This is a genomic window from Nonomuraea jiangxiensis, from assembly GCF_900099965.1.
GTDB classification, from domain to species: Bacteria; Actinomycetota; Actinomycetes; order Streptosporangiales; family Streptosporangiaceae; genus Nonomuraea; species Nonomuraea jiangxiensis.
On the sequence record NZ_FNDJ01000032.1, the window covers coordinates 1 to 56,328 of the forward strand.

At 71.6% G+C, this 56,328-nt stretch carries 52 protein-coding genes (1 of these 52 only partly in view); 25 read left to right on the forward strand and 27 right to left on the reverse strand.

The features are described from left to right. The 7 genes from BLS95_RS59370 to BLS95_RS44640 form a co-directional block, all read right to left on the reverse strand. On the reverse strand, nt 1–1,432 hold a 1,432-nt coding region (locus BLS95_RS59370), incomplete at its 3' end, for a CHAP domain-containing protein (RefSeq protein WP_143044151.1). A 242-nt stretch (nt 1,433–1,674) separates the two neighbouring features. Further along, nucleotides 1,675–2,424, reverse strand: a complete 750-nt coding sequence (locus tag BLS95_RS44615) for a glucose 1-dehydrogenase (RefSeq protein ID WP_090945683.1) — start codon at nt 2,422–2,424, stop codon at nt 1,675–1,677. Further along, the gene (locus BLS95_RS44620; protein ID WP_245765671.1) at nt 2,411–4,468 is read right to left on the reverse strand and encodes an acetate--CoA ligase family protein; all 2,058 of its coding nucleotides are present in this window, start codon (nt 4,466–4,468) and stop codon (nt 2,411–2,413) included. Before BLS95_RS44620 ends, BLS95_RS44615 begins: the two co-directional genes overlap by 14 nt. After that, nucleotides 4,465–5,979 (reverse strand): class I adenylate-forming enzyme family protein, encoded by a 1,515-nt coding sequence (locus tag BLS95_RS44625; protein WP_090945685.1) that lies wholly within the window; start codon nt 5,977–5,979, stop codon nt 4,465–4,467. Before BLS95_RS44625 ends, BLS95_RS44620 begins: the two co-directional genes overlap by 4 nt. 14 nt (nt 5,980–5,993) lie before the next feature. Beyond that, entirely contained in the window at nt 5,994–6,317 is a 324-nt protein-coding gene (locus tag BLS95_RS44630; RefSeq protein ID WP_342742826.1) for a VOC family protein, read from the reverse strand. Beyond that, on the reverse strand, nt 6,314–6,655 hold the full coding sequence (locus BLS95_RS44635; RefSeq protein ID WP_090945686.1) for a Zn-ribbon domain-containing OB-fold protein: 342 nt from the start codon (nt 6,653–6,655) through the stop codon (nt 6,314–6,316). The genes BLS95_RS44630 and BLS95_RS44635 overlap by 4 nt, the downstream gene beginning before the upstream one ends. A gap of 10 nt (nt 6,656–6,665) precedes the next feature. After that, nucleotides 6,666–8,597: a serine/threonine-protein kinase gene (locus BLS95_RS44640; protein WP_090945687.1), complete on the reverse strand. Its 1,932-nt coding sequence runs from the start codon at nt 8,595–8,597 to the stop codon at nt 6,666–6,668. Nucleotides 8,598–8,750: 153 nt separating this feature from the next. Between BLS95_RS44640 and BLS95_RS44645 the strand changes: the two genes are divergently transcribed. Together BLS95_RS44645 and BLS95_RS44650 are read left to right on the forward strand one after the other, a co-directional pair. After that, on the forward strand, nt 8,751–9,368 hold the full coding sequence (locus BLS95_RS44645) for a cysteine hydrolase family protein (protein ID WP_245765672.1): 618 nt from the start codon (nt 8,751–8,753) through the stop codon (nt 9,366–9,368). Next, the gene (locus tag BLS95_RS44650; RefSeq protein ID WP_090945688.1) at nt 9,368–10,117 is read left to right on the forward strand and encodes an SDR family NAD(P)-dependent oxidoreductase; all 750 of its coding nucleotides are present in this window, start codon (nt 9,368–9,370) and stop codon (nt 10,115–10,117) included. Before BLS95_RS44645 ends, BLS95_RS44650 begins: the two co-directional genes overlap by 1 nt. Before the next feature lie 9 nt (nt 10,118–10,126). Here BLS95_RS44650 and BLS95_RS44655 read toward each other — a convergent pair whose 3' ends face one another. Beyond that, entirely contained in the window at nt 10,127–11,488 is a 1,362-nt protein-coding gene (locus BLS95_RS44655) for a serine hydrolase domain-containing protein (protein ID WP_090945689.1), read from the reverse strand. A gap of 29 nt (nt 11,489–11,517) precedes the next feature. Here BLS95_RS44655 and BLS95_RS44660 point away from each other — a divergent pair, with 29 nt between their 5' ends. Continuing rightward, the gene (locus BLS95_RS44660; RefSeq protein ID WP_090945690.1) at nt 11,518–12,426 is read left to right on the forward strand and encodes a cyclase family protein; all 909 of its coding nucleotides are present in this window, start codon (nt 11,518–11,520) and stop codon (nt 12,424–12,426) included. An 11-nt stretch (nt 12,427–12,437) separates the two neighbouring features. Here the strand turns inward: BLS95_RS44660 and BLS95_RS44665 are convergent, their stop codons facing one another. From BLS95_RS44665 to BLS95_RS44680, 4 genes are all read right to left on the reverse strand, one after another. Then, the gene (locus BLS95_RS44665; RefSeq protein ID WP_090945691.1) at nt 12,438–13,577 is read right to left on the reverse strand and encodes a cytochrome P450; all 1,140 of its coding nucleotides are present in this window, start codon (nt 13,575–13,577) and stop codon (nt 12,438–12,440) included. Between the two features lie 49 nt (nt 13,578–13,626). After that, nucleotides 13,627–15,126: an AMP-binding protein gene (locus BLS95_RS44670; protein WP_090945692.1), complete on the reverse strand. Its 1,500-nt coding sequence runs from the start codon at nt 15,124–15,126 to the stop codon at nt 13,627–13,629. A 22-nt stretch (nt 15,127–15,148) separates the two neighbouring features. Further along, nucleotides 15,149–16,204 carry an LLM class flavin-dependent oxidoreductase gene (locus BLS95_RS44675; protein ID WP_090945693.1) on the reverse strand — a complete coding sequence of 352 codons (1,056 nt, stop codon included), beginning with the start codon at nt 16,202–16,204 and terminating at the stop codon, nt 15,149–15,151. A 244-nt stretch (nt 16,205–16,448) separates the two neighbouring features. Next, nucleotides 16,449–17,597 carry an MFS transporter gene (locus tag BLS95_RS44680; protein WP_090945694.1) on the reverse strand — a complete coding sequence of 383 codons (1,149 nt, stop codon included), beginning with the start codon at nt 17,595–17,597 and terminating at the stop codon, nt 16,449–16,451. Between the two features lie 71 nt (nt 17,598–17,668). Between BLS95_RS44680 and BLS95_RS44685 the strand changes: the two genes are divergently transcribed. Next, on the forward strand, nt 17,669–18,685 hold the full coding sequence (locus tag BLS95_RS44685) for an ROK family transcriptional regulator (RefSeq protein ID WP_218136287.1): 1,017 nt from the start codon (nt 17,669–17,671) through the stop codon (nt 18,683–18,685). A 662-nt stretch (nt 18,686–19,347) separates the two neighbouring features. Here the strand turns inward: BLS95_RS44685 and BLS95_RS44690 are convergent. The 6 genes from BLS95_RS44690 to BLS95_RS44715 all read right to left on the reverse strand — a co-directional run bounded on the left by BLS95_RS44690 (nt 19,348) and on the right by BLS95_RS44715 (nt 26,450). Further along, nucleotides 19,348–20,481, reverse strand: a complete 1,134-nt coding sequence (locus BLS95_RS44690; protein WP_342742827.1) for a M20 family metallopeptidase — start codon at nt 20,479–20,481, stop codon at nt 19,348–19,350. A gap of 205 nt (nt 20,482–20,686) precedes the next feature. Continuing rightward, nucleotides 20,687–22,120, reverse strand: a complete 1,434-nt coding sequence (locus tag BLS95_RS44695) for an ATP-binding protein (protein ID WP_090945695.1) — start codon at nt 22,118–22,120, stop codon at nt 20,687–20,689. Continuing rightward, entirely contained in the window at nt 22,117–23,772 is a 1,656-nt protein-coding gene (locus BLS95_RS44700) for an NAD(P)/FAD-dependent oxidoreductase (protein ID WP_090945696.1), read from the reverse strand. Before BLS95_RS44700 ends, BLS95_RS44695 begins: the two co-directional genes overlap by 4 nt. Nucleotides 23,773–23,897: 125 nt before the next feature. After that, on the reverse strand, nt 23,898–24,659 hold the full coding sequence (locus tag BLS95_RS44705) for an SDR family oxidoreductase (RefSeq protein WP_090945697.1): 762 nt from the start codon (nt 24,657–24,659) through the stop codon (nt 23,898–23,900). A 61-nt stretch (nt 24,660–24,720) separates the two neighbouring features. Continuing rightward, nucleotides 24,721–25,578, reverse strand: coding sequence for an RNA polymerase sigma-70 factor (locus BLS95_RS44710; protein ID WP_090945698.1), 858 nt, complete (start codon nt 25,576–25,578; stop codon nt 24,721–24,723). Then, nucleotides 25,575–26,450, reverse strand: a complete 876-nt coding sequence (locus BLS95_RS44715) for an NAD-dependent epimerase/dehydratase family protein (protein ID WP_090945699.1) — start codon at nt 26,448–26,450, stop codon at nt 25,575–25,577. Before BLS95_RS44715 ends, BLS95_RS44710 begins: the two co-directional genes overlap by 4 nt. A gap of 97 nt (nt 26,451–26,547) precedes the next feature. On the opposite strand from BLS95_RS44715, the gene BLS95_RS44720 reads away from it, so the two are divergent. Both BLS95_RS44720 and BLS95_RS44725 read left to right on the forward strand, forming a co-directional pair. Further along, nucleotides 26,548–27,222, forward strand: coding sequence for a ThuA domain-containing protein (locus BLS95_RS44720; protein WP_090945700.1), 675 nt, complete (start codon nt 26,548–26,550; stop codon nt 27,220–27,222). Nucleotides 27,223–27,272: 50 nt separating this feature from the next. Then, nucleotides 27,273–28,160: a hypothetical protein gene (locus BLS95_RS44725; protein WP_090945787.1), complete on the forward strand. Its 888-nt coding sequence runs from the start codon at nt 27,273–27,275 to the stop codon at nt 28,158–28,160. Nucleotides 28,161–28,170: 10 nt separating this feature from the next. Here BLS95_RS44725 and BLS95_RS44730 read toward each other — a convergent pair whose 3' ends face one another. Together BLS95_RS44730 and BLS95_RS44735 are read right to left on the reverse strand one after the other, a co-directional pair. After that, entirely contained in the window at nt 28,171–28,797 is a 627-nt protein-coding gene (locus BLS95_RS44730) for a MerR family transcriptional regulator (RefSeq protein WP_090945701.1), read from the reverse strand. A 15-nt stretch (nt 28,798–28,812) separates the two neighbouring features. Then, complete coding sequence (locus BLS95_RS44735; protein WP_090945702.1) at nt 28,813–29,661, reverse strand: LysR family transcriptional regulator; 849 nt, start codon at nt 29,659–29,661, stop codon at nt 28,813–28,815. 350 nt (nt 29,662–30,011) lie between these two features. On the opposite strand from BLS95_RS44735, the gene BLS95_RS44740 reads away from it, so the two are divergent. The 3 genes from BLS95_RS44740 to BLS95_RS44750 all read left to right on the forward strand — a co-directional run bounded on the left by BLS95_RS44740 (nt 30,012) and on the right by BLS95_RS44750 (nt 32,623). Further along, nucleotides 30,012–31,082, forward strand: coding sequence for a thiolase C-terminal domain-containing protein (locus BLS95_RS44740; RefSeq protein ID WP_090945703.1), 1,071 nt, complete (start codon nt 30,012–30,014; stop codon nt 31,080–31,082). 87 nt (nt 31,083–31,169) lie between these two features. After that, nucleotides 31,170–31,703, forward strand: coding sequence for an RNA polymerase sigma factor (locus BLS95_RS44745; protein WP_090945704.1), 534 nt, complete (start codon nt 31,170–31,172; stop codon nt 31,701–31,703). After that, nucleotides 31,700–32,623: a hypothetical protein gene (locus BLS95_RS44750; protein WP_090945705.1), complete on the forward strand. Its 924-nt coding sequence runs from the start codon at nt 31,700–31,702 to the stop codon at nt 32,621–32,623. Before BLS95_RS44745 ends, BLS95_RS44750 begins: the two co-directional genes overlap by 4 nt. A 296-nt stretch (nt 32,624–32,919) precedes the next feature. Here BLS95_RS44750 and BLS95_RS59375 read toward each other — a convergent pair whose 3' ends face one another. Next, nucleotides 32,920–34,815, reverse strand: coding sequence for a BadF/BadG/BcrA/BcrD ATPase family protein (locus BLS95_RS59375; protein WP_176993721.1), 1,896 nt, complete (start codon nt 34,813–34,815; stop codon nt 32,920–32,922). Between the two features lie 60 nt (nt 34,816–34,875). On the opposite strand from BLS95_RS59375, the gene BLS95_RS44760 reads away from it, so the two are divergent. From BLS95_RS44760 to BLS95_RS44785, 6 genes are all read left to right on the forward strand, one after another. Then, nucleotides 34,876–35,745 carry a MurR/RpiR family transcriptional regulator gene (locus tag BLS95_RS44760; RefSeq protein ID WP_245765673.1) on the forward strand — a complete coding sequence of 290 codons (870 nt, stop codon included), beginning with the start codon at nt 34,876–34,878 and terminating at the stop codon, nt 35,743–35,745. Next, nucleotides 35,742–36,500, forward strand: a complete 759-nt coding sequence (locus BLS95_RS44765; RefSeq protein ID WP_090945708.1) for a sugar isomerase domain-containing protein — start codon at nt 35,742–35,744, stop codon at nt 36,498–36,500. The genes BLS95_RS44760 and BLS95_RS44765 overlap by 4 nt, the downstream gene beginning before the upstream one ends. Nucleotides 36,501–36,577: 77 nt before the next feature. Further along, nucleotides 36,578–37,927: a cellulose binding domain-containing protein gene (locus BLS95_RS44770; RefSeq protein ID WP_090945709.1), complete on the forward strand. Its 1,350-nt coding sequence runs from the start codon at nt 36,578–36,580 to the stop codon at nt 37,925–37,927. 56 nt (nt 37,928–37,983) lie between these two features. Next, the gene (locus BLS95_RS44775) at nt 37,984–39,246 is read left to right on the forward strand and encodes an extracellular solute-binding protein (RefSeq protein ID WP_090945710.1); all 1,263 of its coding nucleotides are present in this window, start codon (nt 37,984–37,986) and stop codon (nt 39,244–39,246) included. Beyond that, nucleotides 39,246–40,130 (forward strand): carbohydrate ABC transporter permease, encoded by an 885-nt coding sequence (locus tag BLS95_RS44780; protein WP_090945711.1) that lies wholly within the window; start codon nt 39,246–39,248, stop codon nt 40,128–40,130. Before BLS95_RS44775 ends, BLS95_RS44780 begins: the two co-directional genes overlap by 1 nt. After that, nucleotides 40,127–40,945 carry a carbohydrate ABC transporter permease gene (locus tag BLS95_RS44785; protein WP_090945712.1) on the forward strand — a complete coding sequence of 273 codons (819 nt, stop codon included), beginning with the start codon at nt 40,127–40,129 and terminating at the stop codon, nt 40,943–40,945. Before BLS95_RS44780 ends, BLS95_RS44785 begins: the two co-directional genes overlap by 4 nt. Before the next feature lie 30 nt (nt 40,946–40,975). On the opposite strand, the gene BLS95_RS44790 is transcribed toward BLS95_RS44785, so the two are convergent. Together BLS95_RS44790 and BLS95_RS44795 are read right to left on the reverse strand one after the other, a co-directional pair. Then, nucleotides 40,976–41,464 (reverse strand): GntR family transcriptional regulator, encoded by a 489-nt coding sequence (locus tag BLS95_RS44790; RefSeq protein WP_090945788.1) that lies wholly within the window; start codon nt 41,462–41,464, stop codon nt 40,976–40,978. Between the two features lie 41 nt (nt 41,465–41,505). Further along, nucleotides 41,506–41,982, reverse strand: a complete 477-nt coding sequence (locus BLS95_RS44795) for a GntR family transcriptional regulator (RefSeq protein WP_245765674.1) — start codon at nt 41,980–41,982, stop codon at nt 41,506–41,508. Nucleotides 41,983–42,092: 110 nt separating this feature from the next. On the opposite strand from BLS95_RS44795, the gene BLS95_RS44800 reads away from it, so the two are divergent. Beyond that, a complete protein-coding gene (locus BLS95_RS44800; RefSeq protein WP_090945714.1) occupies nt 42,093–42,401 on the forward strand; it encodes a hypothetical protein in 309 nt (102 codons plus the stop codon). A 24-nt stretch (nt 42,402–42,425) separates the two neighbouring features. On the opposite strand, the gene BLS95_RS44805 is transcribed toward BLS95_RS44800, so the two are convergent. Beyond that, nucleotides 42,426–43,397: an N-acetylglucosamine kinase gene (locus BLS95_RS44805; protein ID WP_176993722.1), complete on the reverse strand. Its 972-nt coding sequence runs from the start codon at nt 43,395–43,397 to the stop codon at nt 42,426–42,428. An 80-nt stretch (nt 43,398–43,477) separates the two neighbouring features. Between BLS95_RS44805 and BLS95_RS44810 the strand changes: the two genes are divergently transcribed. The 5 genes from BLS95_RS44810 to BLS95_RS44830 are packed head-to-tail and all read left to right on the forward strand — an operon-like array spanning nt 43,478 to nt 48,343. Continuing rightward, nucleotides 43,478–44,347 (forward strand): MurR/RpiR family transcriptional regulator, encoded by an 870-nt coding sequence (locus tag BLS95_RS44810; protein ID WP_090945716.1) that lies wholly within the window; start codon nt 43,478–43,480, stop codon nt 44,345–44,347. After that, nucleotides 44,348–45,082 (forward strand): sugar isomerase domain-containing protein, encoded by a 735-nt coding sequence (locus BLS95_RS44815; RefSeq protein ID WP_090945717.1) that lies wholly within the window; start codon nt 44,348–44,350, stop codon nt 45,080–45,082. A gap of 20 nt (nt 45,083–45,102) precedes the next feature. Continuing rightward, nucleotides 45,103–46,518, forward strand: a complete 1,416-nt coding sequence (gene ngcE / locus BLS95_RS44820; RefSeq protein ID WP_090945718.1) for an N-acetylglucosamine/diacetylchitobiose ABC transporter substrate-binding protein — start codon at nt 45,103–45,105, stop codon at nt 46,516–46,518. Then, the gene (locus tag BLS95_RS44825; RefSeq protein ID WP_090945719.1) at nt 46,515–47,426 is read left to right on the forward strand and encodes a carbohydrate ABC transporter permease; all 912 of its coding nucleotides are present in this window, start codon (nt 46,515–46,517) and stop codon (nt 47,424–47,426) included. Before ngcE ends, BLS95_RS44825 begins: the two co-directional genes overlap by 4 nt. Continuing rightward, complete coding sequence (locus BLS95_RS44830; protein ID WP_090945720.1) at nt 47,426–48,343, forward strand: carbohydrate ABC transporter permease; 918 nt, start codon at nt 47,426–47,428, stop codon at nt 48,341–48,343. Before BLS95_RS44825 ends, BLS95_RS44830 begins: the two co-directional genes overlap by 1 nt. Before the next feature lie 46 nt (nt 48,344–48,389). Here the strand turns inward: BLS95_RS44830 and metE are convergent, their stop codons facing one another. After that, the gene (metE, locus tag BLS95_RS44835; RefSeq protein ID WP_090945721.1) at nt 48,390–50,537 is read right to left on the reverse strand and encodes a 5-methyltetrahydropteroyltriglutamate--homocysteine S-methyltransferase; all 2,148 of its coding nucleotides are present in this window, start codon (nt 50,535–50,537) and stop codon (nt 48,390–48,392) included. 110 nt (nt 50,538–50,647) lie between these two features. Here metE and BLS95_RS44840 point away from each other — a divergent pair, with 110 nt between their 5' ends. Continuing rightward, nucleotides 50,648–51,499 (forward strand): LysR family transcriptional regulator, encoded by an 852-nt coding sequence (locus BLS95_RS44840; protein ID WP_090945722.1) that lies wholly within the window; start codon nt 50,648–50,650, stop codon nt 51,497–51,499. 7 nt (nt 51,500–51,506) lie between these two features. Here the strand turns inward: BLS95_RS44840 and BLS95_RS44845 are convergent, their stop codons facing one another. Together BLS95_RS44845 and BLS95_RS44850 are read right to left on the reverse strand one after the other, a co-directional pair. Beyond that, a complete protein-coding gene (locus BLS95_RS44845; protein ID WP_090945723.1) occupies nt 51,507–52,187 on the reverse strand; it encodes a DNA alkylation repair protein in 681 nt (226 codons plus the stop codon). Beyond that, entirely contained in the window at nt 52,184–52,852 is a 669-nt protein-coding gene (locus BLS95_RS44850) for a TetR/AcrR family transcriptional regulator (RefSeq protein ID WP_090945724.1), read from the reverse strand. Before BLS95_RS44850 ends, BLS95_RS44845 begins: the two co-directional genes overlap by 4 nt. 97 nt (nt 52,853–52,949) lie before the next feature. On the opposite strand from BLS95_RS44850, the gene BLS95_RS44855 reads away from it, so the two are divergent. The 3 genes in view from BLS95_RS44855 to BLS95_RS44865 are tightly spaced (at most 52 nt apart) and all read left to right on the forward strand, a layout consistent with a single transcriptional unit that may run on beyond the window. Continuing rightward, the gene (locus tag BLS95_RS44855; RefSeq protein ID WP_090945725.1) at nt 52,950–54,125 is read left to right on the forward strand and encodes an acetyl-CoA C-acetyltransferase; all 1,176 of its coding nucleotides are present in this window, start codon (nt 52,950–52,952) and stop codon (nt 54,123–54,125) included. 52 nt (nt 54,126–54,177) lie between these two features. Then, nucleotides 54,178–55,659, forward strand: a complete 1,482-nt coding sequence (locus BLS95_RS44860; RefSeq protein ID WP_090945726.1) for a glycoside hydrolase family 3 protein — start codon at nt 54,178–54,180, stop codon at nt 55,657–55,659. A gap of 52 nt (nt 55,660–55,711) precedes the next feature. Further along, nucleotides 55,712–56,328 carry the 5' portion of a pentapeptide repeat-containing protein gene (locus BLS95_RS44865; RefSeq protein WP_090945727.1) on the forward strand. Its footprint extends 55 nt past the window's final position, so only the first 617 of its 672 coding nucleotides appear in the window; it begins with the start codon at nt 55,712–55,714; its stop codon lies off the right edge, out of view.

The window sequence follows — 56,328 nt, forward strand, 5'->3', positions numbered from 1 at the left end:
GGGTGGGGGTGGCCGATGACGAGTCGGTGGGGGTCGGTGTGGCGGACGACGAGTCGGTGGGAGTGGGTGTGGCGGACGACGAGTCGGTAGGGGTCGGTGTGGCCGATGACGAGTCGGTGGGGGTGGGTGTGGCGGATGACGAGTCGGATGGGGTGGGGGTTGAGGAGTCGGACGTGGTCGGGGTCGGGGTGGCGGACGAGGAATCGGTGGGGGTGGCTGACGACGAGTCGGATGGGGTGGGCGTCTGAGTGGCTGTCGGAGCGTCGGTGGTCGGTGTGGGGACGGGATGGGTCGCCGACGGGTGGGAGTCGTCTCCGCCGGTGCCCGAGTTCCCCGAGCCGGTCGACTGCCCGTGGGAGGGGTGGTGACCTCCGGTGTCCGTCTTCGGCTGGTCCGAGCCGGTGGTCTGGTCGGAATCAGCGGGCCGGCCGGGCCGGTGGGAACCGCTGGGTCGATCAGAGCCGGCGTGCTGGTCAGAGCCGGTGGTCTGATCCGAGCCGGCGTGCTGGTCAGAGCCGGTGGGTCGGTCTGAGCCGGTCGGGCGGTGGGAACCGGGTCGGTCCTGGCCGCCGGGGTAGCCCGGGCCGTCGGTGGTCGCCTGCTGCGCGGATGGGTCGTGCCGCTGGTCGCCGGGTCGGCGCCCCTGCTCCCCGTAGGCGCCGGGCTGCCACTGGGGGTCTCGGCCGGACTGGCCCTGGGAGCGGTGGCCGGATTGGCCCTGGGGGCGGTGGGCGGGTTGGTCGTAGGCCGTCTGGGAGTCGGAGTGCGGCCCCGTGGGCCGGTGGCCGGAATGTCCGTTGGGCATGGGGATCTCAGGCCGTCCCTCGGTTGGTTGATTTGCGGTTGATTGATGGGATGGGCGGGCACCGGGGAGTGCCTCGACGGTCTGGATCTCGGCCTGCTGCTGCGGCGCTGCCGGGATGGGCTGGGGCTGGGTCGCGGGATCGCCGGTACGGGTCGCGTCCAGGCGGGCCTTGACGAGCTCCGGGTAGCCGTAGCCGACGACGCTGCTCGTGTCGCGTTCCTTGCGCTCCACGTCGCCGCCGCCGGTGTTCCCCTCGATGGTGAAGATCTTGTCGCCGCTGACCTTCGTCACCACGCCGACGTGGTCGATGCCGGCGATCTTGCCGGAGCCGTTCCAGTCGTAGAAGACGAGTGCGCCGGGTTCGGGCACCTTCCCCCAGGCGTGCTGCTGCTTGAACCACCTGGCATGCGCCACGGTCCACGCGAACTGCCCGATCCAGTCCTGGTAGCCGAGCTTGTGCGCCGCCCACGAGAGGTACATGTCGCACCACGGGGCCGAGCTGTAGTCCGCGTCGAGCTCGACGGTATGGCCGTACCAATGACCGAACTTGGTGGTGGAACCGCCGCGCTCGGAATAGCCGACCTGACTCTTGAGCAGCTCAATGAACTTCTGCGTCTCTGGCGTCATGGAAGTATGGGGACCTCCCGGACAGACCGGATTTACCCATACGTTTCCTGACAAAAGTGGTCAAGCAGGACGGATGTGGCTAAACCGGAAGCCTGTAGTGAGGCGAGAGTACCTTGTCGTTTCCGCAGGTCAAGTGCGCCTCAAGAGAAGTTCAACAGGCCGGTCGAGATGAAAAGCGCAGGTCAGGGCCACTGTCCGAATTATCCCAGTACGGGCGGTATGCAGGAAAGATCTACCTAAATTCAGTAGCCCGCGCCCGTCAGCAGGCCGCCGTCCACGGTGAACTCGCTGCCCGTGCAGTAGCTGGCCCGGTCGGAGGCCAGGAACGCCACCACGTGCGACACCTCCACCGGCTTCGCGAAACGCTTGATGACCATGGATTTCACGAAGGCGTCCGCGTCGATCTCGCTCATCATGTCCGGGTCCATGGCCATGGAGGTGTTGATCGCCCCGGGGTGCACGGAGTTCACCCGGATCTTGAACCTGGCCAGCTCCCTGGCCGCCGACTTGGTGATGCCGCGCAGCCCGAACTTGGAGGCCGAGTACGCCGACAGCCCCTCGGCCCCGACGAAGCCCTCGATGGAGGAGATGTTCACGATGGAGCCGCGCCCGGCGGCCCTCATGGGGTCGATCACCGACTTGATCCCCAGCCACGCGCCCCTGAGGTTGACGCCGATCACGCGGTCGAAGTCCTCAGGCGACATGTCATAGATACGCCGATATTTCAGGATCCCGGCGTTGTTCACCAGCACGTCGAGCTTCCCATGCAGGTCCGTCGCCGTCGCCACGGCCCGCCGCCACTCCTCCAGGCTGGTCACGTCATGACGGACGTAGGCGGCCCCGGTCTCCTCCGCCAGCGCCTTGCCCTCCTCGTCCAGCACGTCGCCGAACACCACCCGCGCCCCCTCGGCCAGGAACAGCCGCACGTGCGCCGCCCCCATGCCCCGCGCCCCTCCGGTGACCAGCGCGACCTTGCCGTCAAGCAGCCCCATGACGTCCTCCTGCCGCGACGGCCACCGCGGCCGCCTCCATGGAGCGGTAGACGGGGATCCCCGCCGCCGCCGCGATCCGCCTCACCTCGTCCTCGACGCCCGCGGGCGCGCAGTCGCCGTTCCTGGTGACGAGGGTGATCCTGGTGCCGGGCAGCGCGGCCTGCGCCCCGGCGACCGCCCGCGCGTACGCGTAGAGCGGCTCCGCCCGGTCCCCGTACGTGAAGAAGGCCTGTACGTTCACGTGCGCGACCACGTCACGGCACGGCCGATGCCGCACCACCACGTCGATCACCTCGGCCACGAGCTCCGCCCGCCCCAGCGGCCCGACGGGCACTTCGAGCGGATTGCCGGTGGCCGTCACCCCGAGCCCGCGCAGCTCGCCGAGCGCGTCGCCGGGCAGCGGGTCCAGCCGCACCCCGGCCAGGTCGAACGCGTCCGCGGCCAGCACGCTCGCGCCCCCGCTCGGCCCCACCACCAGCACCCCGTCCCCGGCGGTGACCCGCGAGCCGTGAGCCTGGAAGTACGCCAGCACCCCGATCAGGTCGTCCTGGCTCGACACCAGCACCGCCCCGCTCTGCTCGGCCACCGCCTCCCAGATCCGCCGCTCGCTCACCAGCCCGCCCGTGTGGCCGGCCGCCGCCGCCCGCCCCTGCCCGCTGCGCCCGCCGACCAGCAGCACCACGGGCAGGGCGAGGGAGCACAACGCCTCGTACAGCTCGCGCCCGTCACGCGGATCCTCCAGGTACAGTCCCACGGCCTCGGTCCGGTCGTCGCGGGCGAGCCAGCCGAGCAGCTCGGCGGGGGACACGTCGGCCGCGTTCCCGACGGTGACGACCCGGCTGAACGCCAGCCCGCGCCGCTCCCCGACCTTGATCACCTCGCCGGCGAGCCCGCCGCTCTGCGAGATCAGCGCGACCGGCCCGGCCGGCCCGACCCCGCCGCCGACGAACGTCTGCCGGCCCAGCGGGCAGTAGACTCCCATGCAGTTGGGCCCGAGCAGCCGGACGCCCGCCGCCCGCGCGGCCTCGACCAGCTCGCCTTCCAGCTCCGCCCGCCCGGCCTCGCCGAACCCGCCGCTCATCACCTGCACGAACGGGACCCCGGACGCCTGCCGCACCACCTCGGCGCACCGCTCGGCCGGCACGGCCACGAGGGCGTAGTCCACGTTCGCCGCCGCCAGGGACGGCACCGCGGGCACGCCGGACACCTCGCTCGCCGACGGGTGCACGGCCACCAGCGGGACACCGGTGGCCCGGTAGAAGTCCAGGAACAGGTTGCCGAAGTTCGGCCTGGTGGTGGAGGCGCCCACGACGGCCACGGCCCGGGGCTCGAACAGGGGCAGGAAGTCGGTCCCTGCCGTGGCGCGCACCCCACCGCCGCCGGGGCCGGGCAGGTGGCGGGCGTCGACCGCGATCACTCCCGAGGAGGTGGCGATGACCGGGTTCAGCTCGAACTCGCCCAGCTCCAGCCGCTCCCACAGTCCGCCGGGGCCGCCGACCGTCATGAGCAGCTTGACCACGGCGTCCACGTCCACGGGCGGCGCGCCGCGGTGGCCGTACAGGAGCCTGGAGCCGCGCAGGGACGCCAGCATGCGGCGCGCGTCCGCCTCCGAGATCGGGCAGAGCCGCAGCGCCGTGTCCCGCAGCGCCTCCGCCCACACCCCGCCCAGCCCCGCGAGCAGCACCGGCCCGAAGCCGGGGTCCCGCGTCAGGCCCACGATGAGCTCCACGCCCGGCGCGGCCTGCTCCTCGACGAGGAACCCCGCCACCGCCGTCCGGGCGCGCATCGCGGCCGACGCCGGTCCCAGATCCTCGTACGCCAGCCCGACCCGTACGGCCCCGACCTCCGACTTGTGCACCAGCCCCGGTCCGAAGGCCTTCAGCACCAGCGGCCCGGCCAGCTCCCGAGCGGGCCCGAAGTCCGGCTCCGGCCCGGACACCGTCACCCCGCGCGGCACCGGCACCCCGGCCTCCCGCAGGAACGCCTTGACCTCGTGCTCGTAGACGTGCCTGCCCACGTGCCCGTCCATGGCGGCCCCGCTCACGCGAGCAGGTGCCCGTGCAGCTCGCGGATCCGCCTGCGCAAGAGCTTGCCGGGACCGCCGGAGGCGTCCTGCGAGTGCGGCAGCTCGCCGGCCACCACGATGTGGTCCGGCCGCTGATGCGCGGGCAGCGTGTCGGCCAGCGCGAGCGCCAGCTTGGACGGGTCGAGGGTGTGCCCGGCGCGCGGCACGACGGCCAGCAGCACCCGCTGGTCGGCGGCCCCCTCCGGCACGCCCACCGCGCCCGCCTCGGCCACGCCGTCCTGCGCCGAGGCCGCGTCCTCGATGGTGGCAGGCTGCGTCCATACGCCGTGCTTGAGTATCGCGTCCTCGCGCCGCCCCAGCACCCGCAGCACCCCGTCGGCGGAGATCGTGCCGAGGTCGCCCCCGACGTACCACTCGCCGCGCAGGACCTCCGCCGTCCGCTCAGGCAGGCCGTCGTAGCCCGCCATCCGGTGCGGCCCGGCCAGGTTGATCTCGCCGGCCTCGTCGATCACCGGGTGCCCGGACGGGTCCGTGACGCGTACCGCGTTGCCGGTCCTGGCGCGCCCGGAGGAGCCCAGCGGCGTCGAGCCGTCGTCCACCCGTCCCATGCAGGTGTAGGGGGCCTCGGTCTGCCCGTAGAAGGAGAAGACGCCCGCCTGGGGCAGCCGGGCCTTGATCCGGTCGAGCATGGTCGCGGTCAGCGGCTCCCCGCCCAGGATGATCACCTCGATGGACGACAGGTCCACGCCCTCGTGGTCGGGCGAGCCCAGCAGGGCCGAGTAGAACGAGGGGATCTGCGACACGTGCGTGACCCGTTCGCGCGGGACGACCCGCAGGAAGTTGGCCGGGCCCCAGTCCTGCTCCAGCACCAGCCGCATCCCCGCGTACAGCGCGGGCCCGACGATCGCCGGGAACCCGATGCCCCAGATGATCGCGCCCGTGCCGAACACCGAGCCGGGCCCGCGCGGCACGTCGAGCCAGATCTGCGCGGTGGCCAGCGACGACGCGTGCGTGTGCACGACGGCCTTGGGCAGCCCCGTCGTCCCCGAGGTGTAGTAGAGCGCGAGCGGGTCGTCGTGGTACCCGCCCAGCGGCGGCTCCGCGTCGGACGCGGCCGGCAGGTCCTTGATCCAGGCGGTGACGGCCGGGAGCGACCCTCTGATCTGCTCGACCACGTGCTCGACCGTCTCGTCGTACACGAACGCCGTGCACCCCGCGGCCGCCACCACGTCACGTACCGTTTCCACCGGCCAGTACGGGTTCAGCGCCGCCGTCACCGCCCCGATCTTGGCGTGCGCCAGGTAGACCTCGACGACCTGGAGCGTCTCGTTCAGCAGCGCCGCCACCCGCCGCCCCGGCACGATCCCGGCGGCGAGCAGGGCGTTGGCGCGGCGGTTGACGATCCTGTTGAGCTCGTCGTAGGTGAGGCTGCGCTCGCCGCAGTACGTGAGCGCCACCCGGCCGGGCGTGCGCATCGCTCCCGCGGTCAGGATCGCGTGGCCGTAGTTCCCGTACGGTGATCGTGCCATGGGGTGCCTCCAGGTCAGAGGGGCGAATAGAGCACGAAGACGTTTCCCGAGGGATCGCGGAGCACGGCCCGCGTCTCATGCGGCCCCTGCTCGGGCCCGCGCACCACTACGCCGCCGCGGGCCACCAGCCCGGCCACGGCCGCGGCCACGTTCTCCACCTTGTACGACGGCGCGGCCGAGTCGGTGACGTGCTCGGCGGGCCCGGCCAGCGCCACGGTGACCCCGCCACCGTCCAGCGCCGCGAACCTGTCACCGTCACGGAACTTCACCGGCAACCCGTAGAAGGCGATGGCCTCGTCCAGGTCGGCCACGGGGATCAGCACGTTGCCCAGTTTCACGCGGGCCTCCAGTGCGGCAGCCCGTCCACGAACGTCACCCGTACCGGCATGCCGATCCGCACCTCCTCCGGCGCGCACCCCACCACGTGCCCGAACACCCTGGTCCCCGCGGACAGGTCCACCCACGCCATCACGTACGGCTCGCGGCCCCGGTAGGCGGGCGCGAACGAGCGGTGCACGACGGTGAACGTGTGCACCACGCCCTCACCCGGGACCGGCTCGCCGGCCAGCTCGCCGCCGCACCAGGGGCAGCTCGGCTCGGGGAGGCAGAGGCGGCCGTCGCAGGACGCGCAGCGCCGGATGACCAGCTCGGCGGGGGCGGAGGTGTCAGCGCTCATCGCTGCCAAGCTAGCGCACGCTTGGTAGCCCGACAAGGCCCGCACTGCTGGGCGACGGCTCCTCTGGTAGCCCGGCGAGGCTCGCGCTGCTCGGTGACGGCTCTTCTGGTGGCCCGGCAAGGTCCGCGCTGCTCGGTGACGGCTCCTCTGGTAGTCCGGCGAGGCCGGTGCTGCTCGGCGACGGCTCCTCCAGGGGTTCCGACAGCGCGGGCGTGTGCACGACCGGGTCCCGGCTCGGGAGAGGCGGGTCGGAGCCGGTCGCCAGAGGCGGGCCGGAGCCGCTCGGTGAGGGTGTGGCGGAGCCGGTCGGCGGGGGTGTGGGGGAGCCGGTCGGCTGCACGGGGCAGGCGGGCCCGTCCACGGACACCTCGCTCACCTGCGGCCCGTTGCCCGCGGCCGGTTCCGTCATGACGAGGATCCCGAGATACGCCCGGCTGTCGCAGGCCACGTTCCCGGGGTCGTGCGTGACGGTCCTCCTGTAGGTGGTGCTGCCGCGCAACGTGCGGGTCTCCCGGCGGAGCGTGCGGGCCGAGCCGTCCTCGCCGTCCCGGCGCGTGTAGGTGATCAGCAGCCGTACCGGCCCCGTGCCGTCCACCGAGACCTGGACCGTGCCCGTGGTGCCGCTCCAGCGGGCGATGCCGGCCGTCTGCACGACCGGCCGTGACCCCGAGGTCCCGCCCGGCCGGTCGGTGGGCCTGGGTGGCGGCGCGCTGGTGGGCGGGGGCGGGGGTGTGCCGGTGGGCGTGGGTGTCCGGGTCGTGGACCCGCGCCCGCGGCCGGACCCGGGCGTGGGCGCGGGCGTCGCGGTGGTGCGGCGTGGGGTGGCGCTCGTCCGGCCCCGGCCGGGTGTGGTGGCCTCGTCCGGCTCGGGCTCCTCCTGCGCCCCGGGTGGCGGGATCAGGACCGTGCCGGGACCCGGTGGGAGCCGCCCGCCCGACATCACGAGGGCGATGGCCACGGCGACCACCGCCGCGCCCGCCACCCACAGGTGCGGCGGCAGCCTGGGCATCTTCAGCATCCGGTCGCGCAGGGTGGCGGTGACCCCGGTCGCGGTCTCGGTCCTGGCCAGCGGGAAGCGCAGGGCGAGCAGCGTGGCCTGCTCGGCCAGGTGGCGCCGGCCGCGCTGCTCCCAGCCGGGACCGTATCCGGCGAGCGCGTCCTCCTCCAGCTCCGCCGCGAAGTGCCGGGCCGAGCCGTACCTGACCGTGGGGTCCTTGGCCAGCCCGCGCTTGAGCAGGTCGCGCAGGGTGTCCGGGACGATCTCCAGCGGCACCGGCTCCACCAGGTGCTTGTCCCGCACGGCGGGCACGTCCAGCTCGTTCTCGTCGTCCTCCTTGTACGCGCGGTAGGGCGGACGGCCCCTGACCGCCTCGAACAGCACGCACGCCGCCGCGTACAGGTCCGCGGCCGGCCCCGCCTGGTCCTGCGTCCACAGCTCGGGCGCCATGTACTCGGGGCTGCCCGCCGGCACCCCCGGCTCCTCGGCGTGCACGACGATGCCGAAGTCCGCCAGCTTGCTGGTGCCGTCGGCCTGGACCAGCACGTTCTCCGGCTTGACGTCGCGATGCGGCACGCCCGCCTCGTGCGCGGCGGCCAGGGCCAGCAGCGTGCTCTTGAGCAGCGCGAGCGCGGCCTCGGGGCTGGTCCGGCCGTGCTCGGTCAGCAGCGTGCGCAGTGAGACGCCGTCCACCAGCTCCGTGACGACGGCGGCCCTGGTCGAGGTCTCGACGTACTCGTACAGCCGGACCACGTTCGGGTCGTCGATCTCGACCAGCGCGTGGGCGTCCGACCGGAAGCGGTCCATGAACTCGGTGTCCCTGCGCAGCGTGGCGTTCAGGTACTTGATCGCCACGTATGCGCCCGTCGACTGGTAGGTGGCGAGGAACACCCGGCCGGTGCGGCCGGCGCCGAGCTGGCGTGCTTCACGGTAACCAGGGACCAAGTCGAACCCCCATCAGGCCGTCCTTGGATTTGACGCTCTCATCCGGGGTTCCGGTTGTCACGAGGGCGAGATTCAGCCGGGTCCATCCCGGTACGGCGGGTGCTATGCTCGGGACCTAACCAAGCAAGCGCTCGGCTGATTCGGAGGTCGCCGGTGGAGCGCGTGGCCGTGCTGGTGATGGAGATGCAGCGGGGCGTGGTCGGCGATCTCACGAAATTTCCGGACCTGGTGGCCGCCTGCGCGCGGCACGACGTCGTCGCCAACGCCGCCCGCGTGCTCCACGCCGCCAGATCGGCCGGCCTCCCGGTGATCCACTGCACCGCCGCCTTCCGCCCCGACCGGGCCGGCTCCCACACGTCGAACTCGCCGTTCATCGCCTCCCTGCTCAAGGACCCCGGCCACATGCTGGAAGGTACGCCCGCCACCGAGGTCCTCCCCGAGCTGCGCGGCGACGGCGACCTGGAGAGCCGGCGACACCACGGCTTCTCGCCCTTCACCGGCACCTCGCTCGACATGACGCTGCGCTCGCTGGGCGTCTCCGCCGTGGTCGCCCTCGGGGTGTCGCTCAACCTGGGCATCCCGGGGCTGGCGCTGGAAGCGGTCAACCTGGGTTACCGGGTGACCGTGGTGACCGACGCGGTGGCGGGCATCCCGGAGGACTACGCGCGGAGCGTACTGAAGCACACGATCAGCCTGCTCGCCACCCGCGTGACCACGACGGAGCTGGTCAGGGGGCTGGTCGAGGAGCAGGGCGGGCGGCTGGGAGCGTGATGGACGGGCTGTGCCTGGACGGGCGGGTGGCCGTGGTGACCGGGGGAGCGGGCGCGATCGGCGCGGCCGTCGCCGCGGACCTGAGCGCGCTCGGGGCGCGTGTGGTGGTCGCGGACGTGGACCTGCCGGGCGCCGAGCGGGTCGCCGCCGGCCTGCCCGGGGCGCTGGCCATGGCCGTGGACCTGGCCTCGCCCGCGGCGGTGGCCGCCTTCGGCGAGGCGGTGGGCACGGTGGTGGGCGCGGTGGACGTCCTCGTGCACAACGCGGGGGTGTCGGTGGTGGAGCCGTTCGTCGCCAGCGACCCGGCGAACTGGGACCTCATGTGGCAGGTCAACCTGCGCGGGCCGATGCTGCTGACCAAGCTGCTCCTGCCCGGGATGCTGGAGCGGGAGTGGGGGCGGCTCGTGTTCGTCTCCTCCGACGGCGCCCGGGCCGGGTCCGGCGGCGAGGGCGCGTACGCGGCGACCAAGGCCGGGCTGTTCGGGCTGGCCAAGACGCTCGCCCGCGAGGCGGCCAGGGCGTGCGTGACCTCCAACGTGGTCTGCCCCGGCCCCACCGACACGCCCATGCTGCGGCGGGTGTCGGCGGCCGAGCCGGGGCTGGTCGACAAGATCGCCCGAGGCATCCCGCTGCGCCGCCTCGGAACGCCCGCCGACGTGGCGGGGCTGATCGCCTACCTGTGCACGGATCGTGCCGCCTACATCACCGGGCAGACGCTGTCGGTGAGCGGCGGCGTGACCATGCACTGACCGGCCGTGTCAGCGCAGCGCGTCGTAGACGGCGCCCACCAGGCGCAGGCCGCGCAGGTTGCCCGAGACGGCGCCGGCCATCTTGTTCATGACGTAGCCGATGGCCAGGCCGCGCTCCGGATCGCCGACCCCGAAGGCGCCGCCCATGCCGGAGTGGCCGAACGCGGTCTGCGACGGCATCATGAACGTCGTGGACGGCCGCATGTAACCGAGCCCGAACGAGGAGTCCAGGAGCAGCACCCGGTCGGGGCCGCTCACCCGCCGGCGGATGGCGTCGCTCAGGGTGTCGGGGCGCAGCAGGTCGCCGGCGATCAGCGACCGGTAGAACGCCGCCAGGCCCCTGGCGGTGGTGACGACCCCGGCGGCGGGCCAGCCGGCGCGCAGGATGAGGGGATGGTTCGCGCCGCCCTTGAGCTGCTGCATGCGGGGATTGCCGAGCGCCCGGTTCATGAGGCTCTGCGGATCGAGCGCCGCCCTGGCCATCTCGGCCAGCACGTCCCGCGACCCCTCAGACCCGGCCCCACCCTGAGCGGCACTGCCCTGAGCGGTCCCGCCCTGAGCGGCACTGCCCTGAGCGGCACTGCCCTGAGCGGCACTGCCCTGAGCGGCCCTGCCCTGAGCCGCACCGGTCGGCGCGGATCCGCCCTGGCCGGCGTCAATGTCGGCGCCGGCGGCCTCCGTGACGGCCGGGCCGCCGGTCGCGGTCGCTTCGCCCGGCTGGCCGTTCGTGCCCGGCGGGCGGGGGCGTTCGCCTGCCTTGAGTCGGGCCGTACGGGCGATCACGTCGTCCGGCGCGCCGACCCACAGCTCCAGGCCCAGCGGCCCGGCGATCTCCGCCGCCACCAGTTCCCCCACGGACTTGCCGGTGACCCGCCTGATCACCTCTCCCACCAGGAACCCGTACGACAGCGCGTGGTAGCCGTGCGCCGTCCCCGGCTCCCACAGCGGCGCCTGGCCGGCGAGCCGCGCCGCGATGGCCGCGTGGTCCTCGAACTCCTCCACCGGCACCGGGTCCTCCACCACCGGCAGCCCGCTCTGGTGGGTGAGCAGGTGTTCGACCGTGATCGCCGCCTTGCCCCGGGCCGCGAACTCCGGCCACACGTCCGCGACCGGCGCGGTCACGTCCACCAGCCCCCGTTCGGCGAGCTGCAGCAGCACGGTGGCGGTGATCGCCTTGGTGCAGGAGTAGGCGAAGGCGGGCGTGTCGGCCTCCCAGGGCCGCCCCGTGTGCCGGTCGGCGGTCCCGCCCCACAGATCCACCACCGGCTCGCCGTCCAGGTAGACGGCGAAGGCCGCACCCAGCTCCTCGCCATCGGCGAAATGCCGCTCGAACACCTCGCGTACGCGGGAGAACCGAGGATCGCAGTGCATCAGACCTCCGCAGGAAAGGGAGCGCTTACTTGGCTCACGAGCCTAACAACTGGGGACGATTCGGCCCAGACGATCAACGCGGCACCCTCAACCTCCTCACCCCGGCCGTGGTGCTCGACGCCCTGCGCGCCGCCACCACGGGCGAGGTGCTGAGCCTGGCGATGCCGATCAGGGGCGCCACCTCCTCGCCCGCGCCCACCACGGTCCCGCACCTGCCGGGCCGCCCGCTGCCGCAGCACTTCATGTCCGTGGACGGCGGCGACTACGCGGCCGGCGCCCGGCCGGTCGGCGACGGCCTGCGGGTGGCCGACGACGCGCTGGTGGTCACCCAGCACGGCACCACCACCCACATGGACGCGCTGTGCCACATGTGGTCCGGCGACGAGCTCTACAACGGGCACCCGGCCGCCAGGGTCCGCTCCTACGGCGCCACCAGGTGCGGCATCGAGCACGTGGGCGGGGTGGTCGCCCGCGGGCTGCTGTTCGACGTGCCCCGCCACCTCGGACTCGACCACCTCCCGGTCGGCTACCGGATTCCGGCGGAGCTGCTGGCGGAGATCGCTTCGCCCCGGCCTGGGGACGCGGTGGTGATCCGTACCGGCTGGCCGCTGGTGTGGGAGCGCTCGCGGGAGGAGTACTGGGCGGGCCAGCCGGGGCTCTCGGCCGAGGCGGGCCGCTGGCTGGCGGCCCGCGACGTGTCCGTGGTGGCCGCCGACAACGCGGCGGTCGGCGGCCTGAACGCGCGCGGGCTGGCCGACGAGCCGCTCGCCGACGACCTCCACCTCATCCTGCTGCACCGGCACGGCGTGCACCTGGTGGAGCTGCTCTGGCTGGAGGAGCTGGCGGGGCGGGGGCGGACGGAGTTCGTGTTCGTGGTGGCGCCGCTCAGGATCGAGGGCGGCACCGGCAGCCCGGTCACCCCGCTGGCCGTTCTCTGACCGCCCGGTGATCAGGACCAGGTGACGGGCAGGGAGCGGACCCCGTACACGACGGCGTCCTCCTTCAGGGACACCTCCGTGGCCGGGACCGCCAGGCGCAGGTCGGGGAAGCGCTCGAACAGCGCCCGGTAGCCGATGCCCAGCTCGATCCGGGCGAGCTGCTGGCCCAGGCACTGGTGAACTCCGTGGCCGAAGGCCAGGTGCCGGCGGGCCTCAGGGCGGCCGGGCCGGAGCAGGTCCGGGTCCGCGAACACCTCGGGGTCCCGGTTGATCATCGGCAGCGACAGCGCGACCGTCTCGCCCTTCCTGACCAGCTCGCCCGCCACCTCCACGTCCTCCAGCGCGCTGCGGGACGGCGCGCCGACGTGCAGGATCGACAGCCAGCGCAGCAACTCCTCGACGGCCTCCTCCTCGTAGCGCACTCCCTGCCGGAGCAGCGCGAACGTGCCGAGGCTCAGCATGTTGGCCGTGGTCTCGTGGCCCGCGACGAGCAGGATCAGGGCCACGTTGGTCAGCTCCTGGTCGGTGAGCTCATCGGTCAGGCCGCTGATCAGGTCGTCGCCCGGTTCCGACCGCTTGCGGCGTACCAGCTCGCCCAGGTAGGAGGTGAGGTCGGCGATCGCCTGCGGGCCGCCCGCGTCCGGGGTGACGACGCGCATGCTGCGGTCCTGGAAGAACTCGTGATCGTCGTACGGGACCCCGAGCAGCTCGCAGATGACCAGCGACGGGATCGGCAGCGCGTAGGCCCGCACCAGGTCGGCGGGCGGCCCCGCGGCCGCCATCGCGTCGAGGTGGTCGGCCGCGATCCGCTCGACGCGCGGCTCCAGCATCCGCATCCTGCGCACCGTGAACTGGCCGGTGAGCAGGCGGCGATAGCGGGTGTGCCCGGGCGGGTCGGTGGTGGCGAAGAACCCCGGCGGGGCCGCCTCGCCGGGAGCGCCCGCGCGGACGGCGAAGAGCGGAGCGTGCTTGAGCTCCTGCCGGGCGCTGAACCTGGGGTCGCCCAGCACGGCGCGGGCCGCCTCCGCGCTGGTGGCCAGCCACCCCAGATGGCCGTCGGCGAACTCCAGGCGGCTCATCGCCGGCAGGCCCCTGAGCCCGGCCGGAGGGTCGAAGGGGCAGGCGGGATTGCGTTCGATGGGAAGTCGCATAAATGTGAGAGTAGGCTCTCAAATGGTGGTTGTATAGCGAAATAGTCGGTCAGATGCCGGGGTAGTTCCCGCCGCCGTGCGCCCGGTCCAGGGCGTCGTAGTCGGGGGTGAAGCCGTGTTTGGGGATCGCGTCCACGAACTCGACGTGCCTCGGCTTCTTGTACGACGCCAGCAGCCCTCTGACGTGCTCGACGAGGTCGTCCGGCGTGACCTGGGCGTCCGGCCGCAAGGCCACGATCGCCTTGACCGCCTGGTGCCAGGTGGGGTCCGGCACCCCGATGACGGCGGCGTCGGCCACGGCGGGATGGGTTTTCAGGGCCCGTTCCACCTCGGCCGGGTAGACGTTCTCGGCGCCGGACTTGATCATCCGGAGCTTGGGGCCGATGAAGGTGATGGTGCCGTCGGGTTCGCGGCGGCCGAGGTCGCCGGTGTGGTGCCAGCCGCCCGCGAGCTTGACGGCGTTCACGTCGGGCCGGGCGAAATATCCTGAAAAAAGGGTCTTTCCTCGGGCGCAGATCTCGCCCACCTCGCCCGCCGGGACCTCCTCGCCGTCCGGCCCCAGCATCCGCACCTGCACCAGCGGACCGGGCCGGCCCGCGAACCCCGCCCCGCCCTCCGCCAGTCCCAGGAACGTGAGCATCCCGCCCACCTCGGTCTGACCGTAGCCGCCCATCTTGGACCGGCACCAGGGCGAGTCGTCCACGGTGATCATGTCGTCCCATTCGGCCGAGTGGGAGACGAACCTGAGGGACGACAGGTCGTACTTGCCGCCCGCGTTCGCCTGCGTCACCGCGTCGATCATCTGCCCGAACAGGAACGCCTGGGTCACCCGCTCGGCGTCGATCAGCCGGCAGACCTCCTGGGGGTCGAAGGCGGGGGTGAAGACGTTCGTGCCGCTGATCTGCAGGGTGGCCAGGCAGAACATCATGGTGCCGACGTGGAAGAGCGGGCCGTTGTTGAGAAAGGTGAAGCCCGGCTCCATCTGGCGTACGACGAGGAGCTGGGTGGCGTGGGCGACGAGCGCGGCACTGCTGAGCAGCGCGGCTCGGGGCCGCCCGGAGAAGGCAGCGGTGTAGAGCGCCAGCACCGGCTCGGTGTCCGCCACCTGCGCGAACTCCCGGGGGGTCGCGTCCGCGAGCAGCCGCTCGTACTCGTCGCCCGCCTGGATCCACGCAGGCGTCCGCGCCGCGCCGGCGCGCAGGGCCGTGGTGAGGTCCGAGGGCTGCCAGACGACGGCGGATGGGGTCAGGTCGGAGAGTACGAAGCGCAGCTCGTCCTCCGACTGGCGCCAGTTGGCCGGGCAGAAGACGGCCCCGAGGCGGGAGCAGGCCAGCAGCAGCTCCAGCACCGCGTACGAGTTCTGCCCCAGCCAGAGCACCCGGTCGCCACCCGCGACCCCGGCGCCGGCCAGGGCGCCGGCCAGCCGGGTCACTCGGGCGTCGAGCTCGGGGTAGGTGAGCCGCAGGTCCCCGTCCACCACCGCCGTGACCTGCGGGCGGCTGCGGGCGTGGTCGGCGACGACGTCTGCCAGGGACAGGCTGTGGATCACGGGAACCTCCGGGGTGAGGGGGTCAGCGGAAGGCGGGCATGACCTCGGCCGCGAAGAACCGCATGACCTGTTTCATGTCCGCCAGCGGCATCGGCCGGGTGCTGCCGAAGTCGCACAGGAGGTTCGTGAAGCCGGCGTCCCTGAGCACCGAGATCTGCGAGATCACCCGCTCGGGGTCGCCGATCACCTCCAGCTGCTCCCACCGGAAGTCGGCCGACACCGTGCCGCCCTTGAGATAGCGGTCCTGGTAGTACTCGAAGCCCTGCGCGGCCCGCCCCGTCTTCGGGTCGATGGGGGCGCTGCTCGGGTTGAAGATGCGCGAGCGGTCGAACGACGCCTCGAACCGGGCCTGGTCGGCGCGGGCCTGTTCCAGCGTCGGGGCCACGTATACGCTGCGTGCCACCACCAGGTCCGCCCCCGGCGGGTGCCCGGCCCGGGCGGCCGTCTCCCGCCAGGTCTCCGCCGCCCGTACGACCTTGCGGAACGTGGCCGCCGGATCGGCCAGGACGGGCAGCCCGCGCTCGGCGTACATGGTCACGGTCTCCGGGGAGACGGCCGCCACGTGCAGCGGCGGGTGCGGCGACTGCAGCGGCCTCGGCACGAGGGTCACCTCGGTCCCGGTCCGGTAGAACTTCCCCTCATGCTGGTACGACTCCCGCGTCCAGAGCCCGACGATCACCTCCAGCGCCTCGTTGAACCGGTCGCGGGCCTCCGCCAGGTCGATCCCGAACCCCTCGAACTCGACGCTCTGGTATCCCCGCCCGATCCCCAGGTCCAGCCGCCCGCCGGAGAGCACGTCCACCTGCGCGGCCTCCTCGGCCACGTGAATCGGGTCGTGCAGGGGGAGCACCACGATGCCGGTGCCCAGCCGGAGGCGGGTGGTGCGGGCGGCGGCGTGGGCGAGCATGGTGAACAGGTTGGGGGCCACGCCGTAGTCCCTGAAGTGGTGCTCGGCCAGCCGTACCCCGTCGAAGCCCAGCTCCTCGGCCAGTTCGATGAGCTCCAGGTGGTAGTCGTAGACGTCCTTGAAGCTCTGGCCGTCGAAGCGGTGGAAGAGGTGGAAGGTCGAGAACTTCATGCGGCGGCCCCTCAACGGTAAACCAAGCGCTCGCTTGGGAGCGTACCACGGCGTGACCGTCCGACGGGCGAGCCGGTGACCGGCCGCGCGTGCGTATGAGGGGCTCGGCGGGTGGGCCGGTGACCGGCCGCGCGTGCGTATGAGGGGCTCGGCGAGTGGGCCGGTGACTGGCCGGGCGTGCGTACGGAGGGCATGGCGGGTTGGCCGGGCGTGCGTATGGACGGCTTGGTGGGTGAGTCGGTGGTCAGCCGGGGGTGCGGACGAGGGGCTTGGGGGCGGGGCGCAGGGCCGGGGCGAGCAGCCCCAGCAGCAGCACCACGCCGGTGATCATGGCGAACGCGGCCGGATAGGACAGACCGCCCGCCACCCAGCCCGTGACGGCCGGTGCCATCAGGCCCGACATGTACGTGATCGTCGCCACGCCCGCCACCCCCTCGCCCGGCGTCGCCCCCGCGTTGCCCGCCGCCGCGAACACCAGCGGCACCACCACCGCCACCCCCAGCCCGATCAGGGCGAACCCCGCGATGCCGAGCACCGGCGTGCGGGCCGCGACCACGAGGACGCCGCCCAGCACCGCCATGAACCCGCCCACCCGGACGACCGCGACGGGCCCGAGACGGCGGATGACGTGGTCGCCCACCAGCCGGGTGCTCGCCATGCAGAGCATGAACACCGTGTAGCCGGCCGCCGCGAGGCCGGGACCGGCCATGGTGACCTGGGTGAGGTAGACGGCGGCCCAGTTCGAGCTGGCGCCCTCGGCGAACGTGGCGCAGAACCCGACCAGGCCGATGGCCAGGACCGCGCGCCCGGGCAGGGCGAAGCGGCGCGGCGCGGGGGCGTCGGCCGGCGAGTCGTCGGGCATCAGGCCGCGTCCGGCCGCCGCACCCACGGCGAGCAGCACCAGCGAGACCACGCCCAGATGGATCCTGGCGTCGATCCCCGCGTGCGCCGCCAGGGCGCCGACGCCGCCCGCCGCCAGGCTGCCCACCGACCACATGCCGTGCAGGCCGGACATGATCGAGCGGCCGAGGCGGCGTTCGAGCACGACCGCGTGGGAGTTCATCACGACGTCGCACATGCCGGACGTGCCGCCGTACAGCAGGAAGGCCGCGAACAGCCAGGCGGGCGCCGGGGCGAGCACGGGCAGGACCATGCCCCCGCACCACAACGCGAGCAGGACGCGGGTGGCGGCCCGCCCGCCGAAACGGTAGGCCAGGCGACTGGCCATGGGCATGCCGATCAAGGCTCCGATGGGCGGGCACACCAGGGCGAGGCCGAGGGTGCCAGGGCCGAGGTCCAGGTGGTCCTGTAACCAGGGGATGCGCGTGGCGAGACTGCCCGCGACGGCTCCGTGCAGGGCGAACACGACGGCGATAGCGCGATGATGGCTCATGCTCCGGAAAATATCAGGCAGGCTTCCTGATGAAAAGCCTTTCAGGCAGGCTTCCTGATTAATATGGGGCTGTGAAGACCGCGACCCCGGCGATGGCCCGCGTGATCAACGACCGGCTGGCACTCGACCTGCTGCTTGAGCGCGGGCCGCTGACCGCGCCCCAGCTCCGCACCCTGACCGGGCTGTCCAGGCCCACCGTGTCCGACCTGCTGGAGCGGCTCATGGAGGGCGGGCTCGTCCGGGTCACCGGCGAATACGGCGAGGACCGGCGGGGGCCGAACGCCCGGCTGTACGGGCTGGTCCCGGACCGGGCCCACGTGGCGGGCGTGGACCTGCGGCGCCACGCGGTCACCGCCGTGGTCGCCGACATCACCGGCCGGGTGGCGGGTGAGGCCACCAAGACGATCCGCGGCGAGCTGGACGGCCTGGTCGAGCGGACGATCAGGGACGCCGCCGGGGGCCGCGCGCTCGACACCGTGGTGATCGGCGCGCCGGGGCTGGTGGATCCGCGCACCGGAGAGCTGGTGGGGGTCAGCGACGTGCCCGGCTGGCGGCCCGGCCTGATGGGCCGGGTGCGTCAGCGCCTGGGTGTCCCGGTGGTGCTGGAGAACGAGGTCAACCTCGCCGCCGTCGCCGAGTTGCGTACCGGCTCGGCGGCCGGGAGCGAGGACTTCGTGCTGATGTGGCTGGACGACGGGATCGGCGCGGCGGTCGTTCTGGGTGGGCAGGTGCGCAGGGGAGTGTCCGGAGGCGCGGGGGAGGTCGGGATGCTGGAGGTGGACGGAACGGAGTTCTGCCAGCTCGTCTCACCGGATGTCATGGCCGGGCTCGACCGGGCGGAGCTGGCCGCGCGGATCGCCAAGGGCGCCGCCGTCACCGTCTCGATCCTGGACCCCGGGCTCGTCGTGCTCGGAGGCAGGGTCGGGCACCAGGGGGGCGACGAGCTGGCGAGGCTGGTGGCCGAGCGCCTGGGCGCGCTGGCCCCCGCGCCGACCGAGGTCCGCGCCAGCACGGTCGAGGGCAACGCGGTGCTCCAGGGAGCCGTGCTGACGGCCCTCGACCTGGCCCGCGACCACATCTACGGCTGACCACCCCAGCACCCCCGACCACCCCCGCCGCCCTCCGGACCCCGGTGGCGGAGGGCCGGCGCGTCCGCGGAGGACGGGATGCGCCCAGAAGGAGGCGGGCCCCGGGAGGGGGTCTGGGGGTGGATAGGTCCGAGAGGGGTCCGAGGGCGGGGGTCCGGGAGGAGGTCCGAGAGCCGAAGGGCCTCGGAGGGGCGCCGAGATGGGGCGGCCCCGGGAGGGTCCGAGGGCGGGCGGGCCTGCGAGGGTCTGAGAGGGACGGGCCTCGGAGGGTCCGAGGGCGAGCGGGCCTGCGAGGGTCTGAGAGGGACAGGCCTCGGAGGGTCCGAGGGCGGTCGGGCCCGCGAGGGATCCGAGAGCGCGCGGGCCTGGGGTGACGGCGGCGTGGGGTTGACGGCGGGCCTGGGGTTTGCGGCAGGTCCGGGGTGACGGCGGGCGTGGGGTTGAGGGCGGGCCCGGAGTGAGACGGGCCTGGGGTTGAGGGCGGGCCGGGGTTGAGGGTGGGCCCGGGTTGAGGGTGGGTCCGAGGTGATGGCGGGCCCGGAGTGAGGATGGGCCCGGAGTGAGACGGGCCTGGGGTTGAGGGCGGGCCCGGAGTGAGGGTGGGCCCGGGTTGAGGGCGGGCCCGGAGTGAGGGTGGGCCTGGAGTGAGGGTGGGTCCGGGGTCAGGCTAGGGCTGAGAGTAGGCCGATGGTGAGGGCGGTGCGTTCGGGGATGTGTTCGACCAGCACGTGCTCGTGCCGGGCGTGCGCCCCGTCGCCCACCGCGCCCATCCCGTCCAGTACGGGCCGCCCCAGCGCCGAGACGAAGTTGCCGTCGCTGGCGCCCCCGACCGCCGCCTCGTCCAGCAGCCAGCCGAACTCCTCGGCCACCTTCTGGGCCTCCTTGAACAGCCGCCGGGAGGCGGCGTTCGGGGTCATGGGCGGCCGGTTCCAATCACCGGTCGCGGAGATCGTCACCCGCGGGTCCGACGCCCGCAGGCCGGCGAACACGTCGTCGATCCGTCGCATCTCCGCCGGCTCCGTCACCCGCACGTCGACGCCGCAGGTCGCCCGGCCCGCAGAAACGTTGCGCCCGGTGCCGCCGTTGATGAGCCCGACGTTCACGGTGGTGCCGCGCTCGCGCGACCCGGCCCCGGCCAGCGTCGTGACGATCTCGGCCAGCGCGTGGATCGCGCTCGCGCCCGCGTACGGGTCCAGCCCCGCGTGCGCCTCGATCCCGGTCACGGTCACGTCGAACAGCCCCACCCCCTTGCGCGCGGTCTTCAGAGCCCCGTTGTGGGAGGCCTCGAAGACCAGGGTCGCCAGCGTGTCCTCACCGGCCGCCTCGATGTGCGGGCGCGAGGTCAGGCTGCCGATCTCCTCGTCCCCGTTGAACAGGAACCGCACGCTAGGATGCGGCAGCCCCAGCTCCCGTAGCCCGCGCACCGCCCAGATCGACTGCACTAGCCCGGTCTTCATGTCGAACACCCCCGGCCCCGTGGCCTTGCCGTCCACCACCGTGAACGGCCACCCGGCGAGCGTGCCCGTCGGCCAGACGGTGTCGTAGTGGCAGAGCAGCAGCACGGTCCCCGGGGCGGTGCCCTGATAGGTCAGCTCCAGGATGTCGCCGTGCCCGCCGCCTTCGTGCAGGACCTCGTCGTCCGGCGTCCCGAGCCGCTCGACGGCCAGGCCGCGGATCCCGCGCAGCCCCTTGACCAGCAGAGCCTTGTCGTAGCTGTGAGTCTCCAGCTCGACCACGGCCTTGAGGTCGTCGAGCATGGCCGGAAGGGCCTGCCGGCTCCAGTCGGTGATCAACACGGAAATCCTTCCAAGTGCCACTAGGGAACGGGCGAGCCAGAGCCGAGCGGGATGCCGAGCCACCGGAACGCGAACGGCAGCGTCGAGACGACGAGCAGGGCCTCACTGGCCCGCCTCCTTCCCGCATTTCGGTCAGCCATTACATGCGGGCATGAGACGTCCTGACAAGTGCGAAGCGGCTATCAGCTGATCAACCTCCCGAGGTTCAGGCCGCCGGTACGGTCTCGCGCAGCGGCAGGCGTACCTCGAACCAGGTCTCTCCCGGCACCGAGCGGACCTTGATCTCGCCGCCGTGCCGGCCCGCCACGATCCGGTAGGAGATGTCCAGGCCGAGACCCGTGCCCTCGCCCACGTTCTTCGTGGTGAAGAAGGGCTCGAAGATCCGCTCCTTGATCGCCTCGGGCACCCCGTGGCCGGTGTCGCCGATCTCGACGATGGCCTCGTCCTCGTCGTGCGCGGTGCGGATGGTAAGCGTGCCCTCCTCGCCCATGGCGTCGAGGGCGTTGTGGATCAGGTTGGTCCACACCTGATTCAGCTCGCCCGCGTAGCAGGGGATCTCCGGCAGCGTGCGGTCGTAGTCGGTGACCACGCTGATGCCCGGCGAGATCTTCCCGCGGAAGATCGCGACCGTGCTGTCGAGCAGGTCGTGCACGTCCACCTGCTGGAACGGCGCCCGGTCCATCTGCGAGTATTCCTTGGCCGAGCGGATCAGCGTGGTGATGCGCTCGGTCGCCTCGGTCACCTCGTTGAGCATCTGCGAGATCTCGATCGCCTCGGCCAGCCAGTGCAGCGCCGAGGGGGTGTGCGCCTCGCCCACCTTGGTACGGATCTTCGCCAGGTCCGCGGTCGAGAACCCGGCGTTGACCAGGGCGGGGGCCAGCTCCCAGGGGTCGTCGACGCCCTGCTCCTCCAGCGCCTCGCCGAGCTCGTCCTCGGCGTCGGAGATCTCCAGCGGCGAGCGCTGCCGCTGGTTGCCCAGGTTGCGGGTGCAGGCCTCCTGCGCCTCGATCAGCGTGCGCAGCTTCTCCGGCGGGATGCCGTCCTCGGCGAGCTGGGCCAGCCGCAGGCGCGAGGTCTGGATCAGCGTGCGCAGCTCGCTCACCGCCCGTACGGCCGCCGCCGCCGGGTTGTTCAGCTCGTGCGTGAGCCCGGCCGTGATCGTGCCGAGCGCGGTCAGCCGTTGCCGCCGGTCGATGATCTCCCGCTGCATCCTGCCGCCCGACATCAGGCCGTCGAGCAGGTGCATCGCCATCGGGAACCACTCGGCCACGATGTAGGCGAACTTCTTGGCCGGCAACATGAACATGCGCGAGGGCGCGGTCGCGCGCAACGTGTGCTGGTAGGTCACCGGCGCCCGCTCGCCCAGGTAGGCCGCGGTGGCGCCGCCGTAGACGCCGGGCTGCGAGACGCGCGGCATCGCGACCGTCCCGGCGCTCACCGTCTGGCTGATCATCTGGATCTCGCCCTCGATCAGCACCGCGAAACACTCGGCCGGTTCGCCCTGCCGGACGATGTCCTCGTCCTGCGCGTAGGTCTGCACCCTGCCGCTGCTCGCGAGCTTGGCGAGCTGCTCGTCGCTCAGCCGCTCGAACAGGAACAGTTTCCGCAGCTCGCCGATGTCGATGTTCGTGCCGCTCATTGCTTCTCCAGGTAACGGTGTACGAGCGCGACGGCCATCGCGCCCTCCCCGACGGCGGAGGCCACTCTCTTGATCGAGTCGGCGCGTACGTCACCGGCGGCCAGCACCCCGGGCACGTTGGTCTCCAGGTAGTACGGCTCCCGGCGCAGGGGCCAGTTGCGTGGCCGCTTACCGCCCTGCACCAGGTCGGGCCCGGTGAGCACGAACCCCTTCGCGTCCCGCTCGACCGTCTCGCCCAGCCAGGAGGTGTACGGCTCGGCCCCGATGAACACGAACAGCCACTGCGCGTCGACCGTGCGCTCCGCGCCCGCGCCCTTGGCGGACAGCGTCAGCCGCTCCAGGTGGCCGTCACCGTCACCGCCGGTGACCTGCGTCTGCAGGTGCACCTCGATGTGGGGGATCGCGGCGATCTGCTCGATGAGGTAGTGAGACATGGACTTCTCCAAACCATCACCTCTCACCAACAAATGCACCTTGCTCGCGAATCCCGAGAGGTAGACGGCCGCCTGACCGGCCGAGTTGGCCGCGCCCACGATGTAGACCTCCGCGCCCTTGCACGAGGGCGCCTCGGTGAGGGCGGCGCCGTAGTAGACGCCCCGGCCCGCGAACTCCTCCACCCCGGGCGCCTCCAGCCGCCGGTAGCTGACGCCGGTCGCCAGGATCACCGCGTGCGCCGCGATCTCCCCGCCGTCCTTGAACCCCACCACGCGCGCCTGACCGCGCGGCTCCAGCGAGACCACCTTGCGCGCGGTCAGCAGCTCGGCCCCGAACTTCAGCGCCTGCCTGCGGGCCCGGTCGGCGAGCTGCTGGCCGGAGACGCCGTCGGGGAAGCCCAGGTAGTTCTCGATCCGGGAGCTCTGACCGGCCTGGCCGCCCGAGGAGTAGGCCTCGACCAGCACCGTGTTCAGGCCCTCCGAGGCGCCGTAGACGGCCGCGCCGAGCCCGGCGGGCCCGCCGCCGATCACGATCAGGTCGTAGAAGTCGGTCGCCGGGGTCGTCGACAGGCCCACCGCCGAGGCCAGCGACGCCTGGTCGGGCGACTCCAGCGTGACGCCGTCGGCCGTCACCACCAGCGGCAGATGGCACTCGTCACCGGCCGCCTTCACCAGCTGTGCGCCCTCCGGGTCCTCGGCCAGCATCCACCGGTACGGCACGTGGTTGCGGGCCAGGAAGTCACGCACCCGGTAGGACGGCGCCGACCACCGGTCGCCCACCACCCGCAACTCCACCTGCTCGACCCGCTCGGTACGCAACCAGGCGTCGAGCTGGCCGTCGATCACCGGGTAGAACTTCTCCTCCGGCGGATCCCACGGCTTGAGCATGTAATGATCGAGATCCACCACGTTGATCGCCTGGATCGCCGCGTCGGTGTCGGCATAGGCCGTCAGCAGCACCCTACGGGCATAGGGATACATGTCCATGGCGGCCTCGAGGAACTCCACGCCGTTCATCTGCGGCATGCGGTAGTCGGCCAGGATCGCCGCCACCTCGTCGCCGCGCAGGCGCATCTCCCGGACCGCCTCGATGCCGTCCCGGGCCGCCTCCGCGCGGACGATCCGATATTCCTGGCCGTATCGGCGTCTCAGATCGCGGGCGACGGCTCTCGAAACGCCAGGGTCGTCGTCCACGGTCACGATGACCGGCTTGTCCATGCGTCACGCCCCACCTTCGTCACAGGTCCTTACCCGAAGGATGCCATGCGCTCAAAGCTGGCTGAGCACGCGCTCATATCATGGACGGAGGCACGGACGCGGGTGACACGCCCGCGCGGCGATCGTCAGGCGATGACGCGGCTCTCCCCGCCGTCGACCAGCATCGAGATCCCGTTCACGAACGAGGCCCGCTCGCTGGCCAGGAACGCCACCACGTCCCCCACCTCCTCCGGGAGCCCGACGCGGCCCACCGGCACCCCGCTGATCCGCCCGTTCAGCGCCTCCTCGGACGTGTACCGCCCGCGCAGCCGGTCGGTGTCGATCGGGCCCGGCATCACGTTGTTGACCAGCACGCCCTCGCCGCCGACCTCACGGGCCAGCGTACGCACGAGGCCGGCCACGGCCGGGCGGACGGCGTTGGACAGCAGCAGGCCGTTGATCGCCTCACGGACCGAGCTACTGGTGATCGTGATGATCCGGCCCCAGCCGCGCGAGCGCATGTCGGGCAGGACCGCCCGCGCCAGGCGTACGACGCTGAGCAGGTTGCGCTGCACCGCGACGTCCCAGTCGTCGAGCCCGACCTCGTCGAAGCGCCCGCCCACCGGCCCGCCCCCGTTGGCCACCAGGATGTCGACCGGGCCGAGCACGTCGCGGGTCTCCTCGACCACCCGCCGGGCGGCGTCGGGATCCTCCAGATCGGCCAGCACGGCGTGCACCACCTTGCCGAACTCCTGCAGCTCCACCACCGCGTCCGCGAGCCGTTCGGGGTTGCGGGCGCACACGCAGACGTCGCACCCCTCCCGCGCGAGGCTCCTTGCCGCGCCGAGGCCGATGCCCGCGCTGCCTCCGGTGACGAGGGCGACCTTGCCCGAGATGCCGAGATCCATAGGGGCGACTATAGATCGTCCGGTGGGCCCCGAGCGTGTCACGGAGCCGAGCGGGCGGCGGTCAGTCCACGGGCACCCGCGTGAGCTTGTCCGGGTTCAGCACTCCGTAGAGGCCCTTGATGCGGCCATCGACGATGTCGAGCATGACCAGCTGGTGCCCCTCCTCGAGGCTGGTCAGGAGCGCGATCCCGCCGTTGACCTCGACCAGCCGGGACTCGCTGAACTGGTACCGGGACGTGAGGCCGAGCAGGAAGGAGGCCACCTTCTGCCGGCCGGCGATGGGCCGCAGTGCCGCCCTGGTCCGGCCGCCGCCGTCGTTCCAGAGCACGACGTCCTCGTGCAGGAGGTCGGTGAGCGCGGTCAGGTCGCCGCCGCCCGCCGCCTCCATGAACTTCACCAGCAGCTCGGCGTGCTCCTGCGTCGAGGGCCGGAACCTGTCACGCCCCTCTGCCAGCCGCAGCGAGGCTCGGCGGTACATCTGCCTGGCGTTGGGCACGGAGGCGCCGACGATCCCGGCGATCTCGTCGTACGGGAGCTCGAACGCCTCCCGCAGCACGAACACCGCTCGCTCGGGCGGCGAGAGCCGCTCCATCAGGTGCAGGGTCGCGAACGAGACGGTGTCACGCAGCTCGGCCGTGTCCAGCGGCCCCGCCTCCGACGTCATGACCGGCTCGGGCAACCACGGCCCGGTGTAGGCCTCCCGCTTGACCCGTGCCGAGCGGAGCTGGTCGAGCGCCAGCCGCGAGACCACCGTCGTCAGGAAGGCGCGCGGCTCCCTGACCTGGCTCTGGTCGGTGCCCTGCCAGCGCAGCCATGCCTCCTGCACCACGTCCTCGGCGTCCCACATGCTGCCCAGCAGCCGGTAGGCCAGCCCGAGCAGCATCGGACGGTGTTCCTCGAAGTCCACGGCCGGCATCATGCCCGCTCCGCGGCGAACGAGGCGTGCCGGGGTCGCCAGTCGAGCCGCAGCCGCGCCCGGCAGTTGTCGGCGCCCCTGAGCCTGGTCATGTACGCCACGCCGAAGTCGCCCACCAGCAGCCTGGCCAGGAACGCCGGCACCCGCTTCGGCGCGGGCGCGCCCAGCCCGGCCGCGTACGCGGTCAGCCATTCGCCCAGCTCGACCGGTGTGTCGTCCACCACGTTGAGCGCCCCGCCCACCTCCCGGTCGAGGGCGGCCACCACGGCGGTGGCGGCGTCGTGCGCGTCGGTGAACGACATCACGGATCCGCCGTCGCCCACGATCGGCATCTTGCCCGCCAGTACGGCCTGCCGGGTCGAGCCGTGTTCGTCGTAGATCGAGCCCGGCCCCGTCAGGTGACCGAACCGCAGGACCAGCCCGCCGGCCCGGGCGACCTGGTGCTCCATGTCGCGGAGCGCCGCCACGACCGGTGCGTACACCTTGGGCGCGCTCTCCCACAGGGGCGCGTCCTCGTCGGCCAGGCCCGGGCCCGGCTCGTAGGCGTAGGCCAGCCCCTGGGCGATGAACCGGGCGTTCGGCGCGGCCTCGATGAGATGCGCGGTGGCCTCGACGCGCAGCCGGTTCGTCAGCGCGAACTGCCGGTCGATCCGGCGCGGATCGATGGCCCTGGGGATGGCCGTCAGCAGGTGCACCACGGCGTCCGGCCCGACCCGGCGCACCGCCCGTACGGTCGCGTCCCGGTCGAGCGCGTCGACGGTGACGTCCGCGCCCGGCGACCTGGACAGCCCGACCACCTCGTGCCCCACCGCCCGCAGCAGCGGCACCAGCTGACGGCCGACGACCCCGGTGGCTCCGGCAACCAGAACTCTCATCATCTGTCCTCTCTCTATGACGAAAGGACGGGGCAGCTTGGCCGGATGTGACAGGTTCCGGGTGGAAATGCCGCGAGAGGCGTGATGAGCTTGGCGAGTGGCGAGAAATCTGATTCTTTCAGGAGGCCTGTTCCACGACTTCGCCGCCACGTCGGCCGCGCTCGCGGAGGTGCTCGCCGAGGTGGGGGTCGAATCCGATATCACCGAGGACATCGCGGGCGCCCTGAGCGAGCCGCCCGAGGTGCAGCTCATCACCGTCAACGCCCTGCGCTGGCAGATGACCCAGGACCGCTTCGCCGACCTGCGGGGCGAGTGGAGGTTCGGGCTGCCCGCCGAGGCCCGCGCCACGCTCCTCGACCACCTCGACCGGGGTGGCGGGCTGCTGTGCATGCACTCGGCGTCGATCTGCTTCGACGACTGGCAGGGCTGGCCGCGCGTGCTGGGCGGCTGCTGGAAGTGGCCCACGTCCCACCACCCGCCGCTGGGCTGGACGAGCGTCCGGGTGCACGGGAAGCACCCGGTGGTGGAGGGGCTGCGCGACTTCGACGTGGTGGACGAGGTCTACAGCGACCTGCACGTGCTGCCCGACGTCGAGCCGCTGGCCTCGGCCAACGGCCAGCCGCTGGTCTGGGCGCGGCCGGTGCGGCGGGGCCGGGTCCTGTACGACGCGCTGGGCCACGACACCCGCTCCTACGACAACGAGATCCACAGGACGCTGCTCCGGCGGGCCGCGTTGTGGCTGCTGAAACGCCCGGTGATCGTCGGCGACTAGTGTCCGGAACGGACAAGACCGGCCGGCGCCGGTCCGGGCACGATGAGGGCATGGATGTGAACGTTTCCGTGATCCCCGCCTTCCTGGCCACGCACGCCAGAGTGCTCGACCGCCGCCGGTACGACCTGCTCATGGGCGACGGCGACGCCTCCTCGGCGCTGGCGGCCCTGGAGGGCTACCGCAACCCGGACGGCGGCTACGGCTGGGGCCTGGAGCCCGACCTGCGGGCCCCCGAGAGCCAGCCCGGCGCCGCCCTGCACGCCTTCGAGGTGTTCAAGGACATCGCCCCCGTCACCGCACCGCAGGCCGCGGCGCTGTGCGACTGGCTGGAGTCGGTCACGCTGCCCGACGGCGGGCTGCCGTTCGCGCTGCCGATCTCCTACCCCGACGGCACCGCGCCCTGGTGGGCCGGCGACGATCACACCACCTCGTCGCTGCAGATCACCGCGGTGTCCGCGGCCATCGCGCACCGCGTCGCCGCCCACGACCCCGCCGTGGCCGCGCACCCGTGGCTGGCCAGGGCCACGCGCTACTGCCTGGACGCGATCCAGGCGCTCGACGAGCGGCCGCAGGCGTACGAGTTGTCGTTCGCCGTCCGGTTCCTCGACGCCGTCCACGACGGTCAGCCCCGGGCGGCCGGCCTGCTCAAGCGGCTGGCCGATTACCTCCCCGCGGACGGCCGGGTGCCGGTCGAGGGCGGCACGGAGGAAGAGTCGCTGCGGCCCCTGGACTTCGCGCCCGAGCCCGGCCGGCCGGCACGCGAGCTGTTCGCGCCCGAGGTGATCGCCGCGGACCTGGCCAGGCTGGCGGGGGAGCAGCAGGACGACGGCGGCTGGGTGGTGGACTACGCGCGGATCTCGCCCGGCGGGACGCTTGACTGGCGCGGAGCCGCGACCCTGCGGGCCGTGGAGATCCTGCGCGCCAACGGCCTCATCTAGACAAGGCAGATCAGGGGTGGGGGCGCAGGCGGCGGGCCGACTCCGACTCCTGGGCCATCCGGCGCAGTGTGTCGAACACCTTGCCGTACAGGACCGTGCCGAGCACGAGGGCCTCCACGGCGGCGTCGCGCGGGCCCTGGAACGGGACCAGGCCCATCTCGAACTCCGACACCAGCTTCGTGGTGGCCTCCACGTAGGGCTTCAGGTCGATGTGCAGGCCCAGTTGGCGCATCCTGACCAGGGTCTGGGCCAGCTCGTCACGGGTGGGGGCGGCGGGGTGGATGTCCCAGCCGAGGTCGGCGACGAGGCGGTCCACCTCTTCGCGGGCGAGCCGCCAGTCCTCGCCGGGCTCGGGCTCGACGGTCGGGCCCAGGGCGTAGTGGGCGGTGCCGAGCATCTTGTGAATGGGGAGGGAATCGTCCTCGACCGCCTCGATGACCTGCTTGATGGCGGCCACCGGGAGCCTGCCCACTTCGAGCAGGGCCCGGATCAGGCGGAGCCTGCGCAGGTGCGACTCGTCGTACTCGGCTCGGGTGGCGGCCGTCTGCACGCCCTGGTGGAGCAGGCCCTCGCGGAGGTAGTACTTGACCGTGGGGAGGGCCACACCGGACTTGACGCTGAGTTCGGAGATGCGCATCGTTGGATAATAGCGCTATCCAGCGCGTGCCAGGTGGCGTGCCGCGCTGACGAGCTCGTGCACTTCCGCTTGGCGGTTCCAGAGGAAGACGACTTCCAACGGCGGAACGTCCTCTTTTATCGGGATAAACGTTAAGGCTTCGGGAATTGTCGTTCCTTCGTGTACACAGAGAGCGTACCCCGCGCCCTCCGCCACCAGGTTGACCACCAGGTCATGGGTGGCCGCCGCCGGGCCGAGGCGGGGGTGGAGGCGGTGCCTGACGAACCCCTCCAGGAAGCGCCGGGCCCCCGCCACCGCGTCGGACTCCGGCATGACCAGCGGCTCCGCGGCCAGGTCGGCCAGCGACAGCGTCTCTGAGGCGGCCAGGTGGTGCTCGCGGGGGAGCAGGGCGCGTACCGGGAAGCGGTACATGAGCATGCGGGCCACGCCCCTGGGCAGGGAGCCGGGAGCGTACCCGAGCCCTGCCTGCAGGGTGCCGTCCACGATGGAGACGATCTGCTCGGCCGTGCCCATCGGGACCACCCGCACGGGAGTGGTGTGGATCTGGGAGAGCAGGCGGGCCACCACGTCCGCCAGCCCGTCGGCCACCCCCAGGCGCGTCGTCTGGCCCGCGGTCCTGGCGGCGATCACGGCCCGCTCGAAGGCGTTGACCGCGACCGTGGCCTGCGCCAGGAACGCCTCTCCTGCCTCGGTGAGTTGCACGCCGCTCGACGAACGGCTGAACAACTCGACCCCGACCTCCTTCTCCAGTGCCCTGAGCTGCTCGGACAGCGTGGGCTGGGCTATGTGCAGGGCAGCGGCTGCCCGGCGCAGGCTGCCCGCTCGCGCGATTGCCATCGCGTAGCGGACGTAGCGTAGATCCATCGCTCACCTCGGCGTGATGATGATGGGCTATCGGTCGATCGCCTCTACGTATTACAAGACTGGACAGCTTTCGTGAAGATGTCAGTTATCAGGGTGATGTTATTTCCGGCCAAATCTCTATAACGGGCTGGTCGTATGTGTTGTCCGGTTCCCCGCGCGGCAATGGGGTGTGGCCTTGGGACGAAAGTCGCCGCTGTTGTGGCCCGTCCGGAAACACGTTGCCGGGGGCGGGCGGGTGCACCTTTCACGCCGGGTGGCGGGGCGATGTTTGAACGAGCAAGCGCTTGGGTTGCGTGATAGCGTGACCGGCAGTCGGCGTGATCGTTCGGAGGAGGGGGGATGCAGCGGGGATGCAGCCCTTCGCGGAGCGGGCGGCCGTGGCCGGGGTCGGGATGACGGCCCTGAGCAGGGAGTCCGGGCGCACCGAGCTGGAGCTGGCGGTCGAGGCGTGCCGGGCGGCCTGCGCGGACGCGGGGATCGCGGCGTGCGACGTGGACGGGCTGCTCAGCTATCACCTGAACGACTCCGTGCCGGTCGTGCAGGTGGCCCGCGCCCTCGGCATCGAGCGGCTGGGCTGGCACAACGACATCGCCGGAGGCGGTACGCAGGCGGCGTCGATCCTCGGTGACGCGGCCATGCTGATCGACGCTGGAATAGCACGAAATATCGTGATTTATCGGGCACTAAATGGCCGTTCCGGCAAGCGCATGAACACCGTTTCGACCGGCCCGCAGGAACGCCTCACCTACGGCCTGGCGGGCCCGATCCCGCTGTTCGCCCTGGCCGCGACCCGCTACCTGCACGACACCGGCCTCACCGCCGAACACCTGCACGCCGTCGTGGCCCAGTCCAGGCGGAACGCCGAGGCCAACCCCAGGGCCATGCGCCGCTCGCCGCTCGCCCTCGACGACTACCTGGCCAGGCCGTACGTCTGCACCCCGCTCCGCACGGTCGACTGCTGCCAGGAGACGGACGGGGCGTGCGCGCTCGTGGTCAGCGGCGTGCTCGGCGGGCCGCGCGTCCGGGCGGTGGTGCGCGGGGGCGGCCCGGGGTGCTCGTCGATGGACCGGGCGGCCGACGTGACCGCGATCTTCTCCTCGTACGTGGCCCCGATGCTCTGGAAGGCGTCGGGCATGCGGCCGTCGGACGTGGACGTGATGCTGCCGTACGACGCCTATTCGTGGCTCGTGCCCCGGCAGCTGGAGGACTTCGGCCTGGTGGAGCGGGCCGACCTCGGGGCGTACCTGCTGGAGCGGCGGCACGCCGGGGTGAACCCGCACGGCGGCCTGCTGTCGGAGGGCTACGTGCACGGGCTCAACAACGTGGCCCAGGCGGTGCGGGAACTGCGCGCGGGGCGTGAGGTGGCGCTGGTGACGGGGTTCGGCGGCAGCTTCGGGAGCGCGGCCTTGCTCGTAAGGTGAAAAATCAGGAGAAATGCTGCGGGGGTCGCCGACATGTACGGGGTGTTCCGATCCCGTACTCAAGGAGGCCGACCATGGGGACCGCCCGTGGATGATGACCGGAAGACCCGGTTCGAGGCCGTTTACACCGAGACCTACGAGCGCATACTCGGCTACGCGGTGCGCCGCTGCGACTCGCCGGACGACGCGGCGGACGTGGTCGCCGAGACGTTCGCCATCGCCTGGCAGCGCGTCGACACGCTGCCGGCCGGCGACGAGGCCAGGCTCTGGCTTTACGGCGTGGCCAGGAACGTGCTCGCCAACCACCACCGGGGCCAGGCCAGGCACCGGCACAGGAACGCCACGCTGGACACCGACGTGGCCGACCTGTACGGCTTCACGCCCGAGGGCAGCGTCGAGCTGGGGGCCATCGCGCGGGAGTTCCGCGCGCTTCCCGAGGACGACCGGGAGCTGATCTCGCTGGTCGCCTGGGAGGGCCTCGACCACGGCCAGATCGCGAAGGTCCTCGGCTGCTCGCGCAACGCCGTACGCATCCGGCTGCACCGCGCCCGCAAGCGCTTCTCCAAGGCGCTCGCCGGTGCCGGCATCTCCGTCAACCATCTCGTCCTGGAGTCGATATGAACGACCTGCAGCACCTTGCCCGTGTTCGCGACGAGGACCTGTCCGGGCGAGTGTCCGGCGCGGGGGCGCGGGCACTGCTGGCCTCGATCACCGAGGAGCCGGTGGCCGCGACGGGCCGCGCCGCGGACGGCCGCGGGCGGTTCGGCGGTCTGGTCGCGGTCGGCGGCCGGCGGCGTACGGGCCGGCTGCTCGTGGCCGCCGGCGCCGTCGCGGCGGTGGCTGCGGCCGCGGTCGTCGGCCCCGCCGTGCTCGGCGGGGGCCAGGCCACCTCCTATGCCAGCTCGGCCATCGACATCGAACTGCGCGGCGACTACTACGTCGCCTCCATCAAGGACCCGCTCGCCGACTACGCCCAGTACACGAAGGGGTTCAAGGCGGTGGGGCTGAACGTGCGCCTGGAGCCCGTGCCCTCCTCGCCGTCCCAGGTGGGCAAGGTCATCGGGATGAGCGGGGTCGGCGGCCCCACCACCGGTCCGGTGCCGACGTCCATCGGCAGCGGTACGGAACCGGCCGGCTGCACGCTGGGCCGGCCGGGCTGCGTGATGACCCTCACCGTGGGCCGCCAGGTCACCGGTGACGCACTGGTCAAGCTGGGGCGGCCGGCGCAGGCCGGGGAGAAGTACCAGAACATCGGCTCGGCGACGGGCAAGGGGGAGATGCTCGAAGGCTACGACCCGGAGGAGAAGACCGTGGGCGAGGTCCTCGCCGAGGCGCGCAGGCGCAGTGTCGGCGCGGTCTTCCGAGTGATCACTCCCGCTCCCGACTACAACGGGTTCCGCTTCGACCCGGACGGGCAGAAGGCGAAGGTCGGTGACGACTGGATCGTCTGGCGGGCGGAGTCGGAGCAGGCCGGCGTCCTGCGCCTCCTGGTCACCAAGGACCGCCTCCCACAGAACCCCACCAAATCCACCACCAACTAACCCACCCCAAGCCCATCCCACCGATCGCCCCGGCCATCCCACCGCTCGGCCTGGCTTGGCCACTGATCGCCCTGGCCTGACGACCAGGCGGTCCTGATCACCGGCCTGGCCTGTCATCGGCCTTGCCCGGAGACCGGGCGGGCCTGGCCACCGGGCGGGGGGCCTAGCGACCCGGCTGGGCCTAGCGACCCGGCCGGGCCTGACGACCGGGCGGTCCTGATCACCGGCTGGGCCTGGCCATCGCAGTGGCCCGGCCGGTTGTGCCGGAGCGGACGGGCGGGACCGGTCGTGGGCTCTCACGTCACCCGGCGGGTGAAGTGGGGGTGACGCGCCTCGGCTTCCTGGGGGTTCAGGAACGGGCGCGCCGCCAGCCACGCCGCCGCCCCGGCCGCGTCACCCGCCGCGACGGCATCCCGCAGCAGGCCCCGTACGGCATCCCGTACGGGGCCTGTCGCCGTAAGGACGCTGCCTGCGAGGACGATCGGAAGGCCGGGCCGATGCACCTGCGAGGCGGTCGCCGCGAGCCGGGCCGCGGCCTCCTCCACGATGGCCACCGCCACCGGATCTCCTTTCCGGGCAGCCTGGCTCACCAGCGGCGCCAACTCGGCCAGGGCAAGCGGCGGCCGCGCATGCACAGCCGCCGCCAGCTGAGCGACCGGATCACCGCCAAGCCCCTCAGGCACAAGCCGCCGCACAACCAACCCAGCCAACCCTGCCAGCCCCGCCCAGCCAGCGGCCGAAGCAGCGACGCCCGTCCCGCCCGCCGCATGTCCAGCGGCGATGGAAGCGGCGACGCCCATCTCGCCTGTCGCATCTCCAGCGGCGATGGATCCGGCGACGCCCGTCCCGCCCGCCGCATGTCCGGCCACGCCCACTCTGGGGCCACCCTCCCAGGAGACGCCCGTTCGGTCTCCGCCCACTTCGGCGACGCCCACTTCGGCCCCGCCCGCGCCGGAGCCGCCCGCTCGGGCGGTGCTCGCTTCATCGCCGTCCGCTTGAGCCGCGCTCATGCTAGGGCCGTCCGCTTGAGTCGCTCTCATGCCGGGGCCGCCCACTTCGGCCGCGCCCGTCCTGGGGTCGCCCGCTTGGGCGGTGCTTGTTTTATCGCCGCCCGTTCGAGCCGCGCTCGTGCCAGGGTTGCCCGCTTCGTTTGCGTTCGTTCCTTGGGCGCCCGGTGGCACCGCGCCAGCGTCGAGGCCGCTGGCTTCCGGGGCGCCCGGTGGGGCAGTGCCAGCCTGGGGGGTGCCGGTTGTGGGGGCGTTGGCTCCGGAGACGCCCGGCCGGACTCCGCCGCCTTTGTAGCGGACAGCCTTGGAGCCGCCAGCCTTAGGAGAGCGGCCAGCGTTGGAGCCGCTCGCCTTGGAGTCAGTGGCGTCAAAGCCGCCGGCCTCGGAGTCGCTGGCCTCGGAGTCACCGAGTGCGGGGGTGCCCGGTCGGGCGGGGGCGGGTTCTGAGTGGGTGGGTTCCCCGGCGGCGGTGGTGAAGGCAGCGGCGGTGGGGGTTATGAAGGCGGTGGAGGTGGCGGTCGGGTCGGTGGTGGGGTGTGTGGCGGTGGGCTGTGCGGCGGGCGGGTGGGTGGTGGGGTGGGTGGCGAGTGTTTGGAGGGTGGCGAGGGTTTGGAGGGTGGTGCGGGCGGCGGCGCGGCCGAGCCAGAAGGCCGAGCCCTCGTCTCCGAGTAACCAGCCGAACCCGTCCGCTGTCGCGACCGCCCGGTGGTCGATAATTTTTGCCGCGATCGCCCCCGTGCCGGATATCAGCACAGTGCCCGTCGGTGCTGCCGTGCCCGAGGCGAATGCGGTCACGACGTCGCCGGCGGACCACACGGGCACCGCTCCGGAACGCCCGGAGCCCCGCCCCTCCGAGGCGTCCCCACTCGGCACGGCGCGGAAGGTGTGTGGATCGGTGTGGAGGGTGTGGGCGGGTAGGAGGGCACGGAAGACCCGGTCGATAAGGTCCGCACACAGGGCGGGGTTGCCCGCCAGTCCCACGACCACCGACACCACCTGCGGTGATGTGCCGCCCGCCAGCGCCTCCCGGACGGCGGTGGTGAGGTTGGCGGCGGCCAGGTCCGGCCCGAGCGCGCCGGGGTTGGCGCCGCCCGCGTGCCCGCGACCTACCGCTGTGCCGTCCAGGGTGAAGAGCGCGGCGCGCGAGGACGTGCCGCCGGCGTCGACGCCGAGCACCAGCTTCATGTCAAAAATTATTGCCCAAATGCCTTGACCGCACCACAATCCGAGCATAATTATCACCGCGTGGAACTACTGGGCCGCATCCGAGCCGAACAGCACGACATGCCCGAGGCGCTGCGCAAGGTGGCCGACACGATCCTCGACGGTCCGGCCGACGCGGCCCGGATGACCATCGTGGACCTGGCCGAGCGGAGTGGTACGTCCACCGCCACCATCACCCGCTTCTGCCGCGCCCTCGGCTTCGCCGGATACGCCGAGCTCCGCGTGGCCATCGCCACCGAGACCGGCCGGGTCGCCCAGCAGACGTGGGAGACCGACATCGGCCAGGAGATCCTGCCCGACGACAGCCTCGACCGGGTGCTCAGTGTCGTCTCCGGCAACGACATCCGCCTGATCCAGGAGACCCGCGACCAGCTCGATCTGGCCGTGGTCGAGAAGGTCGCGCAGGCCGTGGCCAGGGCCGGGCGGGTGCTGCTGTTCGGGGTGTCGAGCAGCGCGGCCGTGGCCAGCGAGATGGAATACCGGCTGCAGCGCATGCGGGTGCCGACCTGGAGCAGGTCCGACGCCCACAGCGCGCTGACGGACGCGGCGCTGCTCGGCCAGGGCGACGTGGCGATCGGCATCTCGCACAGCGGCAGAACGCGCGAGGTCATCGAGGTCCTGGCGGAGGCGGGCAGTCACGGCGCGATCAGCGTGGCCGTCACGTCCCAGCCGAGGTCCCCGCTGGCCGAGGTGGCCGAGCTGGTCCTCACCACGGCCAGCCGCGCGACGAGCTTCAGGTCCGAGGGCTTCGCGGCGATCCACTCGCAGCTGCTCGTACTGGATGTCGTGTACGTGTCCGTCGCCCAGCGCACCTACGAACGCACCAAGCAGGCCTTCGACGTCACCGTCCGCGCCGTGGCCGGACATCGTCTCCCGGAAGGGGATATATGACCATAGATCAGCGAGTGAGCCCGCAAGCCTTCGCCGAGCACATCGCCCACCTCGTCCGGATCATCCCGGAGGACCCGGAGATCTCGCGAGCCGCCGATCTCTTCACCAAGGCGCTGACCGGCGGTGGCGTCATCCAGGCCTTCGGCTCCGGCCACTCGGAGGCGGTCGCCATGGAGATCGCCGGCCGCGCGGGCGGCCTCGTCCCCACCAACAGGCTCGCCCTCAGGGACATCGTCCGCTACGGCGACGCCCCCCGCGAGGAGCTCGACCGGTACGACCTCGAACGCGACCCCTCGATCGCCCACACCATCCTCGACCTGGCCCCCGTCCACCGCGACGACCTGTTCGTGATCATCTCCAACTCGGGCGTGAACGGCGTGGTGGTCGAACTCGCCACGCTCGTCAAGCAGCGCGGTCACGACCTGATCGCGATCACCTCCCGCGCCCACAGCGATGCCGTCGCGTCCCGCCACCCCTCGGGCCGCAAGCTCGCCGACCTGGCCGACGTCGTCCTGGACAACCACGCCCCCTACGGCGACGCCGTCCTGCCCCTGCCCGACGGCGGCGCGACCGGCGCCGTCTCCACCATCACCTCCGCGATGCTGGCCCAGCTCGTCGTCGCCCAGACGGTGAGCAACCTGCTCGAAGCCGGTGAGAGGCCACCGGTGTACCTCTCGGCCAACGTCCCGGAGGGCGACGCGCACAACCTCGCACTAGAGGCCCGGTACGCGGGCCGCATCCGCCGAGGAGCCTGACCCGCCTTGAACCAGCCACCACCTCTGTCCGTCATGCGCGAATTCCGGGGGCCGCAGAACCAAGGAGAACCCCACCCATGTCCCGAAATTTCGGAAAGATCCTGCTCTCCTTAGCCATCACCGCCGTCCTCACGGTCGTCGCCCTGGTCATCCCCGCCGACGCCGCCCAGTCCGTACGCCTCCAGTACCGCACCAGCTCCCCCGGCGCCACCACGGCCCAGGCCGAACCCTGGCTCCAGCTCTTCAACGACGGCACCACCACGATCCCGCTCAACCAGGTCAAGATCCGCTACTACCTCAAGGGCGCGGAGACCTACCGCTTCGCCTGCTCCTGGGCGGTGGTGGGCTGTTCGACGGTGACCGGGCAGTTCGTCCGCCAGGCGGGCACCGACCAGTACCTGGAGGTCGGCTTCACCTCCGGCACCCTGGCCCCCGGCTCGAACACCGGAGACCTGCAGCTGCGCTTCTACCGCGCGGACTGGCAGACGTTCCAGCAGAGCGACGACTACTCCTACGGTCCCCAGACCGCCTACGGCAACTGGAACAAGATCACCGTCTACGTGAACGGCCAGCTCGCCTGGGGCACCCCGACGGGCAGCGAGCCCACCCCGACCGTCACGGTCACCCCGCCGGGACCTGGGGGCGTGCTGTTCGACGACTTCACGTACACGAGCTCCGCCGACCCGCTGCTGGCCCAGCACGGCTGGACGGTACGCGGCAGCTCGGGCGGGCCGGGTGTGCCGGGCGCGACCTGGTCGCCGTCGGCCGTCTCGTTCCCCGGCGGCCTGCTGACCCTCGACTCCTCCACGAACGGCACGGCGGGCGGCACCGTACAGACCGAGCTGTCCACCACCAACCGCAAGTTCCAGGAGGGCACCTACGCCGCCCGCGTGCGCTTCAGCGACGCGCCGACCAGCGGTCCCGACGGCGAGCACGTGGTGCAGACGTTCTTCACCATCACCCCGCTGCGCTACAACCTGGACCCCGACTACGGCGAGCTCGACTTCGAGTATCTGCCCAACGGCGGCTGGGGCGAGCCGTCCAACATCCTCTACGCCACCAGCTGGGAGACCTACCAGGGCGAGCCCTGGCAGGCCGTCAACACCCACACCGCCGAGCGCGTGAGCTTCGCCGGCTGGCACGACCTGGTCATCCAGGTGTCCGGCGGCCGGATGAAGTACTACGTGGACGGCCGCCTGTTCGCCGACCACGGTGACATCTACTATCCCGAGACGCCGATGTGGATCATGTTCAACCAGTGGTTCATCGATCTTCAGGGGGCCACCGGGACGCGTACGTACCGGCAGCAGGTCGACTGGATCTACCACAGCAAGAACGAGGTCGTCTCGCCCGCCGACGTGCAGAGCAGGGTCGCGGCCCTGCGCTCGGCCGGCACCGCCTTCAGGGACACCGTCCCCAACCCGTGACAAGCCCCTGCGCCCGTCCTGCGGGCGCAGGCACCCCCCACAACCCGAGGAACGCCATGAAGAACCGCATCCTGGCCCTGGTGGCCGTGTTCGCGCTCGGCGCGTGCGGCACCGGCGGCGAGCCGGCGCCCGGGTCGGCGCAGGCGAGCGGCGCCCCCGCGAAGCTGACCGTCTGGATCATGGACGGCAGCGTCACCCAGGACCTGCTGAAGAAGTTCGAGACCGAGTACGAGACCGCCCACCAGGGCGTGGACCTCGACCTCCAGGTCCAGGCGTGGGACGGCATCGGCGAGCGGGTCACCGCCGCCCTGGCCAGCACCGACGCGCCCGACGTGATCGAGGTGGGCAACACCCAGGTCGCCCAGTACGCGGCCAGCGGCGGCGTGACGGACCTGACCGCCAGGATCGGCGAGCTGAACGGCGCCGACTGGCTGCCCGGCCTGGCCCAGCCGGGCAACATCGACGGCAAGCAGTACGGAATCCCGTGGTACGCCGCCAACCGCGTGGTCGTCTACAACAAGGACCTGTTCGCCAAGGCCGGCATCAAGGAGCCCCCGAAAACCCGTGACGAATGGCTAGATATCACGACAAAACTAAATAAAGACGGAAACCAGGGCATCTACCTGGCCGGCCAGACCTGGTACGCCCTGGCGGGCTTCGTCTGGGACGAGGGCGGCGACCTGGCGGTCCAGGAGGGCGGCAAGTGGCGGGGCGCCCTCGACACCCCGCAGGCCCTGGCCGGCATGGACTTCTACAAGCGCCTTCAGGCCCTCGGCAAGGGCCCCAAGGACGCCGACGAGGCCACCCCGCCCCAGCACGAGGTGTTCGCGCAGGGCAAGGTCGGGCAGATCATCGCCGTGCCGGGCGTCGCGGCCCGGGTCCTGGAGGTTGACGGCACGCTGAAGGACAAGATGGGCTTCTTCCCCATCCCCGGCAAGACGGCCGACAAGCCGGGCACCGTGTTCACCGGCGGCTCCGACCTGATCATCCCGGCCGCCTCGCAGCGCCAGGAGGAGGCGTACGAGCTGGTCAAGGCCCTGGCGGGGGAGAAGTTCCAGACCGAGCTGGCCAAGGCGATGAGCTTCGTACCGAACCGTACAGGGCTGGCCGGCGTGCTGTCCGGCGACGAGGGCACCGCCGCCATGGCCGTCGGCGCCGCCCACGGCCGCGCCACCCCGAACACCCCCAACTGGGCCGCCGTCGAGGCCACCTCCGTGATCAAGCAGTACATGACCGCCGTCCTCACCGGAGCCGACCCGGCGGCGGAGGCGCGGAAGACGTCGGAGTCGATCACCACGACGCTGAACAGCGGATCCTGATGCGGGCTGGGCACCGCGCGTTCTGGCCCTACCTGCTCATCGCGCCCGCGGTGGCGGGCGGGGCCTTCCTCCTGCTCTATCCGCTGCTCAAGGCGGCGGTGATCTCGTTCCAGCACTTCCGCATGGGCGAGCTGATCCGGGGCGGCGCGGCCTTCGCCGGCCTGGACAACTACGTCGAGCTCCTGTCCGGAGCGCAGTTCTGGCAGGTGCTGCTGCGCACGCTGGTGTGGACCGCGACCAACGTGGTGCTCATCGTGGTGCTGTCCACCGGCGTCGCCCTCATGCTCGTACGCCTGCGCCGAGGCCTGCGCCTGACCCTCATGAGCGCGCTGGCCCTGGCCTGGGCCACCCCTATCATCGCGGCGACCACGGTGTTCCAGTGGTTGTTCCAGTCGGAGCTGGGCGTGGTCAACTGGCTGCTGGTGACCCTCGGCTTCGACTCCTTCCAGGGCTACACCTGGTTCGCCGACGGCACGGCCACGTTCGCCGTGCTCGTGGTGCTGGTGGTGTGGCAGTCGGTGCCGTTCGCCGCTCTCACCCTCTACGCCGGGCTGACCACGATCCCGATCGAGCTGTACGAGTCGGCCAGGATCGACGGCGGCACCGGCCGGCAGGTCTTCTGGAAGGTCACCGTGCCGATGCTGCGCCAGCTCTTCGCCCTGGTCGCCGTGCTGGAGGTGATCTGGGTGGCCAAGTGCTTCCCGCAGATCTGGGTGCTCAGCCAGGGCGGCCCGGACGACGCCACCACCACCCTGCCGATCTACGCCTTCAAGATCGCCCGGGTGCTGCACCGCTATGACCTGGGCTCGGCGGTCGCCATGCTCACGGTCGTCATCCTCGCCGTCGCCCTGGTCAACAACCTGCGTCGAATGGTGCGCTCATGAAGAGGCTCACGCTCAACGCGGCCGCGGTGGCCGTACTGGTGGTCACGATCTTCCCGGTCTACTGGATGTTCCTGACGGCGTTCAAGCCGACCAGGGACATCCAGTCGGAGACGCCGACCTTCTGGCCCTCCCATCCCACCCTCGACCACTTCGCCACCGCGATCAGTGCGCCGAACTTCTGGATCTACTGGCGCAACAGCCTCCTGGTCACGGCGGCCGCGGTGCTGTTCGCGCTGGTGGTGGCGCTGCTAGCGGCGTTCGCGGTGGCCAGGATGCGCTGGCGGGGGCGGGGGCCGTTCGTGGTGGCGGTGTTCGCGGCGCAGATGGCGCCGTGGGAGGCGCTGCTGGTGCCGGTGTTCATCATCGCCAGGGACACCGACCTGCTGGACTCGCTGGCCATGCTGACCGGCGTCTACTTCATGATCACGTTGCCGTTCACGATCGTCACGCTGCGCGGGTTTCTGGCGGCGATCCCGCCGGAGCTGGAGGAGGCGGCGCTGGTGGACGGGTGCGGCCGGCTGGCGGCGTTCCGGAGGGTGGCGTTCCCGCTGCTGGCGCCCGGGCTGATGGCGACCTCGATGTTCGGGTTCATCACGGCGTGGAACGAGTTCGCGTTCGTGAACGTACTGATCATCAAGGACCAGTCGCTCAGGACGTTGCCGGTGTGGTTGTCGTCGTTCAGGGACGTGTTCGGCACGGACTGGGGCGCCACGATGGCCGCCGCCAGCCTGTTCGCCCTGCCCGCGCTGCTGCTCTTCCTCTTCCTGCAGCGCCACGTGGGCACGGGCATGACGGCGGGGGCGGTCAAGGGCTGACGGTCCCTGCCGAGAGCGGGCGGCTGCGATTCAGGCGGGTGGTTCCTCGGGCCATCCCGCTGGATCGGCCACGTAGGTGCCACGTCGCGCCACTGTCACGACCCACCGCTGTTCCCGCAGGCGGGAAACGGCCTGCCGTGCCGTGACCCTGGCGACTCCGTACTGCCGCATCAACGCCTGCTCGCTGGGTATCGCCCGGTTCGGCCGGAGCTCGCCGCGTCTGATCCGAGCGGCGAGGTCATTGGCGATGATCACATAGATCGCCCTCGTCGGCTTCGCCCGTGGCACACCGAGAGGCCCGACGAAGGTGCCTTCCCCTTGAACGGTATGGGCGAGCCCACGTCGGCGAAGCTCCCGTGCCACGTTGCGCGCGGTGGTGCGCGCGATCGTGTACTCCGCCTCCAGCTCTGCCTCGCTCGGTACGGGTTCGCCGGGCCGCAACTCCCCGCTGGTGATCCGATCCTGGATCTCGTCGGCGACTTGCACGTAAATCGGGACGGGCCCGTCACGGTCGAGCATGCTCATAGCGTAGACGTGTCGATACAAGCAGTCAGGCAAACTCAAGATTCGGGCCACGACTCCCGCGGAGAGACGTAACTGCCGCGCTGGGCCACGGTGTAGATCCACCCCTGCTCCCTGAGCAGAGCCATGGCCCGCCGCACTGTTTCCCGTGCGACCCCGTGCTGCTTCACCAGCGCCGTCTCGCCCGGTATCGGGCGTCGCGGGAGCAGCTTTCCTGATTGGATCTGATTGCTGATGTCTGTCGCAATTTGCTGGTAGAGCGGTGTTTTCCGCCTCTGGCGAGGCGCTTCCGTCGATGGACCGACAAAGGCCCCTTCTCCTTGAACGGTGTAGACGAGCCCTTCCTCCCTGAGGACGCGGACCGCCCGCCTGGCCGTGGTTCTGGCGACCCCGAACTCCTGCTGGATTTCGGCCTCGCTCGGCACCGGGTGTCCGGCGGAGAGCCCCGAGACCCGCCGCCGCAGGATGTCGGCGATCTGGAGGTAGACGTGGGTGTCACCTTCGTAATCGAGCACGTGAGCAACATAGGCCAAGGCGGGCAAGTGCTCTCATATCGTTCTGTCTATATAGGCAGAGCGCCCTACTCAAGCAGACAAGGGACAACGACTAGACGTATGGTTTCCTCATGACAGAACCAGACTCGCCGCCGGAGGACGACGACCGGTTTCACTCGATCCACGTGCCGGAGCCGAACCCCGACTACCCACCGTTGAGATGGGAGCCACTACGGCCGCACGGGGATCGTGCCCGGGTCCGTGACTACACGTGCAGCTGCCAGCCGACGTACTACGAGTTGTGCCAGATAGGGGGTGAATACTTCATCCGGCGGACCCGCATAGTCGATGGTGAAACCGTGGTCGACGAGACCGCACGCGGCAGGCGCGCTCAAACGATGATCGTGTGGGCCAACCTGCTGTTCGCGGGCCACCGATAACCAGGGCGTACGCGGCGTGCTCCGTCAGGAGCCGGTCGTGAAGGCGGCGTGCCGGGCCCTCGCTTCGGCGGCGGGCAGGAGCTCGCGGGCCGCCAGCCAGGCCGCCGCGCCCGCCGCGTCGCGCGCCGTCGTGACCGTCTCGCCCGCCAGCAGCCGCATCACGGCCGCCCGCACCGGCCCTTCGCTGGTCAGCACGCTGCCGGCGAGCACCACCGGGCCGGCGGCGTGCACCCGCCGGAGCGTGGTCACCAGATGGCCGGCCGCCTCCTGGACGATCTCGACGGCCAGCGGATCGCCCGCCTCCGCCGCCCGGCTGACCAGCGAGGACAGCGCGGCCAGCCGCATGTGGTCGGCCTGCGCCAGCCGGACGATGCGATCGGCGGCGGCACGCGGCGTGGCCCGCCGCTCCGCGCCCAGGAAGTGCCCGCCGACGAGCCGGACCAGCTCTCCCCCTTCGCCCTCGGGGAGCAGGGCCTCGACCGGCAGGCCCCGGTCCAGGGCGTGCACCACGGCCTTGGCGGCCTCGCGGCCGATCCAGAAGCCCGAACCCGCGTCGCCGAGGAGCCAGCCCAGCCCGTCCGCGAGCGCGTCGAGGTCGAAGTCCACGATCCGGGCGGCGACGGCGCCCGTGCCGGACAGCAGCAGGGCGCCGTCGGGCTCGGAGGACCCGGCGGCGTAGGCGATCTGCACGTCACCCAGGTAGCGCGGCCCGCGGGCGATCCCGTGCTCGGCCCAGACCGTCGTCAGCTCGGGCACCATCTCCTCCACGTGCCCGGCCACTCCGGCCAGCGAGGAGACCACCCGGGCCCCGGCCAGGGAGCCGAGCGCCTCGCGCAGCGCGTCGGCGACCGCCGCCACCGCCGCGGTCAGCCCGTGCGCGGTCGGATTGCCCGGCCCGGCGATCGCGTAGCCGACGCGAGCGCCGCCGAGCGTGTGCACGGCCACCCGCGTGGAGGTGGCCCCGGCATCGACGCCGACCACTAGCGATTCCGTCACGGAAACGAGTCTGGGGGTTGACGGGACCCTGAAGCAAGAATAATTTTCGCGGGAAGACCGGGTATTCGGAAGGAATATTCGTGACTTCAGGAGCTCTCGGACGTGTAGAGACGGAACTACCCGGTTTGCCGGAGGCGTTGCGCAGGGTCGGCGAGGTCATTCTCGGAGACCCGGCCGAGGCCGCGCGGTCGACCATCATCGCGCTGGCCGAGCGGGCGGGCAGCTCGCCCGCCACCGTGACCAGGTTCTGCCGGGCGTTCGGCTTCTCCGGCTACGCGGAGCTGCGTGTCGCGCTCGCCACGGAGACCGGCAGGGCGGCGCAGGCCGGCTGGGGCGCGGGCGTCGGCCACGAGATCGGCCCCGACGACCCGCTGGACGCGGCCATCGAGGTGATGGCCGCCGCCGACACCAGGCTCATCCAGGACACCGCCGCCCAACTCGACCTCGACGTGGTCGCCAGGGTCGCCGACGCGATCGTGGCGGCCCCGCGTGTACTCCTCGTCGGCGTCTCCACCAGCGGTAACGTGGCGACCATGCTGGAGGGCCGGCTGCGCCGGATCGGCATCCCGGGGTGGAGCGCGGGTGACGCGCACGTGGCCCTGTCGGAGGCGGCACTGCTCAAGACGGGCGACGTGGCCATCGGCATCAGCCATCGCGGCCGCACCCGCGAGGTCATGGAGTCGCTGGCGGAGGCGGGCAGCCACGGGGCACTGACGGTCGCCGTCACCTCCTTCGCCCGCTCGCCGCTGGCCGAGCTGGCCGAGCTGGTGCTGACCACCGCCAGCAGGGAGACCACGTTCCGGCTCGGCGGGCTGGCCGCCGTGCACTCGCAGCTCTTCGTGCTGGACGCCGTCTACGTGGCGGTCGCGCAACGCACTTACGAGCGCACCAACGAGGCGTTCGAACGCACGATCAGCGCTGTGGAGAGCCACCGCGTGGAGAGAGGCTGAATGAGCTACGCATCCAAGGTGCTCGACCTGGCCCATCAGGTCGCGGAGAGCCAGGCCGAGCCGGTACGCGCGGCGGCCGCGCTGCTGGTGGCCTCGATCAGGGCGGACGGCGTGGTCAACGCGTTCGGCTCGGGTCATTCCGAGGCCATCGCCATGGAGATCGCCGGCCGGGCCGGCGGCCTGGTCCCCAGCAACCGCCTCACTCCCAGGGACCTGGTGCTGTACGGTGGCCAGCCGCCCAGCGTGCTGACCCCTGAGCTGGAGCGGGATCCGGCGGTCGCGCACCGGATCTACGAGCTGGCCCCGGTCGCGCCGCAGGACGTGTTCGTACTGATCTCCAGCTCGGGCGTCAACGGCGCGGTCGTCGAGCTGGCCACGATCGTCAAGGAACGCGGCCACCCGCTGATCGCCCTGACCTCCGTCAAGCACAGCACGCGGATGACCTCCCGCCACCCGTCGGGCGCCAAGCTGCTCGACCTGGCGGACGTGGTGCTGGACAACGGCGCGCCCTACGGGGACGCCATCCTCGACCTGCCCGGCGGCGGCACCTACGGCGCGGTGTCCACGATCACCTCGGCGCTGCTCGCGCAGATGGTGGTCACGCGGGCGGTGGAGGAGCTGGTGGCCCTGGGCGAGACACCCCCCATCTACCTGTCGGCCAACGTGACCGGCGGCGACGACCACAACAAGGCACTGGAGAGCCGCTACGCAGGACGCATCAGACGCGGTTCATAAATAGTCAGGAGTAAGTCATCATGCCTCACACCCCCCATATCAGTAGGCGCGAACTCCTTCGCGGCGCCGCCCTCGTGCCCGTGGCAGGGGCGCTGGCCGCGTGTGCCACACCGGCGGCCCCGCCCGCGGCCACGTCGTCGTCCGCGCCGGTCGCGACCAGCGCGGCGAACCCGCTCGGCGTTCCCGCCGACAAGCCGCTGGAGGTCTGGATCTTCGACGGCGGCTTCGGCCAGGACTATGCCACCGGCATCCACCAGCCGCTGTTCAAGAGCAAATATCCGAACGTCGAGATCAAGCACAACTCGACCAAGGAGATCACGAAGGTCCTCCAGCCGCGCTTCGCCGGCGGCAACCCGCCCGAGGTGATCGACAACTCCGGCGCCAACTTCATGGACTTCGGCGCGCTGGCCCAGGACAGCCAGCTGCAGGACCTCACCGCGCTGCTCGACGCGCCCTCGTGGGACGACCCGAACACCAAGGTCAGGGACACCATCGACCAGTCGGTCATCGACATCGGCACCTACGACGGCAAGTTCTCCGTGCTCGGCTACGTCAACTACATCCACGGCATCTGGTATTCGCAGAAGGCATTCCGGGACAACCAATGGCAGATCCCGAAGACCTGGGACGAGTTCCTGGCCCTCTGCGAGACGATCAAGAAGTCCGGCAAGATGGCACCTTTCACCTATGCCGGAAAATTCCCGCAATATCTGTATGAGCCGCTGCTGACCATGGCCGCCAAGATCGGCGGCAACGAGGTGCTCGTCAACATCGACAACCTCGAGGACGGCGCCTGGACCGCCGAGCCCATGAAGACCGCCGCCACCGCCTGGGCCGAGGTGGGCGCCAAATATCTCATGCAGGGCACCACCGGCCTCGACCACATCCAGACCCAGACCGCCCAGAACAAGTACCGCGTGGCCATGCTGCCCTCCGGCTCCTGGCTGGAGAACGAGCAGAAGTCCACCACCCCGGCCGACTTCGAGTACGGCATGTTCCCCATCCCCGACGTCACCGGCTCGGACAAGCTGCCGTACGGCACCCTGCACACCCAGCCGGGCGAGAACTTCATCGTCTCCGCCAAGAGCCCCAACCCGCAGGCCGGCATGGAATACCTGCGGGCCATGCTGTCGAAGAAGGCGGCCGGCGACTTCAGCGAGCTCGTACGTACGCTGACCGTGGTCAAGGGCGCGAGCGAGGGCCGCAAGAACTCGCCGGGCGTCGAGAGCGCCTCCAAGGCGATCACCGAGGCGGGCGCCAACGTCGTCTACTACCGCTGGAACAACTGGTACGGCCCGCTCAAGGACGAGGGCGTCGCCGCCACCGGCGAGCTGATGGCCGGCCGCCTCAGCCCGGACAAGTATCTGGAGCGCATGCAGAAGAAGGCCGACGAGATCAAGAACGACTCCTCGATCAAGAAGTATCAGCGTTCATGATCTTCAACAGGTATCGCCGCGGGCTGTTCATCATCTCGTTCCTGGCAGCCCCGGTGATGCTCTATCTGGTCTACGTGATCTCGCCCTACCTACAGGCGTTCTACATCGCGATGACGGACTGGCGCGGCGTGACGGCCACGCCCACCTTCATCGGCCTGGACAACTTCGTGCGGCTGTTCGGCGACGAGACGTTCTGGAAGGCCGTCACCCACAACGTCCTGCTGCTCGTGCTGCTGCCGCTGATCACGATCGTCATCGCCCTGTTCTTCGCCTTCCTCCTCAATGTGGGCGGCGCGCAGGGCGTGACCGGCATCCGCGGGTCGAAGATCTACCGCGTGGTGTTCTTCTTCCCGCAGGTCCTGGCCGTCGCGGTGGTGGCGGTGCTGTTCCAGCAGGTGTTCCGGCCGGATGGCAGCGGCATGCTGAACGGCCCCCTGATGGCGCTCGGGGTCTCGCCGATCGGCTTCCTGTCCGATCCCCAGGTGGCGTTCTGGTCGGTGCTGGGCGTCATGGTGTGGCAGGCGGTCGGCTTCTACGTGGTGCTGTTCTCGGCAGGGCTGGCCTCCATCCCGCGGGACATGTTCGAGGCGGCGCAGATCGACGGGGCCGGCCGGATGAGCCTGTTCTTCCGCGTCACGCTGCCGCTGCTCTGGGACACCGTCCAGGTGGCCTGGGTCTACCTGGGCATCCTGGCGCTCGACGTGTTCGCGATCGTGTGGGTGATGACCGACCAGCACGGCGGGCCCGACTGGTCGACGACCGTGATGGCGGCGGAGATCTACCGCAACGCCTTCCAGTACTCCCGCTTCGGCTACGCCTCCGCGCTGGGCGTGGTCATGTTCGTCTTCACCGTCGGCTTCGCGATCCTGTCCCTGCGCCTGTCACGGCGTGAACGAATCGAGTACTGATGACAACTGTGACGTCGTGGACGGCGGCGAACTCGCGGCGGCTCGCCCGCGAGGAACGCAGGCGGCGGCTCGGCCCGCTCGGGGTGCTCACGCACGTCGCGCTGCTGATCTGGACGCTGCTGGTCATGGTGCCGATCCTGTGGACGTTCCTGGCCTCGGTGAAGAGCGAGGACGAGATCTTCGGTGACGCCTGGTCGCTGCCCGCCACGCTGCGCTGGGACAACTTCGCCAGGGCCTGGGAGCAGGCGCACATCGGCCAGTACATGCTCAACAGCGTCATCGTCGTGGCGTTCAGCACGTTCGGGACCATGCTCGTCGGGTCCATGGCGGCGTACGTGCTGGCGCGTTACCCGTTCCGCGGCAACCGGGCGATCTACCTGCTGTTCGTGTCCGGGCTGGCGTTCCCGGTCTACCTGGCCCTGACGCCGCTGTTCTTCGTGGTGCAGAACCTGGGCAACCTGCCGGTCATCGGGCCCTTCATCGGGTTGAACACGCATGCCGGGATCGTGCTGGTCTACATCGCGTACTCGATGCCGTTCACCGTGTTCTTCCTGTCGGCCTTCTTCCGTACGCTGCCGACGGCCGTGGGGGAGGCGGCCATGGTGGACGGGGCCTCGCACACGCGGGTCTTCTTCCAGATCATGCTGCCGATGGCCCGGCCGGGCATCATCAGCATCACGATCTTCAACATCCTCGGGCAGTGGAACCAGTACCAGCTCCCGCTGGTGCTGCTGCAGGAGCGGGACAAGTGGGTGCTCACCCAGGGCATCTCCGACGTCTCCACCGCCGCCGGATACGACCAGGACTGGTCGGCCCTCTTCGCCGCCCTGACCATCGCCATCCTGCCGATGCTGGTCGTCTACACGCTCTTCCAGCGCCAGATCCAGTCGGGCCTCACGTCCGGCGCCCTGAAGTAGCCGTCACCCGGGGAGCGCCGTACGCGCCCGGCGCTCCCCGGGCATGTCAGGCGGGCAGCTCCGCGCGCAGCCGCCGCGTCGCCGCGACCACGTTCGCCATCGACGCCTCCACCTGCTCGTACGTCCGCGTCTTCAGCCCGCAGTCCGGGTTGACCCAGACCCGCTCCACCGGCAGCACCCGCAGCGTCCGGCGCAGCAACTCCTCGACCTCCCCGGCTCCGGGCACCCGGGGTGAGTGGATGTCGTACACCCCCGGCCCGAGCCCCCGCCCGAACGCCTCCACCGCCCCCAGGATCCGCGCCCCCGACCGGGCGGACTCGATCGTGGTGACGTCGGCGTCCAGGCCGTCGATGGCCGCCAGGATCTCGTCGGCGTCCGAATAGCACAGGTGGGTATGGATCTGCGTCCGGTCACCGGCCCCCGAGGTGGCCCGGCGGTAGGCCGCCACCGCCCACTCCAGGTAGTCCGCCTGCGCGCTTCGCCGCAGCGGCAGCAGCTCGCGCAAGGCCGGCTCGTCCACCTGGATGATCGAGATCCCGGCGGCCTCCAGGTCCCGCACCTCGTCCCTGACGGCGTCCGCCACCTGGAACACGACCTCCCGCAGCGGCAGGTCGTCCCGGACGAACGACCAGGCCACGATGGTCACGGGCCCGGTGAGCATGCCCTTGACCGGCTTGCCGGTGAGCGACTGCGCATATGTGGACCATCGCACGGTGATCGGCGCGGGCCGGCTGACGTCGCCGTGCAGGATCGGCGGGCGGGTGCAGCGCGACCCGTACGACTGGACCCACCCGTGCCGGGTGACCGCGAAGCCGTCGAGGTGCTCGGCGAAATACTGCACCATGTCGTTGCGCTCGGGCTCCCCGTGCACCAGGACGTCGAGCCCGAGCCGTTCCTGCACCCGGATGACCCGCTCGATCTCGGCCTCGACCCGCCGCTCGTAGTCCTCCCGCGACAGCGTGCCCGCGGTCAGGGCGGCCCGCGCCGCGCGCAGCTCGCCGGTCTGCGGGAACGACCCGATCGTGGTGATCGGCAACGGGGGCAGCCGCAGGTGCCCGGCCTGGGCGGCGGCGCGCAGCGCGTACGGGCTGCGCTCCTCCGCCGGCACCGGCCCCGGCAACGCCACCGAGGGCGCGGCCGGTGGCGTGCCCCGGAAGGCGGCCTGGGACAGCGCCACCACCTCGGCCACCTTCTGCTCGGCGAAGGCCAGCCGCGCCTTCAGCGCCGGGTCGAGCGAGTCCTCGGCCGCCACGTCGTAGGGCACGTGCAGCAACGAGCAGGACGTGCTCACCACCACGTGGGAGGCCCGGACCGCGCCGAGCGCGGCCAGCGCCCGCTCGGGCTGGGTCCGCCACACGTCGCGCCCCGACACCACGCCCGCCACCACGGTCTTCCCTGTCAGGTCGGCCTCGGGCACGCCGCCCCGCACCAGGTCCACCCCGATGGCCTCCACCGGCGTGCCGGCCAGCACCGGCAGCGACTCGCCGAGGTCCCCGAAATAGGAGGCCACGAACAGCGCGGGCCGCGAGCCGGCCGCCCCCAGCCGCTCGTAGGCGGTCGCGACCGCGGCCAGCTCCTCGGCGGTCCGGTCGCGGACCAGCGCGGGCTCGTCGAGCTGCACCCACTCGACCCCCTCGGCGGCCAGCACCGACAGCAGCTCCTCATAGAGGCCCAGCACCTCGTCGAGCCGCTCCAGGGCCCCCGCCAGCAGCAGGAACGTCACCGGCCCGAGCACCACGGGCCGCGTCTCGAACCCCAGCGCCCGCGCCTCCCGCACCTCGCCGAGCGGCTTGGCCGGGTCCAGCTCGAACTCCGTCTCCGGCCCGATCTCCGGCACGAGGTAGTGGTAGTTGGTGTCGAACCACTTCGTCATCCGCAGCGGCGCCAGCCCCTCGGTGCCCCGGGCCATGGCGAAATAGGGGTCCTCCGCCTCGCGATAGCGCGCGGGCACCGCGCCGAGCAGCACCGCCGTGTCGAGCACCTGGTCATAGAGCGAGAACGTGTTCGACGGCAACCCCGCCAGCCCCAGCTCGGCCAGCCGGCGCCAGGTCCTCGCCCTGATCTCGGCGCCCACCCGCTCCAGCTCGGCCCGGCTCGACCGCCCCTCCCAGTACGACTCCAGCGCCCGCTTCAGCTCCCGCCGCGGCCCGATCCGCGGATACCCGAGCACGGTGGACGTGGGAAATGGGGACATGCTCTCGACTCCTTCGCATCGTGGCGTGGCCCGCCACCCGGTGATCCGGTCGGATCTCCGGCATCCTGCCGAGCGCGGCGCGAATCGTGCACTATGTATTGGTGTTGCTTATGCTCCGGGAGATCCACTGTTTCACCAGGGTCGCGGCGCGGCTCAGCTTCTCCGCGGCCGCCGCCGACCTGGGCATGTCGCAGCCCGCCATGAGCCAGGCCATCACCCGGCTCGAACGCGCCACCGGGGTCAGGTTGTTCCAGCGCACCGCCCATGAGGTGCGGCTCACGGCGGAGGGCAAGGCGCTGCTGCCGTACGCGGAGCAGGCGATCGAGGCGGCCGGGGCGTTCACCGCCGAGGCCGCCCGGCTGGCGATGCCGATCATTCACCTTGCTTATCCACCACTGGTCGGCACGCTCGCGGCGCGGATCGTCAGGCGGCTGGCGGGCCGCAACCCGGCCGTCGGCGTGGAGCTGCGAGTGGCGGGCCGCGCGGAGGCGGCCAGGGCGCTGGCGGACGGCGAGGTCTCGGCCGCGATCCTGGCCGTTCCGGCGCCCACGGCGTTCGTCACGAGGTTCGTCACGGGGGCCAGGTTCCACGTCGTCGTCGATCATCTGGCGGTCCCGGCCGGGCACCGGTTGCAGGCCCGGCCCCGGGTCACCGCGGCCGAGCTGGGCGGCCAGGTGTTGCTCACGCCGGGCACCCTGCCGTGGCCGGGCCTGCCGGGGCGCTCGCGCATGGTGGCCGACGACGACTTCGCCGCGGCCCTCGACCTGGTGGCGGCGGGCGCGGGCCTGCTGCCGATCCCGCAGCTCCTGGCCAGGTCGATCAGAAGGGACGACGTGCGCTTCGTGCCGCTGGAGGCGGACGGCCTGCGCATCACCTACGCGCTGGCCTGGTCGAAGGAGCGCGTGACCCCGGAGCTGATGGCCCTGGTCCAGGCCGTCCAGGATGCCTTGTGGACCAGGTGAACGGGCCTCAGGTGGCGGGCAGGTTCTTCAGCGCCTCGCGCCGGCTCAGCCCCGTGATGCCCTTCGCCTTGACGTAACGCAGGACCTCGCCCGGGTTGGTCTTGGCGTATTCGCGTAAGGCCCAGCCGATCGCCTTGCGCGCGAAGAAGTCGTTGTCCGACAGGCTCGGCTCGATGCACGCGTACAGCAGGGCGGTGTCGGTGCGGCGCTTGAAGCGGTTTTGGCACAGGATCGAGGTGCGCCGCTTCCACAGGTCGTCGTCGTGCGCCCACTCCAGCATGAGCGGCCGCATGGAGTCGGGGTAGGTCGCCAGCAGCCCGCCGACGCGGTGTGTGGCCAGCTCGTCCACCAGATCCCACCAGGCGCCCGTGACGATCATCTCCTCGTACATCGGCACCGTGTAGAGGGTCTGGTATTCCCGGTAGAGGTGATAGCCGGACAACTCGATGGCGGCGTAGCGCTCCTCGCGGAACTCGGCCTCCCGCCACAGCGAGAGCACGGCCCTCCGCCAGTCCGGCGCGCTCTCCAGCCGGTGCTCGGTGAACACCCGCCGCAGCGCCGCCCGCCGGGGCACGGCCTGCGCTCCCAGGAAGGGCATGGTGGACTTCATGTACGCCCGCATCGCCTCCGCCTTGTCGGGCTGGGCCGCCTCCTGCAGGGCCAGCCGTACGGCCTTGCCGAGACTCATCCCTGCTGGGTGGTGCGCTCGCCGGTGGCGATCCCGTCGAAGAGCACCGTGATGTAGTGCTCGGCCAGCGCGGTGGTGTTGAGCCTGCCCCCGGGCCGGAACCAGCGCACCGCCACCCAGATGGTGTCGCGGATCATCCGGTAGGTCAGCTTGGGGTCGACGTCGGAACGGAACAGCCCGGCCGCCTGGCCCGCCTTGATCTGCGCCACCCAGATCTGCTCGACCTCGTCCTCGGCCTTGACGAGGTAGTTGAACCGCTCGAACTGACGCAGGTAATTCCAGTCGTTCTGCATCACCGTGATCGCGGCGCGGTGCGGCTCCAGCGTGCCGAATCCGATGCGGACCATCTCCGACAGCACCGCCCGGGCGTCCGTGCTGGTGTCGACCGCGGCGCGGTAGCGGGCGATGAGGTCGTCGAGGAAGGTGGACAGCACCTCGTCGACGATCGTCTCCTTGGAGTCGAAGTGGTGGTAGAGACTCCCGGAGAGGATGCCCGCCTCCTCGGCGATCTCGCGTACTGTCGTCGCCTGGAAGCCCTTGCGGGCGAAGAGCTCCGCGGCGAGTTTGACAAGGTGGTCGCGGCGCTCGGAGGCCGGCCCTGACACGCTGGCGCGCTGGCGCTTGGCCGGAGTGGTCGTGGTGCCGGAGTTCTTACGGGTGGTCACGTCACCATTATGAGCCCTCAGACAATCGCTTGTTCACGTGTCCGGCCCAGCTCATACGGCGTTCCGCGCTAGACCAAGCGCTTGCTACGATGCGGGCGTGAGCGAGGCGTACATCGTCGGCGCCGTCCGCACCCCCGTCGGGCGCAGGAACGGCGGCCTGGCCGAGGCCCACCCCGCCGACCTCGGCGCGCACGTGCTGGGGGAGCTGATGCGGCGCACCGGCGCCGACCCGGCCGCCGTCGAGGATGTGATCTTCGGCTGCGTGGACACGATCGGCCCGCAGGCCGGCGACGTCGCCCGCACCTGCTGGCTGGCCGCCGGGCTGCCCGAGCACGTGCCGGGCGTCACGGTGGACCGCCAGTGCGGCTCGTCCCAGCAGGCCCTGCACTTCGCCGCCCAGGCCGTGCTGTCGGGCACGGCCGACCTGGTCGTGGCGGGCGGCGTGCAGAACATGTCGATGGTGCCCATCGGGTCCGCCATGCTGGCCGGGCGCCCGCTCGGGCACGAGACCCCCTTCGCGGGCTCCACGGGCTGGGCGAAGCGGTACGGCGCCCAGGAGGTCTCCCAGTTCACCGGTGCCGAGCGGATCGCCGCCAGGTGGGGCATCTCCCGGGAGGCGATGGAACGGTACGCGTACGAGTCCCACCGGCGGGCCCTGCATGCCATCGACGCCGGATATTTCCGGCGCGAGACCACCCCCTACGACGGCCTCACCACGGACGAGGGCCCGCGCCGCGACACCACGATCGAGCGCATGGCCGCGCTCAAGCCGCTGACCGAGGGCGGCCGGCTCACCGCGGCCCTGGCCGCGCAGATCTCCGACGGCGCGGCGGCCCTGCTGGTCGCCTCGCCCCGGGCCGTACGCGACCACGGCCTGACCCCGCGCGCCCGCGTGCACCACCTGTCGGCCCGCGGCGCCGACCCGATCATGATGCTCTCCGCCCCGATCCCGGCGACCGCCCACGCCCTCGCCGTGACCGGCCTGTCGATCGGCGACTTCGACGCCGTCGAGATCAACGAGGCGTTCGCCCCCGTCGTCCTGGCCTGGATCGAGGAGACCGGCGCGGACCCTGCGCGGGTCAACCCGAACGGCGGCGCCATCGCCCTCGGCCACCCGCTCGGCGCGACCGGCGCCGTGCTGGCCGTGAAACTGCTGCACGAGCTGGAGCGCACGGCCGGCCGGTACGGCCTGCTGACCATGTGCGAGGGCGGGGGACAGGCGAACGTCACCGTCATCGAGCGCCTCGGTCCCGATATCCCCGCGGCGGGTTGACGTCAGAAAATGCCTCTAGCAAATAGGAAACTTTCCTATTAGATTTCGTTTCATGCCCCTGAGCGGTGACCTTCTTCGCCTCGCCGACGCCGTCCTCCTCCCCGGTTTCGTGGGACACACGCCCCCCGACTGGCTCCGCCGCCGGCTCGGCGCGGGGCTGGCCGGCGCGGTGCTGTTCTCGCGCAACATCGCCGACCCCGCCCAGGTGGCCCGGCTGACCGCCGCGCTGCGCGCGGAGAACCCCGAGATCCTCGTCGGCATCGACGAGGAGTCGGGCGAGGTCACCAGGCTGGAGGTGACCACGGGCAGCAGCCGCCCCGGCGGGTACGCGCTGGGCGTCGTGGACGACGTGGACCTGACCGAGTCCGTGGCCCGGGGCCTCGGCGGCGACCTGGCCAAGGTGGGCATCACGCTCGACTTCGCCCCCTCGGCCGACGTCAACTCCAACCCCGACAACCCGGTCATCGGCCTGCGGGCCTTCGGCGCGGATCCGGCGCTGGTCGCCCGGCACACCAGGGCGTTCGTCCGCGGCCTGCAGTCGGCGGGGGTGGCCGCCTGCGCCAAGCACTTCCCCGGGCACGGGGACACCTCGGTCGACTCCCATCACGGCGTGCCCGTGGTGGCCGAGCACGGGATCGAGGACGCGCTTTTCCCTTTCCGGGAAGCGATCGAGGAGGGCGTCAAGGCCGTCATGACCGGCCATCTCCTCGTGCCCCCGTATGACGCCGAATTCCCCGCCACCCTCAGCCCCAAGGTGCTCACCGGGCTGTTGCGCGAGCAGCTCGGCTTCCAGGGGATGATCGTCACCGACGGCATCGAGATGACCGCGGTGTCGGGGGCGTACGGGATCGGGGGCGCCTCCGCCCGCGCCATCGCCGCGGGAGCCGACGCCATCTGCGTCGGCGGCGAGCGGGCCGACGAGGCGACCGCGGTCGAGATCCGCGACGCCATCGCCGCGGCGGTGACCACTGGACTGCTGCCCGAGGAGCGACTGGCCGACGCCGCTCGCAGGGTCCGCGAGCTGGCGGCATGGGCCGCCTCCTCGGGCAGCCGGGCGCCGCAGGACGGCGTCCTCGGCTTGGAGGCCGCCCGCCGGGCGCTGCGCGTCACCCGCCGGTCGACGGCCCCGGTGCTGCCGCTGACCGCCGCCGCCCACGTGGTGGAGCTGGCCCCCGAGATGAACCTGGCCATCGACAGGAAGACCCCGTGGGGCCTCGGCGAGCCCCTCACCCGGCTCCTGCCCGGCACCGAGGTCACCCGCCTTACGGCGGGCGAGGCCACGGGCGCCGCCCTGGAGGACCTGATCGCGCGGGCCGCCCCCCGGCCGCTGGTCGTGGTGGTCCGGGACGTCCACCGCCACGAGTGGCAGGCCCAGGCCCTGGGCCACCTCCTGAGCGCCCGCCCGGACGCGGTGGTGGTGGAGATGGGCCTGCCCGCCCGCGCGGACCTGGGCGCCGTGCACATCGCCACGTACGGCGCCGCCCGGGTCTGCGGCCAGGCGGCGGCCGAGGCCCTCACGGGGGGCGTACGGTGACCGCCCGGCCGGCGTTCCTTACCGCCGTCCTGGCCGTCGTAGGCTGCCCCTCGTGGAATTCGATGGCGACGATCTCTCGCACGCGGCCCTGACCGACCGGCTCTCCCCGGAGGAGACGCACGTCTTCCGCGGCTGCGACCTCACGGAGGCGGACCTGTGGGGCGCCCCGCTGGCGGGCGCCCGCTTCGAGTCCTGCGTGCTGGACCAGACCGACTTCCGCAAGGCCGACCTGGACGGGGCGGCCTTTGTGGGAGGCGGCGGGATGCGCGTCCGCTTCAACGACGCGGACCTGATCGACGCGACGTTCACCGATGTGGACCTGTCCTCGGCCCAGTTCGGCGGGGCGTTGCTGACGGACACGGTCTTCACCGGCTGCCGCATGATAGGAGCCGCCCTGACGGCCTCCCGGGGCACCGGCTTCAAGGTCGCCCGCTCCAACCTGACCCTGGCCAACCTCGGCGGCTGCTCGCTGCGCGGGGAGCACATCGAGGGCGTCCGCTTCGACGACGCCGACCTGTCGGGCTGCGACTTCACCGAGGCCACGCTGGAGGACTGCCGCCTGATCGGGACCCGGCTGCTCAACACGACGTTCGCCAAGGCCGACCTGCGGGGCGCGGACCTGGGCCAGCCCGACGACGCCAAGCTGCGGGCCCTCGCCGGCGCCGTGAT

What these genes read in the sequence shown, in the direction of transcription:
- BLS95_RS44615 (WP_090945683.1), bottom strand. Translation starts at nt 2,424, where the DNA reads ATGGGGCTGCTTGACGGCAAGGTCGCGCTGGTCACCGGAGGGGCGCGG.
- BLS95_RS44625 (WP_090945685.1), bottom strand. Translation starts at nt 5,979, where the DNA reads ATGGCACGATCACCGTACGGGAACTACGGCCACGCGATCCTGACCGCG.
- BLS95_RS44635 (WP_090945686.1), bottom strand. Translation starts at nt 6,655, where the DNA reads ATGAGCGCTGACACCTCCGCCCCCGCCGAGCTGGTCATCCGGCGCTGC.
- BLS95_RS44650 (WP_090945688.1), top strand. Translation starts at nt 9,368, where the DNA reads ATGGACGGGCTGTGCCTGGACGGGCGGGTGGCCGTGGTGACCGGGGGA.
- BLS95_RS44655 (WP_090945689.1), bottom strand. Translation starts at nt 11,488, where the DNA reads ATGCACTGCGATCCTCGGTTCTCCCGCGTACGCGAGGTGTTCGAGCGG.
- BLS95_RS44665 (WP_090945691.1), bottom strand. Translation starts at nt 13,577, where the DNA reads ATGCGACTTCCCATCGAACGCAATCCCGCCTGCCCCTTCGACCCTCCG.
- BLS95_RS44675 (WP_090945693.1), bottom strand. Translation starts at nt 16,204, where the DNA reads ATGAAGTTCTCGACCTTCCACCTCTTCCACCGCTTCGACGGCCAGAGC.
- BLS95_RS44680 (WP_090945694.1), bottom strand. Translation starts at nt 17,597, where the DNA reads ATGAGCCATCATCGCGCTATCGCCGTCGTGTTCGCCCTGCACGGAGCC.
- BLS95_RS44695 (WP_090945695.1), bottom strand. Translation starts at nt 22,120, where the DNA reads ATGAGCGGCACGAACATCGACATCGGCGAGCTGCGGAAACTGTTCCTG.
- BLS95_RS44700 (WP_090945696.1), bottom strand. Translation starts at nt 23,772, where the DNA reads ATGGACAAGCCGGTCATCGTGACCGTGGACGACGACCCTGGCGTTTCG.
- BLS95_RS44705 (WP_090945697.1), bottom strand. Translation starts at nt 24,659, where the DNA reads ATGGATCTCGGCATCTCGGGCAAGGTCGCCCTCGTCACCGGAGGCAGC.
- BLS95_RS44710 (WP_090945698.1), bottom strand. Translation starts at nt 25,578, where the DNA reads ATGATGCCGGCCGTGGACTTCGAGGAACACCGTCCGATGCTGCTCGGG.
- BLS95_RS44715 (WP_090945699.1), bottom strand. Translation starts at nt 26,450, where the DNA reads ATGAGAGTTCTGGTTGCCGGAGCCACCGGGGTCGTCGGCCGTCAGCTG.
- BLS95_RS44725 (WP_090945787.1), top strand. Translation starts at nt 27,273, where the DNA reads ATGGATGTGAACGTTTCCGTGATCCCCGCCTTCCTGGCCACGCACGCC.
- BLS95_RS44730 (WP_090945701.1), bottom strand. Translation starts at nt 28,797, where the DNA reads ATGCGCATCTCCGAACTCAGCGTCAAGTCCGGTGTGGCCCTCCCCACG.
- BLS95_RS44735 (WP_090945702.1), bottom strand. Translation starts at nt 29,661, where the DNA reads ATGGATCTACGCTACGTCCGCTACGCGATGGCAATCGCGCGAGCGGGC.
- BLS95_RS44740 (WP_090945703.1), top strand. Translation starts at nt 30,012, where the DNA reads ATGCAGCCCTTCGCGGAGCGGGCGGCCGTGGCCGGGGTCGGGATGACG.
- BLS95_RS44750 (WP_090945705.1), top strand. Translation starts at nt 31,700, where the DNA reads ATGAACGACCTGCAGCACCTTGCCCGTGTTCGCGACGAGGACCTGTCC.
- BLS95_RS59375 (WP_176993721.1), bottom strand. Translation starts at nt 34,815, where the DNA reads ATGAAGCTGGTGCTCGGCGTCGACGCCGGCGGCACGTCCTCGCGCGCC.
- BLS95_RS44765 (WP_090945708.1), top strand. Translation starts at nt 35,742, where the DNA reads ATGACCATAGATCAGCGAGTGAGCCCGCAAGCCTTCGCCGAGCACATC.
- BLS95_RS44770 (WP_090945709.1), top strand. Translation starts at nt 36,578, where the DNA reads ATGTCCCGAAATTTCGGAAAGATCCTGCTCTCCTTAGCCATCACCGCC.
- BLS95_RS44775 (WP_090945710.1), top strand. Translation starts at nt 37,984, where the DNA reads ATGAAGAACCGCATCCTGGCCCTGGTGGCCGTGTTCGCGCTCGGCGCG.
- BLS95_RS44780 (WP_090945711.1), top strand. Translation starts at nt 39,246, where the DNA reads ATGCGGGCTGGGCACCGCGCGTTCTGGCCCTACCTGCTCATCGCGCCC.
- BLS95_RS44785 (WP_090945712.1), top strand. Translation starts at nt 40,127, where the DNA reads ATGAAGAGGCTCACGCTCAACGCGGCCGCGGTGGCCGTACTGGTGGTC.
- BLS95_RS44790 (WP_090945788.1), bottom strand. Translation starts at nt 41,464, where the DNA reads ATGCTCGACCGTGACGGGCCCGTCCCGATTTACGTGCAAGTCGCCGAC.
- BLS95_RS44800 (WP_090945714.1), top strand. Translation starts at nt 42,093, where the DNA reads ATGACAGAACCAGACTCGCCGCCGGAGGACGACGACCGGTTTCACTCG.
- BLS95_RS44815 (WP_090945717.1), top strand. Translation starts at nt 44,348, where the DNA reads ATGAGCTACGCATCCAAGGTGCTCGACCTGGCCCATCAGGTCGCGGAG.
- ngcE (WP_090945718.1), top strand. Translation starts at nt 45,103, where the DNA reads ATGCCTCACACCCCCCATATCAGTAGGCGCGAACTCCTTCGCGGCGCC.
- BLS95_RS44825 (WP_090945719.1), top strand. Translation starts at nt 46,515, where the DNA reads ATGATCTTCAACAGGTATCGCCGCGGGCTGTTCATCATCTCGTTCCTG.
- BLS95_RS44830 (WP_090945720.1), top strand. Translation starts at nt 47,426, where the DNA reads ATGACAACTGTGACGTCGTGGACGGCGGCGAACTCGCGGCGGCTCGCC.
- metE (WP_090945721.1), bottom strand. Translation starts at nt 50,537, where the DNA reads ATGTCCCCATTTCCCACGTCCACCGTGCTCGGGTATCCGCGGATCGGG.
- BLS95_RS44840 (WP_090945722.1), top strand. Translation starts at nt 50,648, where the DNA reads ATGCTCCGGGAGATCCACTGTTTCACCAGGGTCGCGGCGCGGCTCAGC.
- BLS95_RS44845 (WP_090945723.1), bottom strand. Translation starts at nt 52,187, where the DNA reads ATGAGTCTCGGCAAGGCCGTACGGCTGGCCCTGCAGGAGGCGGCCCAG.
- BLS95_RS44860 (WP_090945726.1), top strand. Translation starts at nt 54,178, where the DNA reads ATGCCCCTGAGCGGTGACCTTCTTCGCCTCGCCGACGCCGTCCTCCTC.